Here is a 55,505-nt window from a genome sequence, read left to right as displayed (position 1 = left end):
CGGGGTGGGCTACCGCGGCGCGCACAGCAGCGCCGGCGAGTGGGGCCACACCACCATCGTGTACGGCGGGCGCCGCTGCCGCTGCGGCAACCTCGGCTGCCTGGAGGCCTACGTCGGGGCGGAGGGCGTCCTCGACCGGTTCCGGCAGGCCAACCGGGGCCGCCCGGCCGCCGGCGGCGACGAGGAGAGCGCCTTCGGCGAGTTGCTCCGGTCCACCGGCCGGACGGCGGCGAAGGTGCTCGACGAGACCGTCGGCTACCTCGGCGCCGGGGTGGCCACCCTGGTCAACCTCTTCAACCCGGAGCGGGTGGTGCTCGGCGGCTGGGCCGGCCTGGCCCTCGGCGAGCGCTACCTGCCGCAGATCCGCGCGGCCACCGCGCGGCACGCGCTGCGCCAGCCGTACGCCCAGGCCTCGATCGAGCTGTGCCGGCTCGGACCGGACGCGGTCGCGATGGGCGGCCACCCTGCCGATGGCCCGGCTGCTGCGCGACGGCGGCGTGCCGCGCGAGCCGGCCGCCCGGGTGACCCCGGCGCGCCCGGCGCCGCGCCCGCGGACCCGGACCCGCTGAGCCGCCGGGCCGGCGACAACGCCCGGCGGCCAGTCCGGGCGGCCACCCGGGAGGATCCCGCGCGACCGCCCCGGCCGTGGATCAGCGCTGCCCGCGCACCCGCCGGACCGTGTCGCGGTACCAGTGCGCGCTGCGCTTCGGCGTACGCCGCTGGGTGTCGTAGTCCACCCGGACGATGCCGAACCGCTTGTCGTAGCCGTACGCCCACTCGAAGTTGTCCAGCAGCGACCAGGCGAAGTAGCCCCGCACGTCGGCCCCGGCCTGCCGCGCCCGGGCCACCGCCCGCAGGTGCTCGGCCAGGTACGCCACCCGATCGTCGTCGGCCACGAACCCGTCGGCGTCCGGCCGGTCGTCGAAGGCCGCCCCGTTCTCGGTGACCACCAGCGGCACGCCCGGGTAGTCCCGGCTCAGCCGCACCAGCAGGTCGGTGAAGGACGCCGGCACGATCTCCCAGTCCATCGCGGTACGGGGCAGGTCCCGCCGGACCACCCGCCGCACCGGCCGGCCCTCGTCGTCCCGCTCCCGGCCCCGCTCGTCCACCCCGGAGAAGAGCTGCCCGAAGTAGAAGTTGACGCCGAGCACGTCGATCGGGGACGAGATGACCGCCAGGTCGCCGTCCTCGATCGGGAGCCGGACGCCCTCGGCGGCCAGGTCCGCCACAACGTCCACCGGGTAGCGCCCGTGGAACAGCGGGTCCAGGTAGAGCCGGTTACCCAGCCCGTCGGAGGCCCGGGCGGCGTCCCGGTCGGCCGGGTTGTCGGTGGCCGGGTCGGCGGTGGCCAGGTTGACCGTGATGCCCAGCTCGATCGGACCGGTCGCGGCCGCCCGCAGGCGCTGCACCGCCAGCCCGTGGCCGAGCAGCAGGTGGTGGGCGGCGGCGATCCCGTCGCCCAGGTCCTGCCGGCCCGGGGCGTGCTGGCCGTACGCGTAGCCGAGCATCGCCGAACACCACGGCTCGTTCAGCGTCGTCCAGGTCTTCACCCGGTCACCGAGCGCGGCGAAGACCAGCTCGGCGTAGTCGGCGAACCGGTACGCGGTGTCCCGGTGCGGCCAGCCGCCCGCGTCCTCCAGCTCCTGCGGCAGGTCCCAGTGGTAGAGGGTCACCCACGGGTCGATGCCCCGCCCGAGCAGCTCGTCGACGAGCCGGTCGTAGAAGGCCAGCCCGGCCGGGTTGGCCGGCCCGCGCCCGCCCGGTTGCACCCGCGGCCAGGCCACCGAGAAGCGGTACGTGTCCAGCTCCAGGTCGGCGATGAGCCCGACGTCCTGCGGCATCCGGTGGTAGTGGTCGCAGGCCACGTCGCCGGTGTCGCCGTTGGCCACCGCCCCGGGAACGCGGCAGAAGGTGTCCCAGATGGACGGCGTGCGTCCGTCCTCGGCCACCGCCCCCTCGATCTGGTACGACGAGGTCGCCACCCCCCACCGGAAGGTCGGCGGGAGGGTGTCGATCGGGTCGGTCTGCCCGGGCGACGACTCCAGCTCGGCGCGTCTGACGCCGCGCCGCGACCTGGAGCCGTCGGTGGTCGCCGGGCGGGTGAGGTCGGTGTCCATGGTTCTCCTCGCGGTCACGGGTGTTCGGTCGGGCGGTGGTGGTCAGCGGGGGACCGGCTCGGCGGCGGGATGCAGCCAGCAGGCGACGGCGCGCCCGGGGCGGTCGTCGCCGGGCGGGCCCAGCGGCGGCAACTCCTTGTCGCACGGGCCGAACGCTTTCGGACAGCGCGGGTGGAACGCGCATCCGCTCGGCATGGCGCGTAGGTCCGGCGGGGAGCCGGGGATGCCGGTCAGCTCGCGCCGGGGGCCGCGCAGCGCCGGGAAGGAGTGCAGCAACCCGTCGGTGTACGGGTGCAGGGCCCGCCGGTACAGCTCGGCCGCGGGGGCCTCCTCGACGATCCGGCCGCCGTACATGATGGCGATCCGGTCGGAGAACTCGACCAGCAGCGACAGGTCGTGGGTGATGAACAGCACCGCGAAGCCCAGCCGTTGCCGCAGCTCGGCGAGCTGGCCGAGGATCTGCCGCTGCATCACCACGTCGAGCGCGGTGGTCGGTTCGTCCATGATGACGACCTGCGGTTCCAGCGCCAGCGCCATGGCGATCATGACCCGTTGCCGCATCCCGCCGGAGAGCTGGTGCGGGTAGCTGTCCAGCCGGTCGGCGGAGATGCCGACCAGGCGCAGCAGCTCCCGCGCCCGGGCCAGCCGGCCCGCCGCCGTGCTTCTCGGCTCGTGCGCCTTGATCACGTCGAGCAGTTGGGTGGAGACCCGGTGCACCGGGTTGAGCGAGTTCATCGCGCCCTGGAACACGATGGACGTCTCCGCCCAGCGGAACTGCCGCAGCTTCGCCGGGGTCAGGGTCAGCACGTCGACCGGGGTGCCATCGAGCGGGTGGTAGATCACCTGCCCGCCGCTGACCACGCCGGGTGGCGGCAGCAGCCGGGTCAGCCCGTACGCCAGAGTGGACTTGCCGCTGCCGCTCTCCCCGGCCAGCCCCAGCACCTCGCCCCGGTGCAGGGTCAGGTCGACGTCGCGGACGGCGTGTACCGCCTCGTCGCCGAGCCCGTAGTCGACGCGGAGCTTGCGGACCTCCAGGACCGGTTCGCTCATCGGTGCCCTCTTTCGTTCGCGGCTGCGGGGCTTCGCTTCGCTGCACTCCTCGCGCTCATCGGTGCCCTCTTTCGTTCGCGGCTGCGGGGCTCCGCTTCGCTTGCACTCCTCGCGCTCACCGGTCTCCTCCTTCTCTTGCGACGGCGGGCCGCCGGCGCGGGGCCGGGACGGCTGCGGTCGGCGCCAGGACGGGGGTGAAGCCCACCCGCATCCGCGCCGTGCGCCCGTCGGCGGTACGGATCCGGGCCCGGCCGCCGCTGCGCAGCCGAGGGCTGACGAACTCGTCGATGCCGAAGTTGATCAGCGCGAGGGCGGTGCCGAGCAGCGCGATGGCCAGCCCGGCCGGTACGAACCACCACCAGGCGCCCTGGGCGAGGGCCTGCTGGCCCTGCGCCCAGAACAGGATGGTGCCCCAGTTCCACGAGGAGACCGACGAGATGCCGATGAACGCGAGCGTGATCTCCGACATCACCGCGAAGATCACCGTGCCGACGAAGCCGGACGCGATGATCGCGGTGAGGTTGGGCAGGATCTCGAACACGATGATGCGCCAGGTCCGTTCGCCGGTGGCCCGCGCCGCCTCGACATAGTCGCGGCGGCGCAGCGACAGCGTCTGGGCGCGCAGCACCCGGGCGCCCCACGCCCACGAGGTGCAAGCGATGATGAGCGCGACCAACGTGTCGCTGGCCTGGTCGACGATCGACGTCACGATGATGATCAGCGGCAACGCCGGGATCACCAGGAACACGTTGGACAGCGCCGAGCCCGCCTCGTCGGCCAACCCGCCGAGGTAGCCGGACGTCACGCCGATGACGATGGACAGCATCGTCGCCAGGACGCCGGCGAACAGACCGACGAGGACGACGCTGCGGGTGCCGACCAGGATCTGGCTGAAGATGTCCTGACCCAGATGCGTGGTGCCGAACCAGTGCCTGGCCGACGGCGCCTGCAGGATGTCGCCGCTGCGACCGTCCGGGTCGTACGGGGCCACCCACGGCCCGATGATTGCGAAGAGGCCGTAGCCGGCCAGGACGACCAGGCCGGTCGCGGTCTTGGCGTTGCTCAGGAAGCGGAACCGGCGCCGCCTCGTCCGGCCCGGTGCGGCCGACGGCTGGGCCATCGCGCCCTGGCCGGGGATGACCTGCTCGATACTCGACGGTGAGATCGTCATCGTTCAGCCACTCTTTCGGGTCCGCGGGTCGAGAAGCAGGTACGCGACGTCGGCGATGAGGTTCGCCACCAGCACGGAGATCGTGATGATCAGGAAGATCCCCTGCATCAGTGGGTAGTCCTTGTAGCCGACCGCCTGGAAGAGTTGGAAGCCGAGACCCGGGTACGAGAACACGATCTCCACGAGCAGGGTGCCGCCGACGATGAACCCGAGCGACAGCGCGAAGCCCGAGACGTTGGGCAGCAGCGCGTTGCGGGCGGCGTAGCTCAGGGCCACCCGGCGTTCCGACAGGCCCTTCGCGTGGGCGACCGTGATGTAGTCCTCGGACGACACGGTGACCATCATGTTGCGCATGCTGAGCAGCCAGCCGCTCATCGAGGAGACCAGGATGGTGGCGGCCGGCAGGATGCTGTGCTGGATCGCGCTCGGGATGAAGTACTGGTCGAACGCCGGCACGAGACCCGGCTCGTAGCCGCCGGACGACGGGAAGAAGCTGCCCGGCCCGGCGAACAGGGCGATCGCGACGAGACCCAGCCAGAAGTACGGGATCGAGGAGAGGAACGTCGTGGCCGGCAGCAGGGCGTCGATCCACGAGCCGCGCCGCCAGCCGGCGCCGACGCCGAGTGCCGTGCCGAGGAGGAAACTGACGATCGTGGTGATGCCGACCAGGCCGACGGTCCACGGCAGGCTGTCGCCGATGACCGTCGACACCGGCGTCGGGAAAAACGTGAATGACAGCCCGAGGTCGCCGTGGAGGAGTTGCTTCCAGTAGTCGACGTACTGCTCAGCGAGGCTCTGGTTCTTGTCCAGTCCGAACAGCACGCGTAGGGACTGGATGGCGTCCGCGCTGATCCGGCCCTGGTTACGTGAGATGAGGGCCTGGACCGGGTCGCCCGGGATCATGCGCGGGATGAAGAAGTTGAGCGTGATCGCCGCCCACGCCGTGAACAGGTAGAAGGCGATGCGCTGGAGCAGGAACTTCATCGAGTCTCCCCCGAAGTGGCGCTGCCGTCCCGACGGGCCGGCGCCGAGGGCGGCGGGACGGAACCGGCGTCTTCGGCGCCGACGGTGGCCGGATCGTAGAGCCAGCACGCCGCCCAGTGGCCGGGCCGGTCGGCGATCTCCAGCCGGGGCGGCAGGTCGACCGAGCAGCGCGGCATGGCGTGCGGGCAGCGCGGGTGGAACCGGCAGCCGGCCGGCGGCCGGATGAGGCTCGGCGGCTCCCCGTTGCCCCGGTCCTGCGCGGTGGCGGCTGCGGCGCCGGTGATGCTGTCGGGGTCGGGTGCCGACTCGATGAGCAGGCAAGTGTACGGGTGGGCCGGGCGCTGCGTGACCGTCTCGCTGTCGCCGCCCTCGACCATGCGGCCGGCGTACATCACTATCGTCTCGTCGGCGAAGTACCGGGCCGACGCGATGTCGTGCGTGATGTACAGGATGGCCAGGTTGAGCCGCTCCTTGAGGTCCCGCAGCAGGTTGAGCACGCCGAGGCGGATCGAGACGTCGAGCATGGAGACTGGCTCGTCGGCGAGCAGCACCTCCGGGTCGGCGCCGAGCGCCCGGGCGATCGCGACGCGCTGCCGCTGACCGCCGGAGAGCTCGTGCGGGAACGCGTCCAGGTAGCGCTCGGGCGGCGTGAGGCTGACCCGGGTGAGCAGATCGGCGAGCGCCCGGTCCAGGTCCTCGGCGGTGCGGCCGGCGTTGCCGTGGATGCGCAGCGACCGGGTCAGGTGATAGCGGATCGTGTGCACCGGGTTGAGCGACGCGAACGGGTCCTGCAGGATTAGCTGGACGCGTCGTACGTACGACCGGAACGCCCGGCCGCCGTGGACCCGGGTCGATACGCCGTGCAGCCGGATGTCGCCGGCGGTGCGGCGGTAGAGCTGGGCCAGCAGCCGGGCCACCGTGGACTTGCCGGATCCGGACTCACCGACCAGCGCGGTCACCCGGCCACTGCGGAGCGCGAACGATACGTCGTCGACGGCGTGGACGGCTGCCGGCGCCCGGGAGACGAGGTCGCGCAGCCGTCTGCGGACGGGGAAATGCTTGGTCAGGCCGTCGGCTTCCAGCACCACTTCGTTGACCGGCGCCGCCGTGCTTTCGCTCAACGTCATGCCGAGTTTCCTGTCTTTGGGGTGTCTGTCACCGAGGGGTGCGCGGTGACCGGTTGCGAACGTGGGAGTAGGCCTCCCCGGTCGGCCGTGGCCGACCGGGGAGGCGGTGTTGGTGGGTCAGCTGCCGGCGGGCTTGAGGTGTAGGACCACGTCCAGCGCGTTGGGCTGGGTGGGCTGCAGCGCGCCGTACGGGTCGGCGTCGTCCGGCCAGCCGGTCCAGTTCTTCGTGCTGTACGCGCCACCGATGTTGTCCGCGCCGACCGGGATCATCGGCATCTGCTCGACGAAGATCTTCTGCAGCGTGTTCATCGCGGCGGTACGGGCGGCCTCGTCCGTCGCATTGGCGTAGGACCGCAGGGCATCGGTCGCCTGCTGGTTGTTGAAGCGGCCGAAGTTGCCGGCGGGGGAGGCGGTGCCGATCGGCTTCAGCTGCGAGCCGTCCATGATGGTCCGGTAGATGTCGTACGGCGTGGCGCCGCCCTCGGTCCACCGGAAGGTCGCGTCGAAGTTGCCCTGCTCGACGTTGCGGAACCAGGCGTCCTGGTTGGCCTTGTCGACCGTGGCCGAGATGCCGATCTTGGACAGGTTGTCCCGCACGATCTCGAGGCTGGTCTGGTAATCGGACCAACCGGCCGGGTCGGTCAGGGTCAGCTTGACGGGCTTGCCGGTCTTGTCCTTGAGGGTGTTGCCGTCGAGCTGGTAGCCGGCGCCGGTGAGCAGCGCCTTGGCGCCCTCGACGTCGACCTTGTGCTCCTGGCCCTTGAACTCGGCAGCGATGAACGTGTCACCGGCGGGGCTGGGCAGACCGGTCACGCTCTTCACGAGGGGGTGGAAGTAGCCGGCCTCGGCGGTGTTGAAGATGTCCTCGCGGTCGATGACCATGTTCATCGCCCGGCGCAGCACCGGGTCGTCGAACGGCTTCTTGGTGGTGTTGACGTACAGGCCGTGGATGCCCAGGACCGGCGGCGCCCACACCTTGTGGTGGGCCGGGTCCTTGTCGACGAAGACGGCCTTGTAGTTGGGGATGAAGACGAAGCTCCACTCCGACTCGCCGTTGGCGAGGGCGGTGGTCTGCGCGCTGTTGTCGGTGTACGACGTGAAGCGCAGCTCCTTGACCTTCGGCAGGTCCTGCCAGTAGCCGCCGTCCCGCACCGTCAGGGTCGTGGTGGCCGGGGTGAAGGACTTCAGCGTGTATGGGCCGCTGCCGACGGGCTGCTTGTTGGGGTCGGTCGTCGGGTCGCTGATCTTCTCCCAGATGTGCTTGGGGACGATCGGCACCCGGAACAGGACCTTCTGCTGGTTGACGAACTGCGGGCTGGCGATCTTGATGGTGACCTCGTTGCCGCTCGCCGTCGCGTCCGTGTACGGCACGCCCTGGTCGTTCAGCGCCGGGTACTTCTTGACCAGGTTGTAGGTGAACGCCACGTCCTCGGCGGTGAGCTTCTGGCCGTCCGACCAGGTGGCGTTGTCCCTGATGGTGACCTTGACCGAGGTGTAGTCCGGCGACCATTCGGCCTTGGTGGCCAGCCACGGCTTCATCGGGTCGCTCGGCTTGACCGGGTTCCACATCATCAGCGGCTCGTAGATCTGCCAGCGGTAGCCCAGCGAGGCGGCGGCCGAGGTGGTGAGGAACGGGTTGTGGTTCTCGGCCTGCGGGCCGTTCGGCATGCCGGCGTTCAGCACGGTGGCCGCCTGGCCCTTGTTCTTGTTCGCGTTCGGACTGTCGCCGCAGGCGGCGAGCGTTGCCAACGCCGTCACGCTCGCCAGGGCGAGGGCGAGGCTGCGTCTGACGCGCATGTGTTCCTCCCGGTCGTGGTGGGTTCGGTGGGTTCGTTGGCGGAGCGGGGTGTGCGTCACCGCGGCGGGACGTGCGGGACGCCCCGCCGGGGTCAGCGGAGCTGCTGCTGGAACGGCTCCGGCACGGGCCGGCGCGGCCCGACGGCTCGGCGGTCGGCCGGCGCGGGCGCTCCGGTCGAGCCGCGGACGATCAGGGTGGTGGGAATGACGCGGGGGGTGTCGGGAAGCGGCACACCCTCGAAGTACGACAGGAGCATCCGGGCCGCGGCCTCTCCCATCTCGCGCATCGGTTGGTGCACCGTGGTCAGTGGTGGTTCGGTGTGCGCCGCGTACGGGACGTCGTCGAAACCGACGACCGCGACATCCTCCGGGACCTGGCGCCCCGCCTCGCGGATCGCCTGCAGGGCGCCGCCGGCCGACAGGTCGTTGTGGGCGAAGACGGCGTCGAAGTCGATGCCGGCCTCGGTCAGCCCCCGGACGGCGCGGCTGCCGCAGTCGAAGGTGAAGTCGCCCTCGACCACGAGCCGCGGATCCAGTGGCAGGTCGGCGGCCTCGTACGCCGCGACGAATCCGGCCAGCCGCTCCTGGGTGCAGCCGAACTCCTCGCAGCCCTTGATCACCAGTGGCCGGCGCCGACCCAGTCCGAGCAGGTGGCGTGCGGCTGACTCGCCACCCCTGCGGTTGGTCGTGGCCACGGACGGGAACGGCCGCTGATGACCGCGGTCGTCGATGAGGACCACCGGCAGGCCGCCATCGTGCAGCTCGGCAATGCAGTCGAGGCTGCCCTCGGGCTCGATGACCAGCAGCCCGTCGAACGACTTCGCCGAGACCTGCGAGGCGAACTGCCGCAGCGACTCCTCGCCGCGGTTGCAGGTGAAGAGCAACAGCCCGTAACCGGCGCTCTCCACCATGTCGACGGCACCCTGCAGCACCTCGCCCATCCATGGCCAGGTCAGGGCCGGTACCAGCATCCCGACCACCCCGGTCCGGCCGCGGGCGAGACCGACCGCGCGGGCGCTCGGCACGTACCCCAGGTCGCTGATGACGGCCCGGACCCGGTCCGCGGTACGGACGTGCACCTCGCCCTTGCCGTTGAGCACCCGGGAGACGGTCGTCTTGCTCACCCCCGCCCGGGCCGCGACGTCGGCGATAGTGATCGGCACGTGACGCTCCCGGGTCGCAGCGGTGGGGCGGGTATTCCGGAACCGGTTGCGGAACCGGTTGCATCGCAGTGAATCGAAGTGGCGCCGGTCACGTCAATCACGACCAGGTAACGAAACATGGCTAAGTTCAAAAGATTAAAAAAGTGGCTCACGTGCCGGCGTCGGGTGCCGCAAGGATCAGCCCGCTGAGCAGCTTCGATGTCTTCCGGCCGTTCGGTCGGCGCGCTCGGCCTACGGCGTGCCCCGGCGCCGGCGGTGGTCCTCGGACACGCAGTACACGTCGCCGGAGTTGGCCTCGTGCGGCAGCGCCCACAGGTACGCCGCCACCTCCGCCGCCGGCAGCCAGTCCGGCAGGGCGAGGCCCATCTCGTCGCCGAGCGCGACGCTGAACCGGGTGAACCCGAGCCCGGTGAGCCGGTCGAGGCAGCGCGGGGCCAACTCGCGGGTGATCGTGGTGAACTCGAACGACAGCGCTGGCAGCGGCTGGTTCAAGCCGGTCAGCACGGCGTCCTCGAACCCCTCCACGTCGATCTTCACGAAGGCCGGTACGCCGTGCGCGGCGATGAGCCGGTCGAGTGTGGTGGTGGCGACCTCGATCTCGGCGTCCCAGGTCTCGTGCGCCCAGCCCCCGGCGCCGGCCGCCGCCCGGACGAACTGGGGGGAGGCCGTGGAGATGGTCGGATTGGCGGAGTTGACGTGCAGCCGGACCCGGTCCTCGTGCGCCCCGCAGGCGGCCTCGACCACGATGACCCGGTCGTCGTCGCCGTAGAGCGCGCGCAGCGCCCGGACGCAGAGCGGCTGGGGCTCGACGGCCACCACCCGGGCGCCGAGGCGGCGGAAGCTGCCGAGCCGGTCGCCGACGTGCGCCCCGACGTCGAACACCAGGTCGCCGGGGCGGACGAACCGCGCGTAGAAGGCGTCCATCGCCGCGTCCCGGGCCGGGTCGCCGTAGTACGCCTCCAGTGACCGGCGCAGCCCCGACATGGTGGGATCCGCCTTGAGTGCCTCGATCGCCCCGATATGACCGCCCACTGCTCCGACCGTAGCCATGCCGTCGGAAACCCGAAGGCCATTCGGGCAACCTGGCGGTCTGCCAGCAGGCCCAGCCTCCTAGGATGCCCTAGGGGTAGTGACCAAGAGGCCGCAAGTGGCGGCATCCCGCTCGGGGATACCGCCACTTGCGCGATCTGGACTGGGTCGAACGTGATCAGGGGGTGTCGACAACCTCCTGGCCGAGCGGCCAGAGCGCCGCCGGCACGAGCTTGAAGTTCGCCATCCCGAACGGGATGCCGATGACGGTGAGGCAGAGGCCGACGCCGGCGACGATGTGGGAGAGCGCGAGCCACCAGCCGGCCAGCAGCACCCACAGCACGTTCGCGAGGCCGGAGGCGATCCCGGCGCCCGGCTTGGGGACGACGGTGCGGCCGAACGGCCACAGCGCGTACGAGGCGAGGCGCAGCGACGCCACCCCGAACGGGATGGTGATCACCAACGCGAAGCAGATCAGGGCGGCCACCCCGTAGCCCAGGGCCAGGACGAGGCCGCCACCGAAGACGAGCCACAACAGGTTCAGTACGAAGCGCAGCACGCGTCCATGGTGACCGGCGCGCGCAAGATCCAACCAGTCCGCCCCGGTGTCCACCAAGGGCGGCTGGGACACCGGGGCGACGGGTCAGGTCTGGTTGCCCGGTATGTTCTTGTAGTCCTGCGGGCTGACCCCCTGCGGGCGCGGGTCCTTCTGCCGCTGGCCACCGCCCTGGTTGGCGTTGGCCGACCCGCCGAGCGCCTGGATCATCTCGTTCTTGTTCATCTGGTCGACGTTGTCGAGTCCGGCGCGCTCCGCCTGTTTGCGCAGTTCACCGGTCTTCATCTGGGCGGGATCGCGTCCCATCGCTCCTCCTTCGGTCCGGTCCCCCGTCGCTTACCCGTAGCTCGGCGGCAGCAACGTGGGTGGGCGCGATCCGGCGGGGGTCGCCCGCCGCGACCACCCGCCCGTCGCGCAGCGCCACCAGGTGGGTGGCGTGCCGGGCCGCCTGGTGCAGGTCGTGCAGCACGGCCACCAGGGTGCGGCCCTGCTCCTCGTCCAGCCGGGCGCACAGGCTCCCACCGCGGCCCAAACGACCGTTAAGCTCACGGGGTGGGGATCGACGAACTGTATCCGGCCGCGCGGCTGGCCGCCGCCCAGCGCGCCACCGCCGCGGCGGGCCTGGACGCGCTGCTGCTCACGCCCGGCTCCGACCTGCGTTACCTGACCGGCTACGACGCGCACGAGGGGGAGCGGCTGACCTGCCTGGTGCTCCCGGCTGCGGGCGAGCCCACCTTGATCGTGCCGGTCCTGGAGCGCCCGGCCGCCGAGGCGTCCCCCGCCCCGGCCACCGGCGCGCGGCTCGTCGACCACACCGACGGCACCGACCCGTACCCTCTGGTCCGGGCGGCGCTGCCCGGCCCGGTGGCGACGGTGGGGCTGGCCGACCGGATGTGGGCCGAGCAGGTGCTCGCGCTGCGCACCACGCTGCCCGACGCCGCCCAGCGCCTCGCGTCCGAGGTGCTGCGCGAGTTGCGGATCCGCAAGTCGCCCGCCGAGGTGGCGGCCCTCGCCGAGGCGGGCGCCGCGATCGACGCGGTGCACCGGCGGATGGGGGAGTGGCTGCGTCCCGGCCGGACCGAGGCCGAGGTCGCCGCCGACATCGCCGCCGCGATTCGCGCGGCCGGCCACGTCACCGTGGACTTCGTCATCGTCGCCGCCGGGCCGAACGGCGCCAGCCCGCACCACGGCACGTCCGACCGGCCGATCCGGGCCGGGGAGCCCGTCGTGGTCGACATCGGCGGCACCATGCCGTCGGGCTACCGCTCCGACTGCACCCGCACGTACGTCACCGGCGGTCCCGCCCCGGCCGAGTTCACCGACTACTACGCGGTGCTGCACGAGGCCCAGCGGGCGGCGGTGGCGGCGGTGCGGCCCGGGGTGACCGCCGAGGCGGTCGACGCGGCGGCCCGGGACGTGATCAGCGCCGCCGGCTATGGCGACGCCTTCCTGCACCGCACCGGCCACGGCATTGGCCTGGACACCCACGAGGAACCGTACGTCGTGGCCGGCAACCCGCGACCGCTGGAGGCCGGCATGGCGTTCTCGGTCGAACCCGGTATCTACCTCGCCGGGCGGCACGGCGCCCGGATCGAGGACATCGTCGTCTGCACGACGGACGGCGGGCAACGGCTCAACACCACCCCCACGGAGCTCATCGCGCTATGACTGTCGACCGGATCCTCCCCACCGACGAGGCCCACGACCTGCTGGACCTTGCCACCGAACTCGCCGATCGGGAGCTGGCCCCGAAGGCCGCCGGCTTCGAGGAGCGCGCCGAGTTCCCCCGCGAGGTGCTGCGCACCCTGGGCCGGGCCGGGCTGCTCGGCCTGCCGTACGCCGAGGAGCACGGCGGCGCCGCCCAGCCGTACGAGGTCTACCTGCAGGTGCTGGAGATCCTGGCCAGCCGCTGGCTCGCGGTCGCCGAGGCGGTCAGCGTGCACACCCTGTCGTGTTACCCGCTCGCTCAGTTCGGCACCGACGAGCAGCGCAAGCTGCTGCCCGACATGATCGGCGGGGAGCTGCTCGGCGCCTACTGCCTCTCGGAGCCGCAGGGCGGCTCGGACGCGGCGGCCCTGACCACCAAGGCGGTCCGCGACGGCGACGACTATGTGGTCTCCGGCACCAAGGCATGGATCACCCACGCCCGGGTCGCCGACTTCTACAACATCTTCTGCCGCACCGGCGGTCCCGGCCCGAGGGGCATCTCCTGCCTGCTGGCCGACCGGAACACCCCGGGGATCCACCCGCAGGCCGCCGAGCGGACCATGGGGCTGCACGCCTCCCCGGTCGCCCAGATCGCCTTCGACGAGGCCCGGGTGCCGGCGGAGCGGCTGGTCGGCGGCGAGGGGCGGGGCTTCACCATCGCCATGTCCGCGCTGGACTCCGGCCGGCTCGGCATTGCCGCCTGCGCGGTCGGTCTGGCCCAGGCCGCCCTGGACTACGCGGTCGGCTACGCGCAGGAGCGACAGCAGTTCGGCCGTCCGATCATCGAGTTCCAGGGACTGGGCTTCATCGTCGCCGACGCCGCCACCCAGATCTCGGCGGCCCGCGCACTCACGCTGGCCGCGGCGCGGCTGCGCGACGCCGGTCGGCCGTACTCGATCGAGGCGGCGAAGGCGAAGCTGTTCGCGACCGACGTGGCGATGCGGGTGACCACCGACGCGGTGCAGGTGCTGGGCGGTGCCGGCTACGTCGCCGACCATCCGGTCGAGCGGTACATGCGGGAGGCGAAGGTGCTCCAGATCGTCGAGGGCACCAACCAGATCCAGCGGCTGGTCATCTCCCGGTCCCTCGGGAAGGGTTGACGGGCGCGGAGGGCGACCGGCCGGCCCACCGAGCGTGACGCCCGGCGGGCCGGATGCGGCAGGGGAGCGTTCTCTCCGGTAGGTTGCACCGCGTGGAGGAGATCGACCGGGCCATCGTCGCCGCGCTGACCGGGGACGGTCGGCTGTCGTACACCGACCTCGCCGAGAAGGTGGGGCTGTCGGTGTCCGCTGTGCACCAGCGGGTCCGCCGGCTGGAGCAGCGCGGCGTCATCAAGGGGTACGCCGCGCGGGTCTCGTTCGAGGCGTTGGACCTGCCGTTGACCGCGTTCGTGGCGATCCGGCCGTTCGACCCGTCGCAGCCCGACGACGCGCCGGAGCGGCTGGCCCACCTGCCCGAGATCGACTCGTGTTACTCGGTGGCGGGGGAGGACTTCTACCTGCTGCTGGTGCGGGTGGCCGGGCCGGCGGACCTGGAGCGGGTGCTGCAGGAGATCCGTACCGCGGCCAACGTCACCACGCGCACCACCGTGGTCCTCTCGACGCCCTACGAGAACCGCCCGCCGAAGATCAATGCCGACCTGCCTGGTCGGGGTCGTTCCCGGGCGGCGGCGGAGCCGGCTGGTTCCAACGCAGGATGACCTGCCGTCCGTGCTCGTGACCGAGCACGGAGACGGTGGCGGTGTCCAGCCGGAGCAGCCCACCGGCGGACGGGGGCAGGCCGATCCAGCGGGCGCCGATCACCCGCAGGCTGTGCGCGTGGCCGACCAGGGCGACGCTGCCCCGGTCGAGCAGGGGAGCGATCCCGGCCAGCACCCGGTCCGCGCGTTCGCCGGCCTGGGCCGGTGACTCGCCGCCGGGAGCGCCGTCGGTCCAGAGGTTCCAGTGCGGGTTCTCCTCGTGGATGTCCGCAGTGGTGCGTCCCTCGTACTCGCCGTAGTTCCATTCGGCCAGGTCGGGGTCGGTGGCGTCGGCGTCGAGGCCGGCGAGGTGCGCGGTGCACGTGGCCCGCTGCCGGGGGCTGGACAGGACGCGGGCGAAGCGGCGGCCGGCGAGCAGCACGCCGAGCGCGCGGGCCTGCCGCTCCCCGTCGGGGGTGAGCTCCAGATCGGTGTACGAGGTGTGCCGGTGGCTGGCGCTCCAGGTGGTCTCTCCGTGCCGGATCAGCAGGATCTCTCCCATTCGTCCAGTTAACCAGCCACGGCGGTTCCGCGTTCACCTAGTGTCCTAGGATGCCTTACGGGTGGTGCCCACCTCCACGTCCAACGACCGCGTTTCAGCTCTACGACCACGGGGACGCGGTCAGGGAGAGGGCCGAACGGCCCGGGCACCGTTGCCAGCGAAGGGGAGTGCCATGAGCTTCACCGACAAGGCCAAGGCAAAGGCCCAGGAGATGAGCGGCCTCGCCAAGGAGCGGATCGGCGACGCCACCGACAACGAGCGGTTGCGGGCGCAAGGCGCCAGCGAGCAGCGCACGGCGCGGGACCGGCAGAAGGAGGCCGGCCGCAACGTGAAGAACTTCGAGAAGTGACCCGCACGGCGGCGGGCTCCCGGTCTCCGGGGGCCCGCCGCCGCGTGCCGGTGCGGGCCGGGTCGTCGTGCTGACCCGTCCCGTCGTCGTGGGCTCGCATCGGGTACCCGGGTACGGGCTGGTTCTGGGCGGGATGCGCCGCCCGGGCTCGATTGTCCGGTTCCGTTTCGCGGTGCCTCGTCCGGAGCCGGCGGAGGTTTTCCGGGCGGAGGGACGGGGACGCGGGTAGGGAGGGGCGAAGGCCCCCGGTCTGTGGGAACGACGCAGGAGGCGACATGAGCACCGAGAAGGCCAAGGACAGGGTCGAGCGGGTGGCCGGTGCGGCCCGGGCTCGGATGGGTGACATGACCCGGCAGGAGCGGTCGCGGGCGGAGCAGGTGGGGCGGCAGGAGGAGACCCGCGGTGGACGGCCCGGCGAGCGCGTCCAGGAGAGCGAGCAGGACGTGAGTGGTCGCTCCTTCACGAGTTGACCCCCGGCCTGGTGGTGCCCCTGGCGCGCACGTCGTGCCGGGGGCACCGGTGTGTGGCGGGCGGGCGGCCGGCCAACCGGGTGGCCGGGTTACGGTCGCGGCGTGACCGTTGCGCGTTCCCTGGTGCTGTTCGTGTTGGCTGCCCTTGCCGAGATCGGTGGGGCGTGGCTGGTGTGGCAGGGCTGGCGGGAGCATCGGGGGCTGTGGTGGGTGGCGGGCGGGGTGCTGGCGCTGGGCGTGTACGGGTTCGTGGCGACGTTCCAGCCGGACCCGCATTTCGGTCGGATCCTGGCCGCGTACGGGGGTGTGTTCGTGGCGGGGTCGCTGGCGTGGGGTGTGCTGGTGGACGGGTTCCGCCCGGACCGGTGGGACGTGGTGGGCGCGGCGATCTGCCTGCTTGGGGTGGCGGTGATCATGTACGCGCCGCGGGGCGGCTGATCCAGCCGGCGGGAACGCCGTCGCCCGGCAACCCGTGGTGCGGGTGCCGGGCGACGGGTGGTGCGCAGGTCAGTCGTCGCGGTGGGCCGCCCACCAGGCCTGGCCGGTTTCGGGCAGGGTGTCGATCGGGTCGTAGTAGGCGTAGCGCTTGTTGAGCGCTTCGAGGTCGGCGGACTCGATCGAGGTGCGGTAGTTCTTGGTCCAGTAGGAGATGCCGCGGTCGCGGTCGTACTCGGTGAGCATGTGGACCCAGCGCTTGCCGACGAAGGGGACGTCGCAGACGATGCGCGGGGTGGCGTAGCCGGGCAGGTAGCCCATGATGTCGTGCTGGAGTTGCTGGGCGTGCCAGACGGGGACCCGCCAGTGCTCGGCGTTGGGGATCATGTCGCACATGTAGAAGTAGTACGGCAGGATGCCGGCTTCGCCCTGCAGGGCGAAGCAGAGGTCGAGCAGGTCGGGGGTGGTGGCGTTGACGCCGCGCATGAGCACGCCCTGGTTGCGGACGTCGCGGACGCCGACGTCGAGGGCGGTCTGGGCGGCCTTGGCGACCAGTGGGGTGAGCGACTGGGCGTGGTTGACGTGGGTGTGGATGGCGAGGTTGACGCCGCGGCGGGCGGCGGTGCGGGCGACCCGCTCCAGGCCTTCGACGACGTCGGGCTGCAGCCAGTGCTGGGGGAGGCCCATGAGGGCCTTGGTGGCGAGCCGGATGTCGCGGATGGTTTCGATCTCGAGCAGCCGCATCAGGTATGACTCGAGGTTCTTCCACGGCACGTTGGCTACGTCGCCGCCGGAGACGACGACGTCGCGGACGCCGGGGTGGGCCTTGAGGTAGGCGATGTGGGCGTCGTAGCGGTCGACGGGCTTGAGGGTGAGTTTGAGTTTGTCGACGGCGGGGGTGGAGTTGCCGACGAGGTCCATCCGGGTGCAGTGGCCGCAGTACTGCGGGCAGGTGGAGAGCAGTTCGGCGAGGACCTTGGTGGGGTAGCGGTGGGTGAGGCCTTCGGCGACCCACATGTCGTGCTCGTGGAGGCTGTCGCGGCTGGCGTAGGGGTGGGAGGGCCAGTCGGTGCGCCGGTCGGAGGCGACGGGGATCATGTAGCGGCGGACCGGGTCGGCGAGGAAGGCCTCGGTGGTCATGGGCGCGAACGGCACCATGGTGTTGAGCATCTGTGGGGGCACCAGCATGGACATGGTGGCCAGGGCCTTCTGGTCGGCCTCGAGGTCGGCGTAGAAGGTCTCGTCGACGAGGTCGCCGAGGACGGTGCGCAGCTGCTTGATGTTCTTGACGCAGTTGACGCGCTGCCACTGGGCGTTCTCCCACTGTTCGCGGGTGACGTGGCGCCAGCCGGGGAAGCGGGTCCAGTCGGGCTCGACGAGAGGGCGGCGGCGGTATTCGTAGGGCTGTCCGGCGGTGGGGACCGCGGCCGGTGCGGGGTGGGGCGCTGGGATGGTCTCCACCGGTTGGGTCTGGGTCACGGCCCCTCCTGCTGGTCGGTGCGGATGGATCAACGGTCACGAAGGCTACTGGAAAATATCCGGTGAAGAAATTAGTCTGCCGGAAGTTTTCCCGCGACGCGAGTCCTGGCCAGGGGCTTCGAGCGGCTGGACGGAGGAGGGTCGGCGTGACGTCACCGGTGGGACTGCACCGTGTCGTGGAACCCGCGGGGGTGCTGCCGCAGGCGGCCTGGCGGCTGGACGCCGATCCGCGGGTCGCCTCGAACGAGGTGCGGATCCGGGTGGAGCGGCTGAACCTCGACGCGGCGAGCTTCCGGCAGTTGTCGGAGAAGCACGGCGGTGACGGGGAGAAGGTCCGCGCCGAGGTGCTGGAGATCATCTCGACCCGGGGGAAGATGCAGAATCCGGTCACCGGGTCGGGCGGCATGCTGATCGGCACCGTCGAGGAGGTGGGCCGGCGGTCCCCGCTGGGGCTCACGCCGGGTGACCGGGTGGCCACGCTGGTGTCGTTGACGCTGACGCCGCTGACGATCCTCGACGGGCTGGCCCGCTGGGACGGGCGCAGCGAGCAGGTGCCGTGCGACGGGTACGCGATCCTGTTCGCCCGGTCGATCGCGGCGGTGCTGCCGGCGGACCTGCACCCGGAGCTGTCCCTGGCGGTGCTGGACGTGTGCGGGGCGCCGGCGTTGACCGCGCGGGTGGTCGACGAGCAGGTGCAGCGCCGGCGGCGGGCCGGTGACGCCCGGCCGGTGCGGGTGGCGGTGATCGGCGGCGCCGGCAAGAGCGGGTCGCTGTCCCTTGCTGCGGCGCGGCGGGCGGGTGCCGGCCGGACGGTCGGGGTGGTGCCGGTGGTGGCGGAGCGGGACGCGCTGACGGCGGCCGGGCTGGCCGACGTGGTCGCGTTGGCCGACGCGCGGGACCCGGTGGGGTTGTCCACGGCGGTGACCACCGCGTTGGGTGCGCCGGCGGACGTGACCGTGGTGTGCGTGGACGTGCCCGGTTGTGAGCACGGGGCGGTGCTGGCCACCGAGGACGGCGGCACGGTGATCTTCTTCTCGATGGCGACGAGCTTCGCGGCGGCGGCGTTGGGTGCGGAGGGCCTGGCGGCGGACGTGACGATGCTGGTCGGCAACGGGTACGTGCCGGGGCACGCGGAGTTGGCGTTGGAGCTGCTGCGCGCCGAGCCGGGGGTGCGTCGTCTGTTCGAGGCGCGGTTGGCGGCAGACTGACACCATGACGAACCCCTCGACGTTGTACCGCGGCGGCGTGCTGCACTGTCCGGCCGATCCGAGCGCGACCGCCCTGCTGGTGCGGGACGGCCGGATCGCCTGGTTGGGGGCGGACGCGGACGCGCCGGCTGCCGACCGGGTGGTGGATCTGGCCGGTGCGCTGGTGACCCCGGCGTTCGTGGACGCCCACGTGCACGCCACCGACACCGGGCTGGCCCTGTCGGGCCTGGATCTGTCCGGGGTGCGGTCGGCGGGTGAGCTGCTGGACGCGGTGGCGGGGTTCGCGGCGGGCCTGCCGGGTGACGCGGTGGTGCTGGGGCACGGCTGGGACGAGTCGTCCTGGGCGCAGCGGGCGTTGCCGGACGCGGCGGCGCTGGACCGGGCGGCCGGGGGGCGGCGGGTGTATCTGTCGCAGGCGTCGATCCATTCGGCGCTGGTGTCGCGGGCGTTGCTGGCGGCCTGCCCGGACGCGGTGGCCGCCGCCGGGTACGACCCGTCGGGCTGGTTGCGGCGTGACGCGCATCACGTGGTGCGGGCGGCGGCGTTCGCGTCGGTGACCCGGCCGCAGCGGGTCGCCGCGCAGCGGGCCGCGTTGGCGCACGCCGCGTCGCTGGGCATCGCCGCGGTGCACGAGTGCGGCGGCCCGGAGATCTCCGACGAGGAGGACTTCACCGGGCTGCTGGGCATCTCCGGCGCGGGGCTGCCCGAGGTGTACGGGTACTGGGGTGAGCTGCTGGGCGCGGCGCGGGCGCGGGAGTTGGGCGCGGTCGGGGCCGGTGGTGACCTGTTCGCCGACGGGGCGCTGGGGTCGCGGACGGCGCACGTGTCGCAGGCGTACCTGGACGGGGAGCCGGGCGGGTGCGGGCACGGGTATGTGAGCGCCGAGCAGGTGCGGGAGCACCTGTTGGACTGCGCGGCGCACGGGCTGCAGGGTGGTTTCCACGCGATCGGCGACGCGGCGATCTCCACGGTCCTCGACGGGTTCGCGCAGGCGGCGGAGAAGTTGGGGGTGGATCGGCTGCGGCTGGCCCGGCACCGGGTGGAGCACGCGGAGATCATGAACAAGCGGTTGATCGCCGGGTTCGTGGAGTACGGGATCGTCGCGTCGATGCAGCCGGCGTTCGACCGGCTGTGGGGCGGCGCGGGCCGCATGTACGAGTCGCGGCTGGGGTTGTCCCGGTCGTTGGAGTCCAACCCGATGGGTGCGATGCACGCGGTCGGGGTGACGTTGGCGTTCGGGTCGGATTCGCCGGTGACGCCGCTGGACCCGTGGGGGTCGGTGCGGGCGGCGGCGGCGCACCACAACCCGGTGCAGCGGATGAGTGTGCGGGCGGCGTTCGCCGCGCACACCCGTGGCGGGTGGCGGGCGGTGCATCTGGACAACGAGGGTGTCCTGGCCCTGGGCGCGCCGGCGACGTTCGCGGTGTGGTCCACCCCGGCCGGGGTGGACAGGGGTCTGCCGGTGTTGCAGGCCGAGGATCCGGAGCTGCGCGGCGCGGACGATCCGACGCCGCTGCCGGTGTGCCGGGCCACGGTGCTGCGCGGTGACCTGATCTATGAGGAAGGTAGTGCGTGAGCGGCAAGCTTGAGCTGGATCCGGCGCTGGTGGCGCGGGCGCGGGAGTTGGCGCGCCGCGCCGGGCAGCCGGTGGTGGAGTTGGCGCGCAGCCACACCACCGTGTCGGTGGAGCGGGCGGTGCTGCGGCTGGCCGGGGTGACCGGCGCGGACCCGGACGGGATTCCGTGGGTGAACCGGCTCGTCGACGCGGTCGTGGCTGATGTGGGGCTGGGGCACGGGGTGGCCGTGCCGGTGTTCGACGCCTTGGCGCGGGAGCAGATCAGTGACGTGACGTTGCTGGCGCAGAAGGCCGCGGCGGGGTCGGTGCGGTTCACCCAGCCCACCGGCCGGGCGGCGACCGCGGCCGGGAAGGCGGCCCGTAGGGCGGTCGCGGCGGGCGTGCGGCGGATCGACCGGCGCCGTGCCGAGCGGGACCGCCTCGTGCGGCGGTACGGGGACCCGACGCAGCGGCCGTGGATCTATCTGATCGTGGCGACGGGCGACATCTACGAGGACATCCCGCAGGCGCAGGCTGCCGCGCGGGCGGGGGCGGACATCATCGCGGTGATCCGTTCGACGGGGCAGTCGCTGCTGGACTACGTGCCCGAGGGGGCGACCCGGGAGGGGTTCGCGGGCACGTACGCCACGCAGGAGAACTTCCGGCTGATGCGGGCTGCCCTGGACGAGTCGTCGAAGGAGCTGGGCCGGTATGTGCGGTTGACGAACTACGCGTCGGGCCTGTGCATGCCGGAGATGGCGACCCTCGCCGGTCTGGAGCGGCTGGACATGATGCTCAACGACTCGATGTACGGGATCCTGTTCCGTGACATCAACCCGATCCGCACGTTCGTCGACCAGCGGTTCTCGCGGCAGGTGCACGCCCGCGCCGGGATCATCATCAACACCGGTGAGGACAATTACCTGACGACCGCCGACGCGGTGGACGAGGCGCACACGGTGACGGTGTCGCAGCTGCTCAACGAGTATTTCGCGCACGAGGCGGGGTTGGCCGACTGGCAGTTGGGGCTGGGGCACGCGTTCGAGATCAACCCGGATCTGCCGGAGTCGTTCCGGCTGGAGTTGGCGCACGCGTTGCTGGCCCGGGAGTTGTTCCCGGACGCGCCGTTGAAGTGGATGCCGCCGACGAAGCACATGACCGGGGACGTGTTCCGCGGCAACCTGCTCGATGGGTTCTTCAACCTGGTGGGCACCATGACCGGGCAGGGGATCCTGCTGGTCGGCATGATGACCGAGGCGGTGGTGACGCCGTGGCTGTCCGACCGGGACATCGCCCTGCAGAACGTGCGGTATGTGCTGGGTGCCGCCGGTGGGCTGCACGAGGACTTCGTGCCCGCGCCGGGCGGGTTCATCCAGCAGCGTGCCCACCGGGTTCTCGGTGAGGCCGTCGACCTGCTCGACCGCATCGGCGACCAGTCGCTGCTCACGGCGATCGCCGAGGGCACGTTCGGGATCATGAAGCGGCCCGCGGACCGCGGCAAGGGCCTCGACGGGGTCGCGAGGCACGAGGCCGACTACTACAACCCGGCCACCGAGATCCTGGAAGGAGACCGTCCGTGACGGCCCCGGCGGAAAAGAAGATCGTCCGGCCGTACGGGGACACCACCGGCGACGGCATGGTGCAGGTGTCGTTCACGCTGCCGGTGCCGCATGACAAGCGGGCCGAGGGCGCGGCGGTGCAGCTGGCCAACAAGATGGGCATCGACCCGGCGATGCTGGTGCACGCCAAGCAGATGGGCGACGAGTTCACCTTCTTCGTGGTGTACGGGCGGGTGAACCACCTGGTGGACCTGTCGCAGGTGCAGGTGGTGGAAAGGGACTTTCCGCTGCTGTCGGCCAAGGAGGTCAACGCGGTGGTGAAGCAGAAGTTGCGGCGCAAGCTGTCGGTGGTGGGGGCGTGCATCGGCACGGACGCGCACACCGTCGGCATCGACGCGATTCTCAACGTCAAGGGCATCGCGGGGGAGAAGGGCCTGGAGTACTACCGGGAGTTGAAGGTCAGCAACCTGGGCGCGCAGGTCAGCGTTCCGGAGCTGGTGGAGGCGGCCCGGCGGGAGAAGGCCGACGCGGTGCTGGTGTCGCAGGTGGTGACGCAGCGTGACGCGCATCTGCACAACACGCGGGAGATGTCCGCGGCGTTCCGGGAGGCGATGCCGGCCGGGAAGCGGCCGCTGCTGATCGTGGGCGGGCCCCGCTTCGACGAGACGATGACCGGGGAGCTGGGTGTCGACCGGATCTTCGGCCGCGGCACCACCCCCGGCGAGGTGGCCAGTTACCTGGTCCACGCCCTGATCACGAACAAGAAGGCGAGAGCATGAGCGATTCCCGCGTCGGTCTGACGGTGACGCATCGGCGGTACGTGCCGTACTCGCACGCCCACTACGCCGGGAACCTTGTCGACGGGGCGTACGCGCTGGGCCTGTTCGGGGACGTCGCCACCGAGGTGTGCATCCGCACCGACGGTGACGAGGGGCTGTTCGCGTCCTACTCCGACGTCCAGTTCAAGGGTCCGATGAAGGCCGGGGACGTGCTGGAGGTGGTGGCCACGGTGACCCGGGTGGGCACCCGCAGCCGCACCATCGACTTCGAGGCGCGGGTGGTGTGCCGGGGCCGCCCCGACAGGAGCGAGTCCGCCGCCGAGGTCCTCACCGAGCCGATCGTGGCGGTCACCGCGACCGGCACCGTGGTCGTCCCCCCGGCGGCGTGAACGCCGCCGTCTGCGCCGACGTCGGGTCCACGTACACCAAAGCCGCGGTGATCGACCTCGACGGCGGCCGGCTGGTCGCGGCGGCGTCCGCGCCGACCACCGTCGGCACGGACGTGCTGCATGGCCTGGACGCCGCCGTCGGCGCGGCCACCGCCCGCGCCGGGGTCCGGGACCTGCCCTGGTACGTGTGCTCGTCGGCCGGTGGTGGGCTGCGGCTGGCGGTCGTCGGCTACGAGCCGCTCGTCACCGCGCAGGCCGGCCGGCGGGTGGGCCTGTCGGCCGGGGCGAACGTGGTGCACGTGGCCGCCGGGCGGCTCGGCGCGGCCGAGTTGGCCGCGTTGCGCGCCGCCCGTCCCGACGTGGTGCTGCTGGTCGGCGGCACCGACGGCGGTGACGCGGAGACGTTGACGCACAACGCGACCCGGCTGGCGAAGGCCCGCTGGCGGGTGCCGGTGGTCCTCGCGGGCAACGTCGAGGTCCGCGACGACCTGCACGCGCTGCTCGCCGCCGCGAAGGTGCCGGTGACCGTCGCCGACAACGTGCTGCCCCGCATCGGGGTGCTCGCCCCCGCACCGGCGCGGGCGGCGATCCGGGAGGTGTTCCTGCGGCACGTGATCGGCGGGAAGAAGCTGTCCCGTGGCGGCCGGTTCGCCCGGCTGGTGCGGGCGGCCACGCCCGACGCGGTGCTGACCGGGGTGGAGGTCCTCGCCGACGCGCTCGGCGGGGATCTGGCCGTCGTCGACGTCGGCGGCGCCACCACCGACGTGTACTCGGTGCTCACCCCCGACGAGCGGGACAGCGGGCCGGGCCGGGAGGTCGCCGGCACCCTGTGGCGGGCCCGCACCGTCGAGGGGGACCTGGGCATGCGGTGGAGCGCCCCCGGCGTGGTCCGCGCCGCCGCCGAGGAACGTCTGCTCACCCCCGGGGAGGAGGAGCAGTTGGCGGCGGCGGCGGCGGTGCGGGCCGCCGACCCCGGGTTCCTGCCCGCCGACGACTCCGACCGGGCCGCCGACCGGCGTATCGCGGCGCTCGCCGCGACGGTGGCGCTGCGCCGGCACGCCCGCGGCGCGGCCACCGGGGAACGCGCCGGCCGGGACCTGCGCGACGTGAAGCTGATGGTCGGCTCCGGTGGGGTGCTGCGGCACGCGCCGGCCGGCGACGCCGCCGCGGTGCTGGCCACGGTGCTCACCGACCACGCCGGCGGGTGGCCGCTGCCCCGGGCCGCCCGCGCGGTCGTCGACGTCGACTACGTCCTCGCGGCCGGTGGTCTCCTCGCCGCCGACGAGCCGGAAGCGGCGGCCCGGCTGCTGCGTCGGCATCTCGGCGGAGATTGAGCCGCCACCCGGCACGGATCGAGACGCGCCGACGCGACACGCCGTGGCGCAACACACGACAGGCCGGGGTGGGTTGACAGCGGCGGGGGTGCACGCCGTACCGTCTTTGAGTCCTACCAAGGGAAGCGGCTGCTGTTCGCTTCGTCCCTTCGTCCGCTGGCCGAGCGACCCGAGTGGTTGCGGCGGCCAGGTCCAGCGGGCGGGGGTCGGCGGGGCGGCGCGAACCGGCCGCGGTTACCGGTGTACGGGCAGGGTGAAAGGCACGGCCAGTAGACAACGGCCAGGCGGGGGCAGCCAGTCCGCGTCCGGTCGGTCCGAAGGTCGGCGCCGCTCATTCTCGCCCCACCGGCCGGGAAGGGCCTGGGAGCATCGGGGCGCGGCGCGAGCCGCGCCCCGATTTTCGTTGCGCCGTCACAGGTGGCGGCGGCGCCACTCGGACTGTTCCTGCTCGGTGGCGATCTGCTCCTGCAGCGCGACCTGCCGGACGTGGCGGCGCAGCGGGTCGCCGGTGCGCAGCCCGGCCAGCACCAGCGCGACGCAGGCCGCGGCGAGCACCGCCAGGCCGGCGACCGCCGGCAAGAGGCCCGCGGGCAGCAGCACGACGGTCAGCGTCACCACCGTCACGGTCGGCAGCAGCCGCACCCGGTGGCTGGCCCGCGCCCACAGCGCCAGCAGGCCCACGATGTAGATGATCACGCCGGCGAACAGCACCCGGTTGTCCAGGCCGACAGCCCGCACCCGCCACGGGTCGACATGCGGGTCGGCGATCACGGCGAGGTAGCGTTTCAGGCCGAGGGCGAACAGGATGATCCCGACGACCAACGGCAGATGCAGGTACGCGTAGACGTCCCGGGCGAAGGACGCCCGTTCGTCGACGTCGCGGGTGCGGTGCAGCTTCTGTTCCAGGGCCGGCGCCAGGGTGTCGAAGTACATCCACCACAGCGCCGCGATGGTGGTGACGCCGAACACCGACGCCACGATCACCGCCCAGCTCAGCGGCAGGCCGACGGCCGGTTTGGGGCCCAGCCCCAGCGAGATGATCGACTCGCCGAGCGCGATGAGCAGGATCAGCGCGTACCGCTCCGCCCAGTGGGCTGCGGAGACCACTGCCAGGCCGACGTTGCGGACCCGACCCCCGGCGGTGAACTCGATGGCCACGGCGGCCGCCCACAGCGCCACCCGCAGCCAGGTCGGCCCGACCCCTGGCTGTTGCGGCAGCGCCCCGGCGACCACGATGAGCGTCACGCTGGCCAGCAGCGGCAGGCCGAACCGCAGTGCCGCGCGGCCCGGGGCGTCGGCGCGGGTCAGCACCACCAGCACCTGCACCGCCCGGATGACCAGGTAGCAGGCGGCGAAGACGAGCGGGCCGGGTGGCCCACCGGGACGGCTGGTGAACGCCTGCGGCAGGCTCAGGTTGAGCACGAACAGGGCGACCACCGTCACCACGCCGATCAGCGGCAGCACCCCCTGGTCGGTGCGGACCAAGTTGCCGAGGGCGGCGAACGAGACCCAGCACCACCACAGCAGGGCCAGCACCACGAGCCCGGCGAGCAGCGTGCGCACGCTCAGGCTCGCCGCCAGCAGGACGGTGACGTTGAGGAACGACAGCACGAACACCAGGTCGTAGAACAACTCCAGGCGGGTCACGCCGGACCCCGGCGCGGCAGGCAGGATGCGACCCCGCCACCGGCCTGCGCTCATGCTGCCGAGTCTGGCAGCGCCGGCCGCCGCCGCACGGAAAAGCCGCCGAACCCGGACGCGCGGCGGCCAGGCCGGCCGCCGCGTGACACCGGCGCCACCTCGATCTGGTCACCACCGTGCTGGCGTGTTTCACCCACGACGCCCCGATCCTGCCTCGGGCTGCCCCCGTTCACTGGGGCACGGGCCGGCGGCCGGGCCGGGCGGGTAGCCTTCGGCGCGTGATCGTGGTGAGGTGCCGGTGACGACGCTGGACCGGGAAGAGGTGCGCGCCCCGCACGGGGCACACGAGGCGGCGGGGCGGCGTCCGCTGCCGCTGCGGGTGGCCGCGCCGCTGGCCGTCGCGGCCGGGCTGGCCCTGCTGGTCGCGTTCCCCCCGTACGGGGTGTGGCCGCTGGCGCCGGTCGGGGTGGCGTTGCTCGCGGCGGCGGCGCACCGGCGGCGGCTGCGTGCCGGTGCGGGGCTGGGTTTCCTCACCGGGCTGGCGTTGTTCGCGCCGCTGCTGGAGTGGGCCAACCTGCACACCGGCGTCCTGCCGTGGATCCTGCTGTCCCTGCTGCAGGCCGGTTACCTGGCGTTGCTCGGCGCGGCCACCGCCTGGGTGTCCCCGCTGGTCGACCGGCACCGGGCGGCGTGGCCGCTGCTGACCGGGGTGTTGTGGGTGGGGCAGGAGGCGCTGCGGGACCGCACCCCGTTCGGCGGGTTCCCGTGGGGGCGGCTGGCGTTCAGCCAGGACACGTCCCCGCTGCTGCGGCTGGCCGCCCTCGGCGGCGCCCCGCTGGTCACCTGCGCCGTCGCGCTGGCCGGCGGGCTGCTGGTCACCGCCGCCTGGCGGGACTGGCGCCGGCCCGCCGGGCATTGGCGGCCCGTGGCGGGGCTCGCCGCCGCGCTGGCGGCTCTGCTGGCCGCCGGGTCGGCCGTTCCGGTCGGGGTGCGCGGCGGTGGGGACACCGTCACCGTCGCCATCGTGCAGGGCAATGTGCCCCGCCTCGGGCTGGACTTCAACGCCCAGCGGCAGGCCGTGCTCAACAACCACGTCGACGCGACCTTGCGACTGGCCGAGCAGGTCACCGCGGGTACGCAACGCCGCCCCGACCTGGTGGTGTGGCCGGAGAACTCCAGCGACATCGACCCGCTGCGCAATCCGGACGCCGCGGACCGTATCTCCCAGGCCGCCGACGCGATCGGCGCGCCGATCCTGATCGGCGCGGTGCTGCTCGGCCCCGACGCCGGGCAGGTCCGCAACGCCGGCCTGGTGTGGCGGCCCGGCACCGGCCCCGACCTCGGGCAGCTGTACGTCAAGCGGCATCCGGTGCCGTTCGCCGAGTACGTGCCGCTGCGCAAGATCGCCCGGATGGTCAGCGATCAGGTCGACCGGGTCCGCGCCGACTTCGTGCCCGGCGCCGCCCCCGGCGTGCTCAACGCCGGGGCGGTCACCCTCGGCGACGTGATCTGCTTCGAGGTCGCCTACGACGGCCTCGTCCGGGACACCGTCACCGGCGGCGGGCAGCTGCTGGTGGTGCAGACCAACAACGCCACGTTCGACGAGGCGGAGGCCCGCCAGCAGTTGGCCATGGTGCGGCTTCGTGCCGTCGAGCACGGCCGTGCGGCGTTGATGGCCTCCACGGTCGGCGTGTCCGGGTTCGTTTCCCCCGACGGGCGGGTAGACGGGGCCACCGGGTTCAACACCGCGGCGGTGGTGGTCCGGCAGATGGAGCTCGGGCACGGGCGTACCACGGCCACCCGGGCGGGGGTGTGGCCGGAGGTGGCTCTCGCGGCGCTGGCCGTGGCGGCGCTGGCCGGCGCGGCGGTGCTGCGCCGGCGGCGGGAGGTCACCTCCGGGTAGGACGAGGGAAGGGCGGTACGAGGTGGGCGTGGCAGCCGGGAAACGGACGGCCGGCCATCCCGGGGTGGGTCGGGTGCTGGTGGTCATCCCCACCTACAACGAGGCCGACAACGTCCGGACGATCGTCGCGCGGGTCCGCGAGGCCGCGCCGGCGGTGGACATCCTCGTCGCCGACGACAACAGCCCCGACGGCACCGGCGCGATCGCCGACGGGCTGTCCCGTACCGACCCGCACGTGCACGTGCTGCACCGGCAGGGCAAGGACGGCCTCGGCGCGGCCTACCTGGCCGGTTTCGCCTGGGCCCGGCAGCGCGGCTACGACGCCGTGGTGGAGATGGACGCCGACGGCTCGCACGCCCCGGAGGACCTGCCGGCGCTGCTGGCCGCGGCCCGCGACGCCGACGTGGTGATCGGCTCCCGGTGGACCCGCGGCGCGCGGGTGCTGAACTGGCCGCTGCGGCGGCTGCTGCTGTCCCGCTGCGCCAACCTGTACACGCGGCTGGCGTTGGGCATGCCGGTCTCCGACGCCACCGGCGGCTACCGGGTGTACCGGACGACGGCGCTGGACGCCATCGACCTGGACTCGGTGTGCTCGCAGGGGTACGCGTTCCAGGTCGAGCTGTCCCGGCTGGCCCACCGGGCCGGGGTGCGGATCGTGGAGGTGCCGATCACGTTCGTCGAGCGGGAGCACGGCGACAGCAAGATGAGCCCGCTGATCATGGCGGAGGCGTTGTGGCGGATCACCAGCTGGGGGCTGCGGGACCGGCGTCCGTCGGTGCGGCGGGGCGCCCCCGCCGAGTTGGCGCGGTGGCCGTGAGCGCGGGCGTGTCATGCTGGAGGGGCGTGAGGACACCCCTGGCTTGTGAGGTGAGATGCGCCGAGGACTGAGGTACGTGCCGCCGGCCCTGCTGCTGCTCGCGGTGCTGGAGCTGACCGTGTTCGTCCTGGTGGGGCGGGGCGTCGGGTTCGGGGCGGCGCTGCTGCTGGTGTTCGCGGCGTCCCTGCTCGGCCTGGTGCTGCTGCGCCGGGAGGGGGTTCGGGCCTGGCGGGGTTTCCGGGCGGCCGTGGAGTCCGGGCAGCCGCCGGGGCGGCAGGTCACCGACGGGCTGGTGGGTCTGCTGGGGGCGCTGCTGCTGGCGCTGCCCGGCCTGCTCAGCGGCGCGGTGGGGCTGCTGTTGCTGGTGCCGCCGGTGCGGCGGCTGGCCCGGGTCGGGGTGCAACGTCTCGCCGAGGGCCGGGTGTCGTCGATGGTCGCCGGTGACCTGTTCGGCCCGCGCCGGGTCCGGGTGTACCGGGGCGCGCCGCAGCCACCGCCGGCCCCGCAGCAGCAGCAGCCGGTTGTCGAGCCGGGCCGGCCCATCGAGGGGGAGATCATCGAGCCGGGCCGGCCCTGACCGCCCAGACGTGACGAAGCGCCCCCGGGGTGATCCCCGGGGGCGCTTCGGTTGTTGGTGCGCTCAGGCGCGGCCGCGGCGGGTGCGGACCTCCTGGAGCCGCTCGGCGAGGATGTCCTCCAGTTCGGCGATGGAGCGCCGCTCCAGCAGCATGTCCCAGTGGGTACGCGGCGGCTTGGCCTTCTTCTGCTCCGGCTCGCTGCCGTCGACCAGCCGGGCGACGCTGCCGTCGAACTTGCACTCCCAGGTCGTCGGGACCTCGGCGTCGACGGCGAACGGCACCTCGAACTGGTGCCCCTTGGCGCAGAGGTACTCGCGGGTCTGGCGCGGCGCGAGCTCCGTGTTGCGGTCGGATTCGTAGCTGACCGCGCCCAGTCGGCTTCCGCGCAGCATGCGCTCGCCCATGATCGGCTTCCCCTCGTTCGTGGTGCTGTCTTCTCGGTGTAACGGTCCCTGCCCGCCCGGCCATTCCCGCCCATGCGGAACCGGCCCGCATCGGTCGGGACCCTGCAAGGGTAGCCGGCCATGACAGGTCCCCGGCGGGGTCGTCCCCGGCCGGGTCGAATGGGTGGAGTGATTTGGCTGTCATTGGGGATGTTAGCCGCCGCAGGTGTGCGGGAGGTGACGATGACCAGTGACGCGCCGATAGACGCCCGACCGCCCGGGGGAAGGACGTTTTTCGGCCACCCCCGGGCGCTGTCGACGCTGTTCCTCACCGAGATGTGGGAGCGGTTCAGCTTCTACGGCATGCGCGCGATCCTGGTGCTGTACCTGACCGCGGCCGTCGCCGACGACGGCCTGGCCATCCCGGAAACCACCGCCAACGCCGTGTACGGCACCTACAACGCGATGGTCTACCTGATGGCGCTGCCCGGCGGCTGGGTCGCCGACCGGCTGCTCGGCGCCCGGCGCAGCGTGCTGTGGGGCGGCATCGTCATCGCCGCCGGTCACTACGTGATGGCGGTGCCGGCCCGCTGGAGCGTGTTCGCCGGCATGGCCCTGATCGTGCTCGGCACGGGCCTGCTCAAACCCAATATCTCCACCATGGTCGGCGACCTGTACGACCGGGACTCCCCGCGCCGCGACGCCGGCTTCTCCATCTTCTACATGGGCATCAACCTGGGCGGGTTCATCGCGCCGCTGGTCACCGGGTTCCTCGGCGAGAAGATCAACTGGCATCTGGGGTTCGGCGCCGCCGCGATCGGGATGACCTTCGGCGTCCTGCAGTACGTGCTGGGCCGGCGGAACCTCGGGGAGGCCGGCGCGCGGCCGGTCGACCCGCTGCTCGGGGCCGACCGGCGGCGGGCGCTGACCCGCATCGGCGTGGTCGTCGTGGTGGCGCTGGCGGTGCTGGCCGCACTCGCCGTGACCGGACTGTTCACCGTCAACACCGTGGTCAACCTGCTCACCCTGCTCACCGTGCTGGTGGCCATCGGCTACTTCGCCCGGATCCTCACCGACCGGGAGATCAGCCGGACCGAGCGCAGCCGGATGAAGGCGTACCTGTGGCTGTTCGTGTTCGCGGCCGCGTTCTGGCTGATCTACGACCAGGCCGGGTCGGTGCTGAACATCTTCGCCGCCGACAAGACCGACCGGTCCGTGTTCGGCTTCACGTTCCCGGCGTCCTGGCTGCAGTCGGTGAACCCGATCCTGATCATCATCGGGGCGCCGCTGGCCGCCTGGCTGTGGCTGAAGCTGGGGCACCGGGTGTCCACGCCGATGAAGTTCGCCGTCGGGCTGGTCCTCAACGGCCTGTCGTTCGTGCTGATGGCCGCCGCCGCCCGGGCCGCCGTCGGTGGCGAGCTGGTGTCGCCGTGGTGGCTGGTGGCCGTGTACGCCATCCAGGTCGCCGGTGAGCTGTCGCTGAGCCCGGTGGGCCTGTCGGCCACCACGAAGCTGGCCCCGGTCAAGTACGCCAGCCAGATGATGGGGCTGTGGTTCCTCGCCACCGCCGTGGGTGACGCGATCGGTGGCCAGGTGGCCCGGCTGGCCGGGACCTGGTCGGAGTCGACGTACTTCCTCACCTTCGGGCTCGCGTCGGTGGTGCTGGGGGTGAGCGCGGTGATGTTCACCCGGCACATCCGGCACCTGATGGCCGGCATCCACTGACGTGCCGGGTATCAGGCCGCCGGGGTGGGTGGCAGCGGCAGCGGCAGGCCGGGCAGCCCGTCGATGCTGGTGGCGATGTGCGGCTTGCCGGCGAAGTAGGCGCTCAGCGACGCGTCGTCCTCCCGGGCGAACCGCCGGCCGTGCAGGTCGCGGTCCGCGTCGTAGGTCATCAGGGGGACCGCGTACCCGCAGGTGTCGCGGATCAGGTCGGCGCGGACCACGATGATCGCCCGCAGCCCGTGCACGCTGGCGTCGATGTCGGGGAAGTGGCGCAGCAGGTCCGCCCAGCGGGGATCGTCGCGGAACACCGGCTCGCCGCGTCCGTGCACCCGCACGATGTTCGGCGGGCCGGTGAACGCGCACCACATCAGCGTGATGCGGCCGTTCTCCCGCAGGTGGGCGATGGTCTCCGCGTTGCTGCCGGCAAAGTCGAGGTAGGCGACCGTGTGCTCGTCGAGCACCGCGAGGCAGCCGCGCAGGCCCTTCGGGGACAGGTTGACGGTGCCGTCGCCGGCCAGGGGGGCGGTGGCGGTGAAGAACATCGGCTGCGCCTCGATGAAGGTGCGCAGCCGGCCGTCGATGCGCTCGTACGTCTTTCCCACACCCGCATCATCGCCGTCGCCGGGCTGTCGGCGCCGCCCCGTCCCAGCCCGTGATCAGGCGGGCAGCCGCTCCCGCAGCCAGTCGGACAGGCCGGTCAGGGCGGGCGGGGCGATCTGGTGGCCGACCGGGTCGCGTCGGGCCGTGGCGGCCGCGCCGGACTTGCCGCGCAGGTACGCCCAGGTGCGGTCGAGCAGCTCGCGGGGGATGACGCTGTCGTGCTCGCCCTGGGCCACGAACACGGGCACCCCGGCCAGCCGGCCGGGCGTGGTGGGCACCCCGGCGTCGAACGGCAGGGTGCCGTAGAGGATCGCGGCGCCGGCGTACCGGGCCGGGTCGTCGAGCAGCAGCCCACCGGCGAACGCGGCGCCGCCGCTGAAACCGACCAGCGCCACCGGCCGGCCGGCGGGGGCCACCTCGTCGAGCCAGCCGCGGAACCAGTCCATGGCGGCGCGTAACGATGCGGCGACCGGGCGGCCGACGCCCCGGTTGGCGAACCAGGCGTAGCCGCCGCCCTCGGCGATCGGCGCGCGGACCGCCGCGTACGCCGGGCCGGCGGGCAGGTGGCCGGCCAGCGAGAGGATCTCCTGCTCGTGGCTGCCGCGGCCGTGCAGCAGCACGACCAGCGGGGCCGCCGGGTCGGGGTTGCCGGCGATGGCCGCCACCGGCGGCGGGAACGTCATCTGGTTGTGCATTCAACCAAAATACGTCAGGTGTCGCGGGCGCCGAGCCTCGCCAGGGCGCTGGCCAGGTCGCTGACCTGGTCCGCGAGCTGGGCGGCCCGCCGCTGCGCCGCGTCGCGGTCGGTCTCGGCGGCGCGCAGCCGAACCGTCAGCTCGGCCAGCCGAGCCTCGGCGGCGCCGGCGCCCTCCCGCGCGGCCGCCAGGTCCGCGGCGAGGGCGTCCCGCTCGTCGGCGCGGGCCGCCGCCTCCTGCCCAGCCGCCGCGACCGCCTCCACCCGGGCGGCCTCGGCCCGCTCCGCGGCGGTCCGCGCCTGCTGCTCGCCCCGCCGCGCCTCGGCGGTCTCCGTGCGGGCCCGCTCGGCCGCCGCCCGGGCCGCCTCGGCGTCGGCCCGGGACCGGTCCGCCTCGGCGGCCAGCCGCTCGGCGCGTTCCACCGCCTCCCCGGCCGAACGGGTGGCCCGCTCGGCGTCACCGCGGGCGGCATCCCGCTCGGCGGTCAGGTCGGTGACCCGCCGCCGCTGGACGTCGAGCTCGGTGCGCGTGGTACGCAGCTCGTGGCGGGCGGCGTCGCGGTCCCGTTCGGCCTGCACCCGCAGCGCCTGCGCGGCGCTGGCCTCCCCGCGCGCCTCGTCCCGGGCCGCCTCGGCGTGCCGCGCCCCCGCCACGGCCCGGGCGGCCTCCGCCTCGGCCCGCTCGGCCCGCTGCCGGGCCGTGTCCCGTTCGGCGGCCGCCGCCTGAGCCTCCTGCCGGGCGCGGGCGGCGGCCGCGGCAGCGTCCTCGCCGTCGCGGCGGGCGTCGTCGCGTTCGGTGTGCGCGGCCGCGACCTGGGCGGCCGCCTCGGCACGGACCAGGGCGACCTGCCGCTCCACCCCGGCCGGGGACAGCTCGGCGTGCAGCGCCTCGGTGAGGCTCTCGACGATCTGGTCGAGCCTGTCCACCGCCTCCCAGGTGCGGGCCACCTGCCCGGGCAGGCCGGGAGCGTTGCGGTGGCGCATCCGGGAGTTGCGGGAAGCCCGCTGGCAGGCGCCGTCGTTGTCCCGGCAGTAGCGGAACGGACGGCCGGCGCCGGCACGCTGCGGCACCTCCCGTCCACAGTGCGCGCAGGGGCGGGTGTCGGGGGTGGGCTGGGCGTCCATCGGGGCGAAGTCTAGTGACCGGTCCGGGCGGCCCGGCGGGCCGCGCCGGCGGCGGGTAGGTTGCCGGGCATGCCTGTCTCGCCGTACGTCGCGCGGCTGCGCCAACACATCGGACACGACCTGCTCATGCTCTACGGGGTCAGCGCGGTGGTGACCGACGACGCCGGGCGGCTGCTGCTGGCCCGCCGCGGCGACAACGGCCGCTGGTCGCTGCCCGCCGGAATGGTCGACCCGGGTGAGCAGCCGGCCGAGGCGCTGCTGCGCGAGGTGTACGAGGAGACCGGGGTGCGGGTGGCGATCGAGCGGGTCGGCGGGGTGGCCACCCATCCGGTGCGCTACCCGAACGGCGACACCTGCGAGTACCTCAACGTGTGGTTCCGCTGCCGGGCGGTCGGCGGCGCCGCCACCGCCGACGGCGACGAGTCCGTCGCGGTCGGCTGGTTCGACCCGGCCGACCTGCCGGAGCTGGACGACTGGAGCCGGCTGCGGATCGACACGGCGCTGCGCGAACAGGCCCGGGCCTGGTACGCCGCGCCGGGTGAGCGGCACGCGGGCCTCACCGGACCCGACAACCTCTGACCGTGCGTCGGCCGCGCGTACCGGTCAGGGGGTGGCGACGGCGGCGCGGGACCGGTCCGCGGCGATGCGGACCGCGAGCCCGGCCAGCACGCTGCCCATCACGTACCGCTGCGCCCGCTCCCACGCCGGCCGGCGGGTCAGGAACGACGACACCGTGCCGGCGGTGAGCACGATCAGCCCGTTGACCGCCAGCGCGATGCTGATCTGGGTCAGCCCCAGCAGCAGGCTCTGCACCGCCACGTGACCGCGCGCCGGGTCGATGAACTGCGGCAGCAGCGACACGTACAGGATGGCGATCTTCGGGTTCAGCAGGTTGGTGACCAGGCCCATGGTGAACAGCCGCCGGGGGCGGTCCGGCGGCAGCGCCGCGGGCGTGAACGCCGACCGGCCGCCCGGGCGCAGCGTCCGCCAGGCCAGCCACAGCAGGTACGCCGCCCCGGCCAGCTTCACCGCCACGTACAGCGGCGGCACCAGCACGAACACCGTGGCGATGCCGGCGACCGCCGCGACCAGGTAGACCAGGAAGCCGGCGGCCACCCCGAGCAGCGAGATCAGCCCGGCCCGCCGGCCCTGGGTGACCGACCGGGACACCAGGTAGACCATGTTCGGACCGGGCGTGAGCACCAGGCCCAACGCCACCAGGCCGATGCCCACCAACGCTCCGGTAGTGACCATGACGCCCCCGTTCCGGTGAATCTGCTGATCACCCTACGCCTGGGCCGTCGCGCCCGGATCCGGTGGACACAGGCCGTCCCACCCGTCGGGCCGGCACAGCCGGGCTGCGTGACGTGGCTGCGGCGCCGGCGGTGGTCGGCGCGGACCCGCGACGCGTACGTCCGGCGGTTCAGGCGCCCAGGAGGTGATCGACCCGCTTCCGGCGGGCGGGACCGAGGCGCGAGAATGCGGGCATGTCCATGGTCCTGCGCGCCGCTGCCACGGCCACCGCCCCCGCACTCGTGCTCCGACCGTGGCGCGCCGGCGACGTCGAGGCCCTGCTGGCGGCGTACCAGGACCCGGTGCTGCGCAGCTGGACCCGGTTTCCGGTCACCACCGCCGCGGACGCCCGGACGTTCCTGCGCCGGGCCCGCCAGGGCTGGGCGGCCGGCCGCCGGTTCAGCTTCGCCGTGCTGGAGCCGGAGCCGGACGGGGAGCGGCTGGTGGCGAACGTGGTGCTCAAGGAGATCATCCCCGGCCGCCCGTACGCCGAGGTCGGCTACTGGACCGCGGCGCCCGCCCGCGGTCGCGGGGTCGCACCCCGCGCGGTCACCGCGGTGAGCGACTGGGCCTTCGCCCGCTTCGCCGCCGGCGGGCTGACCCACCTCGAGCTGCTGCACCAGGTGGACAACCTGGCCTCCTGCCGGGTGGCGGAGAAGAGCGGGTACGCCTTCCAGGAGGTGCTGCCCGCCCGGCCCCCGTTCCCCCGTGACGGGCACCGGCACGTGCGCTGGCACCGCTGACCCTGCCGGACCCGCCGGCCGGGTGGGAATGGTCCGCCACCGCCTCGGCGCTGACCTCGCACGGGAGCGGCGGCTACGGTGGGAGCGGGAGGTGACGGCGGTGACAACCAGCTGGGATGCGGCGGTCGAGGCGCAGATCCGCTCGGCCCAGGAGCGCGGCGAGTTCGACAACCTGCCCGGCGCCGGCAAGCCGATCCCCGGGCGGGGCCTGCCCTACGACGAGTCGTGGTGGATCAAGAGCTTCCTGGAGCGCGAGCGGATTCCGGGCGACCTGCTGCTGCCCACCCCGTTGCAGCTGCGACGCCGGGTGGAGCGGCTGCCCGGCGAGGTGCGGGACCTGCCGACCGAGGAGTCGGTGCGGGCGGCGGTCACCGCGCTGAACCGGGAGATCGTGGACTTCCTGCGCGCGCCGAGCGGACCCCGGGTGGTGGTCCGCCCCGTCAACGTCGAGGAGACCGTCCGGGTCTGGCGGGAGGAACGCGCACGGGCCGCCGCCGAGCGGATCGCGGCCGCCGTGACGGCGGACAGCGCGGGCGTCCCGGTCCGCGGGCAGCGCGGACGTTGGTGGCTGCCCTGGCGCCGCCGCTGACCCTGCCTCAGCCGAGTGCGGCCCGCCAGGTCCACGCGGTACGCCGCGGCCGGTCGCCGAGCCGTGCCCGGCCGGTCATCCAGAGCAGCACCGCGGCGGGGTCGCCGTCCGGAGCGTCCGGGAACAGCCGGCCCAGCACCCCGGCGCACAGCTGTGGTGGCGGCGACCAGTCCAGCCCGAGGCCGCCGGTGAGGTCCACTCCAGGTCTGCCGCCGGCACGGTCCAGTCGCGGTCCACGGCGGGCCGCAGCACCCGTGTCATCTCGGCGGCGGCGCTGCGGACATCCGCCGCGGTCATCCCCGTCATGTCGTTCACCGCTGGTCGAGGGCGGCAGCGAGTCCAGGATGCGCTGCCAGTATGCCCGCTGTTGTGCGCGCTCTGCGGCGCTGGCCAGATGCTCCTGGTGGAACCGGAGCATCGTCCGGGCTCCGTGTCCGGGACACGCCGATCTGCCAGCCGGCGTCCCTGGTGAGTCCTGTGGGCACCACGGTGATCCTAGTTCCGCGGGGCGTCCTTCACGAACACGATCCCGTCGATGCTGGCCAGGTGGGCCGGGTCCAGCGGGGCGTAGCCGAACCAGGGGGACACCCGGGGAGCGGGTGTCACGTCGCCGAGGGCGTCGGCCAGTCGGCGGGCGTCGACGACGTATCGGTCCTGCGGGAGCGCGTACAGGAGCCCTTCGATGGTGTCCGGGGGTGGGGTCTGCACACCGTGGTGGCGGATCGTGCCGAGGGCCGTGGCCAGGACGGCGTACCCCTCACCCAGCTGGGCGTTGACGATCGTCCCGGCGCTCCACCACTGCACCGGTCCCTCCCACATCTGCATCGTGCTCTTGTCCCGCTGCAGATGTGCGTTGTGGGCGTTCACCAGCGTCGGGCCCCGTTCGGCGAGGGCGAGCAGGTTGGCGGCCATCATCGCATCCCGCACGCCGAGCAGCCATGCCATGCGCCTCGGTGCCGTGTCGGCCATCCAGAAGTGGTAGCGCAGCAGGCCGGTGGCGGTGCGCCCGTACATGCGGGCCCGGTCCCAGTCGTCGGGTGAGGACGCCGCGATCAGGTGGGGCGTCTGCGTGTCGAGCAGGGCTACCAGGTCGTCGGCGAGCAGTCGCAGCTGTGTGGCCTCGGGCGTCTGCCCCACGGACTGGGACGGGTCCATCATGGCGGCGGGATTGGTCCACCGGTCGTCGGCGCCGAGCAGGCGGTCGAGCGTTTCCGCGGTGCAGGGGAGCAGGTCGGCGTCCACCCGGGCGGTGAGGTAGGAGTGGAGTGCGGTGAGGGCCTGCCGGGGGCTCGCGGCGCCGGTGATCTCCAGCGGGCCGTCGAAACCGGCGAAGCGCACCTGCTCGGACGCGGGCCGGCCGTCGTTGTACGCGCGCATCCAGCGCACCAGCTCGCGGTTGGCCGCGAAGGCGCCCCACCCGTGGCTGAAGCCGCGCTCCATGACCTCGTCGAGGGTGCCCGTGCCGGACGTGACGTAGTCGTCCACGACCAGGCCCATCATGCAGTCGCTCTCGATCGCGATTGTCCGGTAGCCCTCCTGCTCGACGAGTTGCCGGAAGAGATCGTTGCGCACCTCGAGCAGAACGTCCTCGCCGTGGGTGGGCTCACCCAGGGCAAGCAGCCGCGGCCGGGCCGGGAGCAATCCCATGACGGTAGGGGCGTCAACGGCATGGGCGGTGTCTGTGATGCCAGCAGTCATGCCTTCAACGGTATCGTTGAACCAACGGTTGAAACTTCTATGCGATATTGGCGGGCCAGTGAGGCGTAACCTTCAAGACGGCGGTCGGCTGAGGCCGGTTGACCTGGCGCGCGGGCACGGCCTGTCCACGCAGGCGATCAGGAACTACGAGGCGGCAGGCATCCTGCCGGGCGCGGAACGCACCCCGCACGGCTACCGCACCTACACGCCGCTGCACGCGAACGCCCTGCAGGCGTTCCTCGCCCTCGTACCGGGACACGGCCACCAGACGGCCACATCGATCATGCAGGCGGTCAACCGGGACGCGACCGAGGACGCGCTTCGCCTCATCGACGAGAGCCACGCCCAACTGCTCGACGACCGCCGCACCCTCCAGGCCGTCGAAGCCGCGCTTCACGACCTCAGTCCCGTACCGCCGGAACGCGGCGACACGTTCGTCGGCCCCCTGTCGAGAAGGCTCGGCATCCGCCCGGCCACCCTGCGCAAATGGGAACGCGCCGGCCTGGTCCAGCCGCGCCGCGACCCGCGGACCGGCTACCGGGTCTACCGCGCGGCCGACGTACGCGACGCCCTGCTGGCCCACCAGCTCAGACGAGGCGGCTACCTGCTGGAGCAGATCGCCCCGCTGATCGCCCAGGTCCGCTCCGCCGGAGGCGTCGCACCCCTGGAATCGATGCTGAGTGACTGGCGCGCCCGCCTCTCGGCCCGCAGCCGCGCCATGCTCACCGGCGCCGCCGCACTGGACGCCTACCTCGCCTGCCGACCGGCTCCACCCGGAGGCAGGCCGAATGCCGCACCAGCAGCGCCGGGCCCCCTGCGGCCGGCCGGATGATCCGTCGTGTCTCCGGTCCCACACCCGCTGCTGTTAGAGTGGTGGCGGCGTTGATCGTTTGTTGAGGAGACCAGACATGGTGGCGGACGACGACATCTCCGGGTGATACCCGGACCCGACAGGCCACCGGCCCGGCGCGTGGAAGCGCCGCCGACGTGGCCTTGCTGTCGTCCCCTCTTTCCCCTGTCTGCCGCCGGGGCAGAAGTGTCTTCCCTGCCCCCTCATCACGAGGTCACCTCCATGTCCGACGTCTCCATCGTCTGCTCGAACCTGTCCTTCACCTGGCCCGACGACACTCCCGTCTTCCAGGACCTGTCCTTCACCGTCGGCTCCGGCCGCACCGGCCTCGTCGCGCCCAACGGCACCGGCAAGAGCACGCTGCTCAAGCTCATCGCCGGTGAACTGCGGCCCGACACCGGGTCGGTCTCCGTGACCGGCACCCTCGGCTACCTCCCGCAGAGCCTCCCCCTGACCGGCGACCTCACGGTCGCCGAGGTGCTGGGCGTCGCCGCGATCATCCAGGCCATCGACGCCGTGGAGTCCGGGGACGTCGACGAGAAGCACTTCACCACCATCGGCGACGACTGGGACATCGAGGAACGCACCCGCGCCCAGCTCGACCGCCTCGGCCTGGCCGACCTCACCCTGGACCGCAGCCTGAGCACCCTCAGCGGCGGCCAGGTCATCTCCCTCGGCCTCGCCGCCCAGTTGCTGAAGCGGCCCGACGTGCTGCTGCTCGACGAGCCCACCAACAACCTCGACCTCGACGCCCGGCACAAGCTCTACGACGTGCTGGAGGACTTCAACGGCTTGCTGCTCCTGGTCAGCCACGACCGCGCCCTACTCGACCGCATGGAACGCATCGCCGAACTCGACCGCGGCGAACTGCGCTTCTACGGCGGCAACTTCACCGAGTACGAGGAGACCGTGCGGGCCGAGCAGGAAGCCGCCGAGAAGAACGTCCGCAACGCCGAGCAGGAGCTGAAGCGGGAGAAGCGGGAGATGCAGCAGGCCCGCGAGCGCGCCGAACGCCGGCAGAGCAACGCTGCCCGCAACCTGAAGAGCGCCGGCCTGCCCCGGATCTTCGCCGGCACCATGAAGCGGGGCGCGCAGGAGTCCGCGGGCCGGGCGGGCCAGATGCACGCCAACCGGGTCAGCGAGGCGAAGGCCCGGCTGGACGAGGCCGGGCGTGCGCTGCGCGAGGAACAGAGCATCACGCTGGCCCTGCCGGACACCAACGTGCCCGCCGGACGCACCCTGTTCCTCGGCGAACAGCTCCGCGTCCGCCTCGGCGACCGGGACGTGTTCGCCGGCCAGGGCGTCGACCTGACCGTGCGGGGCCCGGAGCGCATCGCGCTGACCGGTCCCAACGGTGCCGGCAAGAGCACCCTGCTGCGCCTGATCAACGGCGACCTGACACCGCAGAGCGGCGAGATCAAGCGGGCCGACGGCCGCATCGCCTACCTCTCGCAGCGCCTCGACCTGCTCGACGTGGACCGTACGGTCGCCGAGAACTTCGCCGACTACGCCCCGGAGCGGCCGGAGGCCGAGCGGATGAACCTGCTCGCCCGCTTCCTCTTCCGGGGGCCCCGCGCCCATCTGCCCGTCGGGGTGCTCTCCGGAGGCGAGCGGCTGCGCGCCACCCTGGCCTGTGTGCTGTGCGCGGAACCAGCTCCGCACCTGCTGCTCCTGGACGAGCCGACGAACAACCTCGACCTGATCAGCGCGGGCCAGTTGGAGAGCGCCCTGAACTCGTACCAGGGGGCCTTCGTGGTGGTCAGCCACGACGAACGGTTCCTGCGCGACATCGGCGTGAACCGGTGGCTGCGGCTGGCCGACGGCGTGCTGAAGGAGACGGGGGTCCCTGAGGTGTGAGCCGCCGGCGTGTCGACCTGGCCCGTGTCCGAGGCATACCACCCCGCGGGCCGCGCACCGATCACGTTGGACGGATCCCATGCCTCAGCCCGCTCTGCTCGCCCACGACCTCGTCCACACCCTCGGCGACCGACGGGTGCTCGACGGTGTCTCCCTGACCGCCTCGCCCGGGCACCGCATCGGGCTGATCGGGGAGAACGGCGTCGGCAAGTCGACCCTGCTGCGCCTGCTGGCCGGGACGGACGAGCCCCACGCCGGCAGCGTCACGCGCCCACCCGACCTGGGTTTTCTCCAGCAGGAGATGCCCTACGACACCGACGCGACAATCGCCGACGTACTCGACGACGCGCTACGCGAGGCCAGGGAGGACCTCGCCGAGCTGGACCGGCTCACCGATCAGCTCGCGCGGACCGCGCAGGACGCGGCCGAGTACCCCGGCCTGCTCGACGCGTACGGCGTCCGGCTCGAACAGGCCCAGGAACGGGAGGCCTGGGACGCCGACCGGCGGGCCGCGCTCGTGCTCGACGGCCTCGGCCTCGGCAGCTTCGACCACGACCGGACGCTCGGGTCGCTGTCCGGCGGGCAGCGCGGCCGGTTCGCGCTGGCCGCGCTGCTGGTCCGGCGGCCCGCCGCGCTGCTGCTGGACGAACCGACCAACCATCTCGACGACCGTGCCGCCGCCTTCGTCGAGGAGCAACTGCGCACCCTGCCCGGGGTCGTCGTGGTGGCCAGCCACGACCGGGCCTTTCTGGACGCCGTGTGCACGGACCTGATCGACCTCGACCCCGCGATGCAGGGCCCGGTCCGCTACGGCGGCAACTACAGCGCCTACCTGGCCGAGAAACGTGCTGAGCGGGACCGCTGGGAGCGCCGCTGGGCCGAGGAACAGGAGGAACTGGCGGCGCTGCGGGTCTCCGCCGAGGTCACCGCGCACCGCGTCGCACCGGACCGGGGGCCGCGCGACAACGAGAAGATGGGCTACGGCCACCGCGCCGGCCGGGTGCAGAGCCAGATCTCCCGCCGGGTGCGCAACGCCGCCCGCCGGCTGGAGGAGCTGGAACGCTGCCAGGTCGGCGAGCCGCCGAAGCCCCTGCGGTTCGAGAGCACGGCACTCGCCGCACCCGCGGCGGAGGGCGACGGTCCGCTGGTGTCCCTGGCTGACGTACGGGTGCCGGGCCGGCTCGCACCGGTGCGTGCGGAGGTGTCGGCGACCGACCGTCTGCTGGTCACCGGGGGGAACGGGGCGGGGAAGTCGACCCTGCTGGCCGTGCTCGCCGGGCGGCTCACACCCGAGGGTGAGGTGCGGCGGCGGCGCGGGCTGACCGTGGGACTGCTCGCCCAGAACACCGTATTCGACCGGCCGGACCGGTCCGTCCGGGCCACCTATGAGCTGGCGCTGGGCGCCGAGCGGGCCGAGGCGGTGCCGCTGGGCTCGCTGGGCCTGATGCACGAGACGGATCTGGACAAGCCGGTCGGCCGGCTCTCGGTGGGGCAGCGCCGACGTCTCGCGCTGGCGCTGCTGGTGGCGCGACCGCCGCAGCTACTGCTGCTCGACGAACCCACCAACCACCTGTCGCCGCGCCTGTGCGACGAGTTGGAAGCGGCGCTGGGCGGCGGCCCCGGCGCGATCGTGCTGGCCAGCCACGACCGCTGGCTGCGCAAGCGCTGGCAGGGGCGGGAGATCCGGCTCGGCTCCGACCGCGAGCGCTCGGACAGCGCGGGTCACAAGCTGCTCGCCCGCGTAACGCCGCCACACCCGCAGGGAGTCGGCCGGAACGGATAGCAGAGCCTGCCCGGGTGTCCTGGATCGTTGTCGTGTCCGGGTGTCGAGAATGTGGCGCTGGCTCCGTCCCAGGGACACGAGCGGCCACGACGGGCCGCGCGACGAAGAGGAGGACCACCATGAAGTACCTGCTGCTGAAGCACTACCGCGGCGCCCCGGCTTCGGTCAACGACGTGCCGATGGACCAGTGGACGCCGGCGGAGGTCGACGCGCACGTGCAGTTCATGCGCGACTTCGCAGCCCGCTTGGAGGGGACGGGTGAGTTCGTCGACGGACAGGCACTGTCGCCCGAGGGCGCGTTCGTGCGGTATGACGGCGAGGGGCGCCCACCGGTGACCGATGGTCCGTTCGCCGAGACCAAGGACCTCATCGCCGGCTGGATGGTCATCGACGTGGAGTCTTGGGACCGCGCAGTCCAGCTGGCGGGGGAGCTGTCCGCCGCTCCCGGGGCCGGCGGCGAGCCGATCCACGAGTGGCTCGAGGTGCGACCGTTTCTCACCGAGTCGCCCACGGTGACCGAGTGAACGAGTCGCTGCTGCGGGAACTCGTGCCCGCGGTCATCGGTGTCCTCGTCCGGCGCGGAGCTGACTTCGCGTCGGCCGAGGATGCCGTGCAGGAGGCCCTGATCCGGGCGCTGGACACCTGGCCGGATGATCCACCGCGCGATCCGAAGGCATGGCTCGTCGCCGTCGGGTGGCGCAGGTTCCTCGACGCCGCCCGCGCCGAGGCGTCGCGGCGGGGGCGGGAACTCGCCGTGGAGGTCGAGCCTCCCGCCGGTCCGACGCCCGCAACCGACGACACGCTGCGGCTCTACTTCCTGTGTACGCACCCCACCCTGCCGCCAGCCTCGGCCGTCGCCTTGACGCTGCGCGCGGTCGGTGGCCTGACCACGCGGCAGATCGCGGCGGCATACCTCGTCCCCGAGGCGACCATGGCGCAGCGGATCAGCCGGGCCAAGCGGCGGATCGCGGGGCTGCCGCTCGACCAGCCCGGCGATCTCGGCACGGTGCTACGGGTGCTCTACCTCGTCTTCAACGAGGGGTACGGCGGAAACGTCGACCTGGCGGCCGAGGCGATCTGCCTCACCCGCCAGCTCGTCGCCTTGACCGACGAGCCCGAGGTCGCGGGGCTGCTCGCGCTCATGCTGCTGCACCATGCGCGCCGCGCGTCGCGCACCGGCCCCGGAGGTCGCCTGGTGCCGCTCGGTGAGCAGGACCGATCGCGTTGGGACACCGGCCTGATCACCGAGGGGGTGACGATTCTGCAGGCCGCGCTGGCCCGCGACCGGCTGGGCGAATACCAGGCACAGGCCGCGATCGCCGCCCTGCACGCGGACGCCCGGAGCACCTCCGAGACGGACTGGGTGCAGATCGTGGAGTGGTACGACGAACTGCTGCTCCTCACCGGCAGCCCGGTGGTGCGGCTCAACCGCGCAGTGGCCGTCGGGGAGGCCGACGGACCGCAGGCCGGCCTGGCGGCGCTGGCTGACGTGAACCCCGACCTGCCCCGTTACGCCGCGGTGACGGGATACCTGCACGAACGCGCCGGCGACCTCGAGCAGGCCGCCGAACTTTATGCCGAGGCATCCCGCGCCGCTACCAGCGTGCCGGAGCGCGACCACCTCACTCGAGAGGCCGCCCGGGTGCGGCAACTGCTGCGTCCGTGGGTGCGGCATGGGGGTTGAGGAACATCGGAACGGAAACCGGCGGTAAGCCTTTCGGGGGCCTTGTGCCGTTTTGAAACAGGGCCACCTCTACGGTCTGCTGCATCGCGGCCGCGGCCTACTACTGACCTGGTGCCAGCGCCTTCAGCGGTCGCGGCTTCAAGGGGTGAAGCCGGGCGGGTCGGGGGCCCACCCGGCTTCCTTCCCGCTAGTCCGCGACCATCACGGTGAAGGTGAATCCGGCGCTCGTCGGACGGCGCAACGGAATGTCGCACTTGATCCGGCGCAGTACCTCGTTCCTGCTGAGGCCGAGCCCTTGCGCGATGAGCCGTTCCGGGCGCACCGGGACCGGATCCTCGAAGACGACCTCCACCTGGACCGGCCACGCCTCGTCGAGCCATGTCGTCGGGGTGTCCAGCCGCCAGGCCCCCGTCCAGTCCAGGGTGAAGCGGTTGCGCCGGGCGAACAGCGGATCCAACAGCCTGGACGCCACCAGTTCCGGGTCGTTGACGCCGTAGCCGTGGAGCTCGGCCGGATCGAAGGATCTGACCGTTGCTCGCTCGTGCACGGTGAGCTTGCTCGTCCGATCGCAGGATACGCAGCGGGCCAGCAGCCACACGTCCAGCAGCTTGCCGTTGGCGTTGACGCGGAACCTGCCCTCGCCGGTGGTGGCCGACTCCGACCGGCAGTCCACGCACCGCAACGACAGCAGAGGCAGCCTGGTCCGACGAACGACCCAGGACAGCACGGTATGAGGTTGTGAAGACATGATCTTGCTAGACCTGATCTCTCTAGACCTGACACGAGGCCGATTGCGCGCGACCTCAAACGCTGTATGGCCGGGCGCACAAGGGCAGCCCGGCAGAACCGACGGGAGCGTCGGCTACAGGTGAGCGGAAGAAGGTGTCAGGTCTAAAGAGCAGGCGGGGTCACGCGGTTTGTCCTCTGTCCTCACTGCGACGGGCCGCAGGCAACCTACGGGAACGCGGAAGGAAGGCTCAAACGGTTTTCGGACCGGAACTTCGTCAGTGCTACCGGGACCCCGCAATGGCGAAGGCGATGGTGGCGTCGAGGTCCGCCGACAGCCGTCGCTGGTGTCCACGGTGAGGGCCGGCAAGGCTCCGCGTCAGCCTGGGGCGAGGACGCAGAACTCGCTGCCCTCGGGATCGGCGAGGCACGTCCACGACACATGGCCCCGGCCGACGCCGACGCCGGTGGCACCGAGAGCCCCCCAGCCGGGCCACCTCCGCCGCTTGATCATTACCGGGATACGGCATCAGGTCGAGATGGATGGGGCTCGCGCAGGGTCCAGTCCATCGCCTCACTCCAGAACCGGGCTATGGCCCGCGGATCCGCACAGTCGGGTCGCACTGAGATCCTTCAGGCGCGCGACCAACTCCGCCTGATGGGCAGCAGAGGTGGTGGCGAGATCGAGGCGCACGTGATGCTTCACCGTTTCGGGGTCCGGGACGGTGACGACATCGACGCAGACGGCGACGGGGCTCGCCGGGCGAAGCCGACGGGTCCAACGTTGGTCACACCGGGTCCTCGCTGGAAACACCCCAGCCGAGCGCCTCCGCCCAAAACCAGCCGAGGGCTGAGTCATTCCGAGCTTCGAAATTCACCTAACAAGCCGCAGCGCCATGCCGCCCAACACTGCAGCCAGCTGGATGAGCGGTATGAACCAGCCGGTGGGCCATCCGCCGCTCCCGAGCAGAGGATGCCAACCGTACGGCCGCGCTTCGCTCCGGGCGCTCGACGTTGACCTGCGGTAGGGCCGCACGTTGCGTCAGGGGCAACCACACCCATTCCCACGGAGTCGACCGGCTCGTGGCGCGTTCGTTAGCGGAGCCCTCCATCCTCGATCCTGCATTACCAGATTGGATTTACCAATAATCCGTTAATCGAAACGGACAGATGCGGACAAGACGCCTGTACATCATAATGACAGTTCTTTGGCGTAATGAACGAGGCTGGTGTAAATCCGACCTCGCGCCAGGGGGCGTGCGGCCTGGGCCCGTTGTGCGCCGCCGATCAAACCCGGGCCGGCACGTGGTCAGGGTCTGGTGAGGATGACGAGCTGCTGGGTCGCTCGGGTCATCGCGACATAGCGGTCGACCGCGCCTTCGATGCCGTTGCCGAATCCCTCGGGGTCGACGAGGACGACCAGGTCGAACTCCAGCCCCTTCGACAGCTCCGGGGTCAGCGACCGGACGCGGGACGTCGCCCGGAACGCGGGATCGCCGATGACGCAGGCGATCCCGTCGGCGTGCGCGGCGAGCCAGGTGTCGAGGATCGAACCCAGATCCGAAACAGATCCGTGTACGACGGGGACGTCGCCGCTGCGGATGGAGGTCGGCACGTTGGCGTCCGGGAGCACGGCCCGGATGACCGGCTCGGCTTCCGCCATGACCTCTTTCGGCGTCCGGTAGTTGATGCTCAGGGAGGCCAGGTTGATCCGGTCGAACCCGATCCGCTCGAGCCGCTCCTGCCACGACTCCGTGAACCCGTGCCTGGCCTGGGCGCGGTCCCCGACGATGGTGAAGCTGCGGGACGGGCAGCGGAGCAGCAACATCTGCCACTCCGCGTCGGTCAGTTCCTGAGCCTCGTCGACGACGATGTGCGCGAACGGGCCGGCGAGCACATCCGGGTCGTGGGCGGGCGGCGGCGCGACGCCGTCGGCCAGGGCGTCCTGCAGGTCCCCTTGGCGCAGCATGGTCATCAGGCCCTCACCGTCGTCGTACGCGGCGGAGGCGATCAGGTCGTCGACGACCTGGGCCATCTGCTCCCGTCCGACGGAGGTGGCGGCGTCATGCCGGCGCCGGCGCTCAGCGGCCTCCGCATCGCCGAGCCGCTGCCGCGCGGCGTCCAGCAACGGCAGGTCAGATACCGTCCACGCCTGGGCGTCCGCACGCTGGAGCTTGCGGATGTCGTCCGTGCTGAGCCAGGGAGCGCATCTGCGCAGGTAGGCGGGGACCGACCAGAGGTCTCCGACGAGGTCGGCCGCGTCGAGCAGCGGCCACGCGCGGTGGAAGACCGCGCGTAGTTCCCGGTTCCGCTCCATCGACGCGCGGAACTGGGCCTCCGGCTCGTCGCCGTCGTACTTCTCGAGCAGGATCGTGAGCAGCGCGTCCCAGATCTGCTCGCGCGCCTCGTTGTGCGGCGTGCCCGGATCCGGCGCCTCGAACGCCTCCGCCCAGTCGTCGGCGCTCAGCCGGATCTCGGACCACTCGGTCGCGACCGTCATCCCCTTCGCGGGCGGCTCCTCGTAGAACCGTACGGCCGCCTCGATCGCCTTGACCATGTCGGCGGACGACTTCAGCGCGGCCACCTCCGGGTCGACCTCGATCTTGGCTGCGGCGCCCTCGGGGACGAGGTCGCGCAGCGTGCAGGTCTGCACGTCCTCCTCGCCGAGGCTGGGGAGGACGTCGGAGACGTACGCCAGGTAGGGCTGGTGCGGGCCGACGAACAGCACGCCGCCCCGGCGGTGACCGAGGCGGGGGTCGGAGTAGAGGAGGTACGCGGTGCGGTGCAGGGCGACGACGGTCTTCCCCGTACCGGGGCCGCCGTCGACGACGAGAGCGCCGCCGGAGCCCGCGCGGATGATGGCGTCCTGGTCGGCCTGGATGGTGCCGAGCACGTCCCGCATCCGGGCCGACCGGTTGCCGCCCAGGCTGGCGATGAAGGCGGACTGGTCGTCGAGCGCGGCGTGCCCTTCGAACCCGTCCGGGGTGAACACCTCGTCCCAGTAGTCGGTGATCCGGCCGCGGGTCCAGCGATACCTGCGGCGGCTCGCCAGACCCATGGGGTTGGCGTGGGTCGCTGCGAAGAACGGCTCGGCCGCGGGGGAGCGCCAGTCGACCAGCAGCCGGCGACCCGCGCCGTCCGTGAGGCCGAGTCGTCCGACGTACCCGGGCTCGGGGTCGTCTGCGCTGACCATGCGGCCCAGGCACAGGTCCCGGCTGAAGCGGCGCAGGGCGCGCAGGCGAGCGGTCAGCCGGTGGATCGCCTGGTCCCGGTCCAGCGCCTGCCGGCCTTTGCCGCCGGGCGCCTTGAGTTCGGCATCGAGACGGCCGGACAGGTCGGCGATCGTCTGCTCAAGGCTCTCCGCGATGGCCGCGAAATGCCGCTCGTCGCCGGCGATGAGCGCCGGGTCGGCCTTGGGGGAGAGGTGGTCGGGAAGATCAAACGCGCTGGTGGTCAGCGGGGTCACGTCATCAGCTCCGATCTGAGGCCGCGGCCGTCGTCGTGGTGCCCGCGCAATACGTCGACAACAACAACGCACGCATTTCGCGGTTCCCATTTCGTCAAGTTCTGGCCTCGGCCGGCGATTCTGCGGCACGACCAGGGTCTTGCCGCAAGTCCCCCAGTGCGCTATATGTTGATAGTGGCAGGGAGTAAGTGCTCTCCCTGTCCTTTCTATTTGTCGCCCAGGTGGATGGGTCATCTCCTCGCGAAGCGGCAGCATTCCGCGCGACGGCATCGCCAAGAGCGTCCTCCACCCAGCTGGGTGGAGGTTCGCCTGTCAATCCGTTGGGCGGCCGTAGCTGGCGCGGGCCTCGGCCACCTGGCTGGCTTGCCGATCGCGCCACCGCTTCTGCGCATCGCTGTTGCAGCGCCGGCAGACCTTGCGACAGCGGCCGGTCCGGGGATCGATTTCGCGGTCGTGTCCGTTGCGGCACTGCGGTTGCTGTTTCCGGTTGCGACGGTTCTCGCCATGACCGACCTGACGCAGGTGGGTGGGCTCGATACAGTCCGGCACACCGCAGGCGTGGTGAACATCCAGCGCAGGGTCGTAGTCGCCGACGAAGACGACGAACGCGGCGATGTGGGCCCACGCCCGGCCCGCAACCTTCTGGTACACGCCGCGGTGGTTGCCGTAGCCACGCACGACGAGGCAGCCGTCTTCCGCGCGGACTGAGCGGTCCAGCAGGTAGGTTCGGAGCGTCTCCTCGGTGAAATGGCGAGACAAGCCCTTGATCTGCGACAGCACGTCGTGAGGGTAGAGGGCTTCGCTGACTTCGGTCGCTCGCGCCTGGGTCGGCGTACTCAGGCGCTCACCGGGCCGACCGGACGCGCAGGATCTCCGCGCCCTCGCCGGCCAACTCCGGCAGGACGACCAGTCGCCCGGTGAGGGCCAGCAACAACGCCTCCGCCGTGCCCCGGACCTCCGGCCCGTCACCCCGGGCCCAGTCCAGGTCGGTGGCCGCGAACCGCAGCCCGGCCCGGAGCCGGCGCGGCCCGAACGCCACCGACCGGCGGCTGACCAGGAAGTCGAGCGAGGTCCGGGCGTGATCCGGGTCGAGCTCGTGCGGCAGGCCGAGTGGGCGGCGTACGTCCTGGCCATGCACCTGCAGGTCGGTGAGCTGGCCGAAGAGGCCGACCACGGGCGGCTTGAACGGGTTGCGTTCGTTGCGCCGCAGCTCGGCCACCAGTTCGGCGGTCGGCCGCCGGGCGATCCTGCGGGCCAGCTCGGCGTTGGCCCGGTGCAGGTTGAAGCGGCTGCGCAGGGTCAGCGGCAGAAGCCAGCGGGGAGGCGTGGCGAACGGTGCGATCAGGTGGCCGGCCACCTCCTTGGCCGTCCACTCTCCGCAGAGGCTGGGCGTGTCCAATTGTTCCGGCGTCAGCGAGTCGATCAGGTCGGCGAACCGGCGTCGTTCCGCCGCGACCATGTCCAGTAGAGCCACACCGGCGACGCTACCGGCGCACCGCACTGCACGCCGCCCCGGCGTCCGGCAGCCCGACCTTCAGGCCATGTCCGGTGTGGACGTACGCCGGGGCGGCCTCGCGTAGCGAGGCCGCCCCGGTACTGCACCCTCACCGCTCGGTGCGGTCTTCGATCTCGGTGCCGGACTCCTCGGGCAGGGCGCCGATCGCCTGCTCGGCGGCCCGGCCGCCGGTGCTCTCGTCACCCAGGTTGAGGTCGCTGCGGGGCATGCCCTCCACCCCGGCGGCGATGCCGGTGCCGTCCGGTGGGCCGGCGGTGCGGGAATCACCGGTACGGCCCCGCGTCACACCGCGTTCGTCCAGGCGCTGGTGCGCGGTTTCGCCCCCCAGGTGATCGGCTCGGGACTTCGCCACGCGCTTGATGTCGTCGCTCATGTCGCCTCCCGTGTGCTGGCTGTCGAGCTGGCCGGCGGTGCCGGTCAGCGGCCGATGGCCGGCCGACCCGGCCCGGGCGGGCCCGGTCGTGGCGCCGCCGTCTGAGCAGCCGGACCACCCGAAGACTCGCGGCGACCCACCCCCTGGCCGTGGTATACGCCCTCGTCCGTGCCCGGATCGCCGGGATCGGCCAGGCTGGTGTCGATCGGCCCGCCGGTCGGTTCGGACAGGCCGGCCCGGCGCAGCGCGGTGACGAGCTCGTCGTGCGACATCCGCTCGCAACCCGGGATCCCGGCGGCGTACGCGATGGCGCGCAGCGTCGCCAGGTCCTCATCCACGAAAGATTCGGCCATGCCGGTGCCTTCCCGGGGCTCGGGCCGGGAAACCCGCCGCCGCCGGTTTGTCGCCGTATCGCGTAGCCGGCCTGGTCAGCCGGCCGGCGCGGGGCCGGTCGAGTCGCGGACGACCAGGGTGTGGCCGGTGGGCCGGCGGCGGGGGCGGGTCGACCTGGGCTTGAGGGCGAGGGTGAGGGCCATCCGTCCCATTTCGGTCATCGGCAGGCGTACCGTGGTGAGGCTCGGGGCGAGGTCGGCGGCGACCGACACGTCGTCGAAGCCGACTACCGACATCCGTTCGGGCACCGGGATGCGCCGGGCCCGCAGGATGGACAGTACGCCGATCGCCATCGCGTCGTTGAGCGCGATGATCGCGGTGCTGTCCGGGTGCTGGTGCAGGATCCGCTCGGCGGCCACCCGGCCACCGTCGCGGGTGAAGTCGGAGTGCACGACGGGCAGTTCGTCGAGCGAGAGCCCGTGCGCGGACAGCGCGGCGGCGACCCCGGCGAGCCGGTCGGCCACTGTGGTCAGTCCCGGCGTGCCGGCGGCCACGGCGATCCGCCGGTGGCCGAGTCCCAGCAGGTGTGCGCCGATCGCGCGGCCGCCGGCCTCGTTGTCGGGCACGACGGCGTCGACGCCGAGGGCGTGCCGGCCGATGACGGCGACCCGGCCGCCGGCGCGCTGGAACGCGGCGAGTTCGGTGCGCGCCTCGCCCTCCACGCGCGGATCGTCGTAGCCGGACCCGGCGATCAGGATGATGCCGACCCGCTGGGCGATCAGGTGCCGAAGCTGGCGCAGCTCGTTCTCCGGGTCGCGGCCGGAGTGGGCGATCTGGACCAGCAGCCCCTCCTCGGCGGCGACCTCGACGACCCCGCTGGCGATCTCCGAGAAGTAGGGGTCGTCGATCTGGTGGACGATCAGGCCGACGGTGGAGCTGGCGCCGCCGGCGAGGGTGCGGGCGTACGGGTTGGCGACGTAGCCGAGCTCGCGGGAGACCTGCCGGACCCGGTCGGCGACCTCCTCGCTGACGCCCTCGCGGCCGGCCAGGGCGCGGGAGGCGGTCGCCAGCGAGACGCCGGCGCGTTCCGCCACGTCGACGAGGCGCAGCCGGGCACCGGGTTTGGGCATCCACGAACTCCTGACGTCACATTGATCCGCGCTCTTGCCTGTGGCGTAAGGCACAGCATAGAGTACGTAAGCGCTTTCGTAAGCGCTTTCGTAAGCGCGGCACCGCCGCTGCCCGACCGCCGTCCGGCGAGCGTCACCTCGCCCGGCCAGCGGCCCGGGCCGCCCTCAGTCCTGTCCAGACGTACCTCCAACTTCAGTGACCAGCACGGTCCCGCGCCTCACGTAAGCGCTTTCGTCAGCGACCACCACGCACCGACGAACGGAGCACCGTCCAATGAGAAGAAGCAGAAGGGCAGCCATCGCGGCCACCGCCCTGCTGGGCCTGGCCCTGACAGCCAGCGCGAGCCCCGCCCAGGCCGACCGGCCCGGCCCGCACGACGTCCACCCCGCCCTGTGGTCGCATCTGGTCGCGTTCTACGACTTCGACCACCCGATGCCCGGCGACGCCGCGCTCGAACGGGACCTCGGCCGCTCGGGCACCGAGATCGAACTGGTCAACGGCGGCGCGGACATGCGGGTGCCCGACCAGGCGTACAAGAACAGCGGCAACGCGCTGCAGACCCGGCAGGTCAACCCTGAGGTCGCCGGCAACGACGACTGGAAGGCCGGCATCTGGTCGTCCAGCGGCGTACGGACGCTGCGCGCGTTCAGCGGCGCCGAGGGTACGACGGTGATGGGCTGGTTCAAGCGGGAGATGGACGGCCCGGCACCGAACTCCACCACCGCCAACCCGACCGACCGGTACAACGCGATCGGCCTGGCCGGCGTGCTGACCGGCGACTCCGACGGGCACGGTGTGCGGGCCCTGCTCGAGCTGATCGACGTCAACGGTGAGCTGCGCCTGGTCGCGCTCGGCCGGCGCCTCGACGGCGGATCCTCGCAGACGTTCGCGGCGAGTGAGGACTGGCGCACGCTGCTGCCGAAGGGGGAGTGGGTGCACCTCGCGGCCACCTACGACTTCACCACCGGCACCATGGCGCTCTACCGCAATGGCGAGCCGGTCGACGGCTTCTACACCGTCGCCGGTGACCCGTGGAAGGTGTCCGGGCCCGGCCCGCACGTCACCAGCGCCACCGACCCGCGCGGCATCAAGATCGGCGGGAGCTTCCCGCAGAACAACCTCGAGCGCAACCCGTGCGACTGCCGCATGGACGGGCTCATGTTCCTCGACAGCGTGATCCCGGCGAGCGACATCGCCAAGCAGTACCGCTACATGGCCCGCTGACCGTTCCTCGGTCCGTCCCACCGAGAAGGAGAACCCGCGTGTTCATTCGCGCTGGCAGCACCGGCAGGCTCCGCAGAGCCGCCCTTACCGCCGGGGTCACTGCCGCCACCCTCGTCCTGTCCACCCTGGTCGCCGGACCCGCCCGGGCCGCCGGCGCCGTCTACGACCCGATCCCCGAGTCGCCGATCCAGTCCCAGCTGGGGCTGGTCCTGCAGGAGTACGCCAGCTTCCCGCAGTCGAACCCGAACCCGGCCCCGGTCGACCAGCGGCTGGTCCGCAAGGCCCGGATCAACACCATCAACGAACTGCCCGACGGCTCCGGCCGCCGCGCCGTGCCGGACCTCAACGGCAACCTCTACTTCGTCGAGAACGGCGTGCCGCACGTCTACCTCGACGTGGCCGCGACCTTCGCGCCGCAGTTCTTCTCCGGCCGCGGCCTCGGCCAGGGCTTCGGGTACGTCGCGTTCCACCCGGACTTCGCGCACAACGGCCGCTTCTACACCATCCACACCGAGCAGGCCTCGCTCGCCACCCGGACCCCGGACTACGCCCAGCCGAACACCATCTACCAGGGCGTCATCACCGAGTGGACGGCCACCGACCCGGCCGCCGACACCTTCTCCGGCACCCACCGGGAGCTGCTGCGCATCGGCTTCGGCGGCCAGATCCACGGCATCCAGGAGATCAACTTCAACCCGACCGCGAAGCCGGACGACGCGGACTACGGCATGCTCTACCTCGCGGTCGGTGACGGCGGGCAGGGCTACCGCAACGGCGACCCGCAGAACATGGGCATGCCGCACGGCAAGCTGCTGCGGATCGACCCGCAGGGCACCAACGCGCCCAACGGCCGGTACGGGATCCCGGCCGACAACCCGTTCGTCGGTCGGGACGGCGCGCTCGGCGAGATCTACGCGGTGGGCTTCCGCGATCCGCACCGGTTCAGCTGGGACCGGGCCACCGGCCGGATGTTCCTCGGCCACATCGGCGAGCACGCCATCGAGTCGATCTACGAGGTTCGGGCCGGGGACAACTTCGGCTGGAGCGAGCGCGAGGGCTCGTGGGTCTTCGACAAGACCGCGACCAAGCCGTGCGACAAGCTTTACCCGCTGCCGGCCGACGACGCGAAGTACGGCTACACGTACCCGGTCGCCGCGTACGACCACAACCCGGCCCCGGGCTGGAACTGCACCTCCGACGTGGGCGTCGCGGTGGCGGGCGGCTTCGTCTACCGCGGCCACACCCTGCCGGCCCTGATCGGCAAGTACGTCTTCGGTGACCTGGTCGACGGCCAGATCCTCTACACCCAGGCGGACGAGATGCGCCGCGGCGAGGGTCTCGCCCCGATCCACCGGCTCGCCCTCTACACCACCGCCGGCGACCTGGTACGCATGCAGGACCTCTCCAGCCCGGGTGCGCCGGGTGACCCGAACCGGGTCGACCTGCGCTTCGGCACCGACGCGGCCGGCGAGCTCTACATCGTGGCCAAGGCCAACGGGAAGATCTGGAAGGTGGTCGGCACCAAGAAGGTGGCGAAGGGCGACGTGGGCAAGACCAAGGTCGTCCACACCGGCGGCGCCGAGAACTGGACCCCGGTGACCCCGGCCAAGTGGCAGTTCGACGGCGACCAGGTGATCCTCGCCGAGGCCGGCGTGAGCCGCCCCGGCCCCCGCCGCCCGTTCGAGTACGCCCTGCTCAACAAGGGCCCGGCGGCCTGGTCGTCGGTGCAGATCGACGCCCGGGTACGCCTCGACACGCCCGTGGAGGTCAGCAACCGGGACATCATCATCGTCTTCGGCTGGCAGTCGGACACGCAGTACTACTACGCGCACCTGTCGACCGACAACACGATCTACCCGCACAACGGCATCTTCAAGGTCAACAACGCCGACCGGGAACGCATCGACCACCAGTGGAACGGACGGTCCCGCGGCGCCAACCCGGCGATCACCGACGCCGACTGGCACAAGGTGCGGGTCGTGCACCTGCCCGCCACCGGTGAGATCGCCGTCTACGTCGACAACGCCAAGGACCCGCTGCTGACCGCGAAGGACACCACCTTCGGCTCCGGTCGGGTGGGCTTCGGCTCGTTCGACAACATCGGCCGTACCCGTCTCTTCACGGTCACCGGCACGCCGGCGGCCTGATCAACGCCCAGAGTGGGGGGGGGGGGGGGGGGGGCGGGGGGGCGGCCCCCCCCCCCCGGGGGGGGCGCCCGCGCGCCGCCCGCGCCCGGGGGGCGGCGGGCGGCGCGCGGCCGGCCCCGGCGCGGCGG

55 protein-coding genes and 2 pseudogenes (1 of these 57 running past the window's edge) are annotated in these 55,505 nt (G+C 72.4%); 27 read left to right on the top strand and 30 right to left on the bottom strand.

From position 1 onward, the window contains the following. A pseudogene (locus ACFYM6_RS31885) lies at positions 1–397 on the top strand (ROK family protein); its annotated part reaches 656 nt to the left of the window's first position; the annotation flags it as partial. 253 nt (positions 398–650) lie between these two features. On the opposite strand, the gene ACFYM6_RS31880 reads toward ACFYM6_RS31885, so the two are convergent. From ACFYM6_RS31880 to fecE, 11 genes and pseudogenes are all read right to left on the bottom strand, one after another. Then, a complete protein-coding gene (locus ACFYM6_RS31880; RefSeq protein WP_387281178.1) occupies positions 651–2,117 on the bottom strand; it encodes a GH1 family beta-glucosidase in 1,467 nt (488 codons plus the stop codon). Positions 2,118–2,159: 42 nt separating this feature from the next. After that, complete coding sequence (locus ACFYM6_RS31875; protein WP_387281177.1) at positions 2,160–3,167, bottom strand: ABC transporter ATP-binding protein; 1,008 nt, start codon at positions 3,165–3,167, stop codon at positions 2,160–2,162. A 115-nt stretch (positions 3,168–3,282) separates the two neighbouring features. Further along, positions 3,283–4,338, bottom strand: a complete 1,056-nt coding sequence (locus ACFYM6_RS31870) for an ABC transporter permease (RefSeq protein WP_387281176.1) — start codon at positions 4,336–4,338, stop codon at positions 3,283–3,285. 3 nt (positions 4,339–4,341) lie between these two features. Next, entirely contained in the window at positions 4,342–5,322 is a 981-nt protein-coding gene (locus ACFYM6_RS31865; RefSeq protein WP_387281175.1) for an ABC transporter permease, read from the bottom strand. Further along, complete coding sequence (locus ACFYM6_RS31860) at positions 5,319–6,449, bottom strand: ABC transporter ATP-binding protein (RefSeq protein WP_387281174.1); 1,131 nt, start codon at positions 6,447–6,449, stop codon at positions 5,319–5,321. Before ACFYM6_RS31860 ends, ACFYM6_RS31865 begins: the two co-directional genes overlap by 4 nt. Before the next feature lie 117 nt (positions 6,450–6,566). Then, the gene (locus ACFYM6_RS31855) at positions 6,567–8,246 is read right to left on the bottom strand and encodes an ABC transporter substrate-binding protein (RefSeq protein ID WP_387281173.1); all 1,680 of its coding nucleotides are present in this window, start codon (positions 8,244–8,246) and stop codon (positions 6,567–6,569) included. Positions 8,247–8,338: 92 nt separating this feature from the next. Beyond that, positions 8,339–9,409: a LacI family DNA-binding transcriptional regulator gene (locus ACFYM6_RS31850; RefSeq protein WP_387281172.1), complete on the bottom strand. Its 1,071-nt coding sequence runs from the start codon at positions 9,407–9,409 to the stop codon at positions 8,339–8,341. 231 nt (positions 9,410–9,640) lie between these two features. After that, positions 9,641–10,393 carry an FkbM family methyltransferase gene (locus tag ACFYM6_RS31845; protein WP_387281190.1) on the bottom strand — a complete coding sequence of 251 codons (753 nt, stop codon included), beginning with the start codon at positions 10,391–10,393 and terminating at the stop codon, positions 9,641–9,643. Positions 10,394–10,616: 223 nt separating this feature from the next. Beyond that, positions 10,617–10,997, bottom strand: coding sequence for a YccF domain-containing protein (locus ACFYM6_RS31840; RefSeq protein WP_387281171.1), 381 nt, complete (start codon positions 10,995–10,997; stop codon positions 10,617–10,619). 84 nt (positions 10,998–11,081) lie between these two features. Next, a complete protein-coding gene (locus ACFYM6_RS31835; RefSeq protein WP_387281170.1) occupies positions 11,082–11,300 on the bottom strand; it encodes a hypothetical protein in 219 nt (72 codons plus the stop codon). Beyond that, positions 11,266–11,508: pseudogene (gene fecE, locus ACFYM6_RS31830) on the bottom strand (Fe(3+) dicitrate ABC transporter ATP-binding protein FecE); the annotation flags it as partial. The pseudogene fecE and the gene ACFYM6_RS31835, both read right to left, overlap by 35 nt. 38 nt (positions 11,509–11,546) lie before the next feature. Here fecE and ACFYM6_RS31825 point away from each other — a divergent pair. From ACFYM6_RS31825 to ACFYM6_RS31815, 3 genes are all read left to right on the top strand, one after another. Next, positions 11,547–12,662: a M24 family metallopeptidase gene (locus ACFYM6_RS31825; RefSeq protein WP_387281169.1), complete on the top strand. Its 1,116-nt coding sequence runs from the start codon at positions 11,547–11,549 to the stop codon at positions 12,660–12,662. After that, positions 12,659–13,801: an acyl-CoA dehydrogenase family protein gene (locus ACFYM6_RS31820; RefSeq protein ID WP_387281168.1), complete on the top strand. Its 1,143-nt coding sequence runs from the start codon at positions 12,659–12,661 to the stop codon at positions 13,799–13,801. The genes ACFYM6_RS31825 and ACFYM6_RS31820 overlap by 4 nt, the downstream gene beginning before the upstream one ends. Before the next feature lie 92 nt (positions 13,802–13,893). Continuing rightward, positions 13,894–14,400: an Lrp/AsnC family transcriptional regulator gene (locus ACFYM6_RS31815; RefSeq protein WP_073835121.1), complete on the top strand. Its 507-nt coding sequence runs from the start codon at positions 13,894–13,896 to the stop codon at positions 14,398–14,400. Here ACFYM6_RS31815 and ACFYM6_RS31810 read toward each other — a convergent pair. Beyond that, positions 14,330–14,941, bottom strand: a complete 612-nt coding sequence (locus tag ACFYM6_RS31810) for a histidine phosphatase family protein (protein WP_387281167.1) — start codon at positions 14,939–14,941, stop codon at positions 14,330–14,332. The two genes, ACFYM6_RS31815 and ACFYM6_RS31810, sit on opposite strands and share 71 nt — an antisense overlap. 172 nt (positions 14,942–15,113) lie before the next feature. Between ACFYM6_RS31810 and ACFYM6_RS31805 the strand changes: the two genes are divergently transcribed. The 3 genes from ACFYM6_RS31805 (at position 15,114) to ACFYM6_RS31795 (ending at position 16,198) form a co-directional block, all read left to right on the top strand. Further along, positions 15,114–15,290: a CsbD family protein gene (locus ACFYM6_RS31805; RefSeq protein WP_387281166.1), complete on the top strand. Its 177-nt coding sequence runs from the start codon at positions 15,114–15,116 to the stop codon at positions 15,288–15,290. A gap of 275 nt (positions 15,291–15,565) precedes the next feature. Beyond that, the gene (locus ACFYM6_RS31800) at positions 15,566–15,760 is read left to right on the top strand and encodes a general stress protein CsbD (protein WP_387281165.1); all 195 of its coding nucleotides are present in this window, start codon (positions 15,566–15,568) and stop codon (positions 15,758–15,760) included. 102 nt (positions 15,761–15,862) lie between these two features. Then, on the top strand, positions 15,863–16,198 hold the full coding sequence (locus tag ACFYM6_RS31795; RefSeq protein WP_073835117.1) for a YnfA family protein: 336 nt from the start codon (positions 15,863–15,865) through the stop codon (positions 16,196–16,198). 69 nt (positions 16,199–16,267) lie between these two features. Here the strand turns inward: ACFYM6_RS31795 and ACFYM6_RS31790 are convergent, their stop codons facing one another. After that, positions 16,268–17,674: a KamA family radical SAM protein gene (locus tag ACFYM6_RS31790; protein WP_387281164.1), complete on the bottom strand. Its 1,407-nt coding sequence runs from the start codon at positions 17,672–17,674 to the stop codon at positions 16,268–16,270. Between the two features lie 146 nt (positions 17,675–17,820). Between ACFYM6_RS31790 and ACFYM6_RS31785 the strand changes: the two genes are divergently transcribed. Genes ACFYM6_RS31785 through ACFYM6_RS31760 form a run of 6 tightly spaced genes read left to right on the top strand, consistent with a single transcriptional unit; the run spans position 17,821 to position 24,498 of the window. Continuing rightward, positions 17,821–18,882 carry a zinc-binding alcohol dehydrogenase gene (locus ACFYM6_RS31785; protein ID WP_387281163.1) on the top strand — a complete coding sequence of 354 codons (1,062 nt, stop codon included), beginning with the start codon at positions 17,821–17,823 and terminating at the stop codon, positions 18,880–18,882. 4 nt (positions 18,883–18,886) lie between these two features. Next, entirely contained in the window at positions 18,887–20,458 is a 1,572-nt protein-coding gene (locus ACFYM6_RS31780; protein ID WP_387281162.1) for an amidohydrolase, read from the top strand. Continuing rightward, the gene (locus ACFYM6_RS31775) at positions 20,455–22,017 is read left to right on the top strand and encodes a lysine 5,6-aminomutase subunit alpha (protein ID WP_387281161.1); all 1,563 of its coding nucleotides are present in this window, start codon (positions 20,455–20,457) and stop codon (positions 22,015–22,017) included. The genes ACFYM6_RS31780 and ACFYM6_RS31775 overlap by 4 nt, the downstream gene beginning before the upstream one ends. Beyond that, positions 22,014–22,775: an OAM dimerization domain-containing protein gene (locus tag ACFYM6_RS31770; protein ID WP_357438871.1), complete on the top strand. Its 762-nt coding sequence runs from the start codon at positions 22,014–22,016 to the stop codon at positions 22,773–22,775. The genes ACFYM6_RS31775 and ACFYM6_RS31770 overlap by 4 nt, the downstream gene beginning before the upstream one ends. Further along, a complete protein-coding gene (locus ACFYM6_RS31765; RefSeq protein WP_387281160.1) occupies positions 22,772–23,164 on the top strand; it encodes a hotdog domain-containing protein in 393 nt (130 codons plus the stop codon). The genes ACFYM6_RS31770 and ACFYM6_RS31765 overlap by 4 nt, the downstream gene beginning before the upstream one ends. After that, positions 23,161–24,498 (top strand): glutamate mutase L, encoded by a 1,338-nt coding sequence (locus ACFYM6_RS31760; protein ID WP_387281159.1) that lies wholly within the window; start codon positions 23,161–23,163, stop codon positions 24,496–24,498. The genes ACFYM6_RS31765 and ACFYM6_RS31760 overlap by 4 nt, the downstream gene beginning before the upstream one ends. Positions 24,499–24,909: 411 nt before the next feature. On the opposite strand, the gene ACFYM6_RS31755 is transcribed toward ACFYM6_RS31760, so the two are convergent. Beyond that, the gene (locus tag ACFYM6_RS31755) at positions 24,910–26,199 is read right to left on the bottom strand and encodes a low temperature requirement protein A (RefSeq protein WP_387281158.1); all 1,290 of its coding nucleotides are present in this window, start codon (positions 26,197–26,199) and stop codon (positions 24,910–24,912) included. A 238-nt stretch (positions 26,200–26,437) separates the two neighbouring features. On the opposite strand from ACFYM6_RS31755, the gene lnt reads away from it, so the two are divergent. Genes lnt through ACFYM6_RS31740 form a run of 3 tightly spaced genes read left to right on the top strand, consistent with a single transcriptional unit; the run spans position 26,438 to position 29,436 of the window. Further along, positions 26,438–28,042: an apolipoprotein N-acyltransferase gene (gene lnt / locus ACFYM6_RS31750; RefSeq protein ID WP_387281189.1), complete on the top strand. Its 1,605-nt coding sequence runs from the start codon at positions 26,438–26,440 to the stop codon at positions 28,040–28,042. Positions 28,043–28,064: 22 nt separating this feature from the next. After that, a complete protein-coding gene (locus tag ACFYM6_RS31745; RefSeq protein WP_073835107.1) occupies positions 28,065–28,859 on the top strand; it encodes a polyprenol monophosphomannose synthase in 795 nt (264 codons plus the stop codon). A gap of 55 nt (positions 28,860–28,914) precedes the next feature. Continuing rightward, positions 28,915–29,436 (top strand): FxsA family protein, encoded by a 522-nt coding sequence (locus ACFYM6_RS31740; protein WP_387281157.1) that lies wholly within the window; start codon positions 28,915–28,917, stop codon positions 29,434–29,436. Positions 29,437–29,499: 63 nt separating this feature from the next. On the opposite strand, the gene ACFYM6_RS31735 is transcribed toward ACFYM6_RS31740, so the two are convergent. Then, entirely contained in the window at positions 29,500–29,841 is a 342-nt protein-coding gene (locus ACFYM6_RS31735) for an RNA polymerase-binding protein RbpA (RefSeq protein ID WP_046564157.1), read from the bottom strand. 222 nt (positions 29,842–30,063) lie between these two features. Here ACFYM6_RS31735 and ACFYM6_RS31730 point away from each other — a divergent pair, with 222 nt between their 5' ends. Next, positions 30,064–31,545 carry a peptide MFS transporter gene (locus ACFYM6_RS31730; RefSeq protein ID WP_387281156.1) on the top strand — a complete coding sequence of 494 codons (1,482 nt, stop codon included), beginning with the start codon at positions 30,064–30,066 and terminating at the stop codon, positions 31,543–31,545. An 11-nt stretch (positions 31,546–31,556) separates the two neighbouring features. Here the strand turns inward: ACFYM6_RS31730 and ACFYM6_RS31725 are convergent, their stop codons facing one another. Genes ACFYM6_RS31725 through ACFYM6_RS31715 form a run of 3 tightly spaced genes read right to left on the bottom strand, consistent with a single transcriptional unit; the run spans position 31,557 to position 33,964 of the window. Next, positions 31,557–32,147 carry a pyridoxamine 5'-phosphate oxidase family protein gene (locus ACFYM6_RS31725; protein WP_073835105.1) on the bottom strand — a complete coding sequence of 197 codons (591 nt, stop codon included), beginning with the start codon at positions 32,145–32,147 and terminating at the stop codon, positions 31,557–31,559. 54 nt (positions 32,148–32,201) lie between these two features. Then, a complete protein-coding gene (locus tag ACFYM6_RS31720; protein ID WP_387281155.1) occupies positions 32,202–32,840 on the bottom strand; it encodes an alpha/beta hydrolase in 639 nt (212 codons plus the stop codon). Between the two features lie 14 nt (positions 32,841–32,854). Next, positions 32,855–33,964 carry a hypothetical protein gene (locus tag ACFYM6_RS31715; protein ID WP_387281154.1) on the bottom strand — a complete coding sequence of 370 codons (1,110 nt, stop codon included), beginning with the start codon at positions 33,962–33,964 and terminating at the stop codon, positions 32,855–32,857. 69 nt (positions 33,965–34,033) lie between these two features. Between ACFYM6_RS31715 and ACFYM6_RS31710 the strand changes: the two genes are divergently transcribed. After that, a complete protein-coding gene (locus tag ACFYM6_RS31710) occupies positions 34,034–34,543 on the top strand; it encodes an NUDIX domain-containing protein (protein ID WP_387281153.1) in 510 nt (169 codons plus the stop codon). Between the two features lie 24 nt (positions 34,544–34,567). Here the strand turns inward: ACFYM6_RS31710 and ACFYM6_RS31705 are convergent, their stop codons facing one another. Beyond that, a complete protein-coding gene (locus ACFYM6_RS31705; RefSeq protein ID WP_387281152.1) occupies positions 34,568–35,218 on the bottom strand; it encodes a LysE family translocator in 651 nt (216 codons plus the stop codon). Positions 35,219–35,451: 233 nt separating this feature from the next. On the opposite strand from ACFYM6_RS31705, the gene ACFYM6_RS31700 reads away from it, so the two are divergent. Then, complete coding sequence (locus ACFYM6_RS31700) at positions 35,452–36,000, top strand: GNAT family N-acetyltransferase (protein WP_387281151.1); 549 nt, start codon at positions 35,452–35,454, stop codon at positions 35,998–36,000. Positions 36,001–36,100: 100 nt separating this feature from the next. Next, the gene (locus ACFYM6_RS31695) at positions 36,101–36,589 is read left to right on the top strand and encodes a DUF1992 domain-containing protein (RefSeq protein ID WP_387281150.1); all 489 of its coding nucleotides are present in this window, start codon (positions 36,101–36,103) and stop codon (positions 36,587–36,589) included. Between the two features lie 7 nt (positions 36,590–36,596). Here the strand turns inward: ACFYM6_RS31695 and ACFYM6_RS31690 are convergent, their stop codons facing one another. Beyond that, a complete protein-coding gene (locus tag ACFYM6_RS31690; protein ID WP_387281149.1) occupies positions 36,597–36,788 on the bottom strand; it encodes a hypothetical protein in 192 nt (63 codons plus the stop codon). 296 nt (positions 36,789–37,084) lie between these two features. Then, positions 37,085–38,287 carry an erythromycin esterase family protein gene (locus ACFYM6_RS31685; protein WP_387281148.1) on the bottom strand — a complete coding sequence of 401 codons (1,203 nt, stop codon included), beginning with the start codon at positions 38,285–38,287 and terminating at the stop codon, positions 37,085–37,087. A gap of 58 nt (positions 38,288–38,345) precedes the next feature. Between ACFYM6_RS31685 and ACFYM6_RS31680 the strand changes: the two genes are divergently transcribed. From ACFYM6_RS31680 to ACFYM6_RS31660, 5 genes are all read left to right on the top strand, one after another. Beyond that, entirely contained in the window at positions 38,346–39,119 is a 774-nt protein-coding gene (locus ACFYM6_RS31680) for a TioE family transcriptional regulator (RefSeq protein WP_387281147.1), read from the top strand. 240 nt (positions 39,120–39,359) lie between these two features. Continuing rightward, a complete protein-coding gene (gene abc-f / locus ACFYM6_RS31675; RefSeq protein WP_387281146.1) occupies positions 39,360–40,994 on the top strand; it encodes a ribosomal protection-like ABC-F family protein in 1,635 nt (544 codons plus the stop codon). Positions 40,995–41,073: 79 nt separating this feature from the next. Further along, positions 41,074–42,777, top strand: coding sequence for an ABC-F family ATP-binding cassette domain-containing protein (locus tag ACFYM6_RS31670; protein WP_387281145.1), 1,704 nt, complete (start codon positions 41,074–41,076; stop codon positions 42,775–42,777). Positions 42,778–42,896: 119 nt separating this feature from the next. Further along, a complete protein-coding gene (locus tag ACFYM6_RS31665) occupies positions 42,897–43,301 on the top strand; it encodes a YciI family protein (protein ID WP_387281144.1) in 405 nt (134 codons plus the stop codon). Then, on the top strand, positions 43,298–44,461 hold the full coding sequence (locus ACFYM6_RS31660; RefSeq protein ID WP_387281143.1) for an RNA polymerase sigma factor: 1,164 nt from the start codon (positions 43,298–43,300) through the stop codon (positions 44,459–44,461). Before ACFYM6_RS31665 ends, ACFYM6_RS31660 begins: the two co-directional genes overlap by 4 nt. A gap of 187 nt (positions 44,462–44,648) precedes the next feature. On the opposite strand, the gene ACFYM6_RS31655 is transcribed toward ACFYM6_RS31660, so the two are convergent. The 9 genes from ACFYM6_RS31655 to ACFYM6_RS31615 all read right to left on the bottom strand — a co-directional run bounded on the left by ACFYM6_RS31655 (position 44,649) and on the right by ACFYM6_RS31615 (position 52,005). Then, the gene (locus tag ACFYM6_RS31655; RefSeq protein WP_387281142.1) at positions 44,649–45,188 is read right to left on the bottom strand and encodes a DUF1062 domain-containing protein; all 540 of its coding nucleotides are present in this window, start codon (positions 45,186–45,188) and stop codon (positions 44,649–44,651) included. 378 nt (positions 45,189–45,566) lie between these two features. Then, positions 45,567–45,701 carry a VOC family protein gene (locus ACFYM6_RS31650; protein ID WP_387281141.1) on the bottom strand — a complete coding sequence of 45 codons (135 nt, stop codon included), beginning with the start codon at positions 45,699–45,701 and terminating at the stop codon, positions 45,567–45,569. Continuing rightward, positions 45,701–45,811, bottom strand: a complete 111-nt coding sequence (locus ACFYM6_RS31645; protein ID WP_387281140.1) for a VOC family protein — start codon at positions 45,809–45,811, stop codon at positions 45,701–45,703. Before ACFYM6_RS31645 ends, ACFYM6_RS31650 begins: the two co-directional genes overlap by 1 nt. A gap of 685 nt (positions 45,812–46,496) precedes the next feature. Further along, a complete protein-coding gene (helR, locus tag ACFYM6_RS31640; protein WP_387281188.1) occupies positions 46,497–48,644 on the bottom strand; it encodes an RNA polymerase recycling motor ATPase HelR in 2,148 nt (715 codons plus the stop codon). 321 nt (positions 48,645–48,965) lie between these two features. Beyond that, complete coding sequence (locus ACFYM6_RS31635) at positions 48,966–49,433, bottom strand: HNH endonuclease (protein ID WP_387281139.1); 468 nt, start codon at positions 49,431–49,433, stop codon at positions 48,966–48,968. Positions 49,434–49,497: 64 nt separating this feature from the next. Continuing rightward, complete coding sequence (locus ACFYM6_RS31630) at positions 49,498–50,127, bottom strand: maleylpyruvate isomerase family mycothiol-dependent enzyme (RefSeq protein ID WP_387281138.1); 630 nt, start codon at positions 50,125–50,127, stop codon at positions 49,498–49,500. Between the two features lie 130 nt (positions 50,128–50,257). Further along, entirely contained in the window at positions 50,258–50,542 is a 285-nt protein-coding gene (locus ACFYM6_RS31625; protein ID WP_073833067.1) for a hypothetical protein, read from the bottom strand. A gap of 44 nt (positions 50,543–50,586) precedes the next feature. After that, positions 50,587–50,895 (bottom strand): hypothetical protein, encoded by a 309-nt coding sequence (locus ACFYM6_RS31620; protein WP_387281137.1) that lies wholly within the window; start codon positions 50,893–50,895, stop codon positions 50,587–50,589. Between the two features lie 75 nt (positions 50,896–50,970). After that, complete coding sequence (locus tag ACFYM6_RS31615; protein ID WP_387281136.1) at positions 50,971–52,005, bottom strand: LacI family DNA-binding transcriptional regulator; 1,035 nt, start codon at positions 52,003–52,005, stop codon at positions 50,971–50,973. Between the two features lie 274 nt (positions 52,006–52,279). Between ACFYM6_RS31615 and ACFYM6_RS31610 the strand changes: the two genes are divergently transcribed. Next, the gene (locus ACFYM6_RS31610) at positions 52,280–53,230 is read left to right on the top strand and encodes a LamG-like jellyroll fold domain-containing protein (RefSeq protein ID WP_387281135.1); all 951 of its coding nucleotides are present in this window, start codon (positions 52,280–52,282) and stop codon (positions 53,228–53,230) included. 38 nt (positions 53,231–53,268) lie between these two features. Next, a complete protein-coding gene (locus ACFYM6_RS31605; RefSeq protein WP_387281134.1) occupies positions 53,269–55,377 on the top strand; it encodes a PQQ-dependent sugar dehydrogenase in 2,109 nt (702 codons plus the stop codon). Positions 55,378–55,505: the final 128 nt, after the last annotated feature.

This window comes from Micromonospora sp. NPDC006431, assembly GCF_042870725.1.
GTDB lineage: Bacteria > Actinomycetota > Actinomycetes > Mycobacteriales > Micromonosporaceae > Micromonospora.
This window is presented reverse-complemented; position numbering and strand designations above follow the sequence as displayed.

Excerpts from the sequence above, each read along its gene's own strand:
- ACFYM6_RS31880 (WP_387281178.1), bottom strand. The coding sequence starts at position 2,117 with ATGGACACCGACCTCACCCGCCCGGCGACCACCGACGGCTCCAGGTCG.
- ACFYM6_RS31875 (WP_387281177.1), bottom strand. The coding sequence starts at position 3,167 with ATGAGCGAACCGGTCCTGGAGGTCCGCAAGCTCCGCGTCGACTACGGG.
- ACFYM6_RS31870 (WP_387281176.1), bottom strand. The coding sequence starts at position 4,338 with ATGACGATCTCACCGTCGAGTATCGAGCAGGTCATCCCCGGCCAGGGC.
- ACFYM6_RS31865 (WP_387281175.1), bottom strand. The coding sequence starts at position 5,322 with ATGAAGTTCCTGCTCCAGCGCATCGCCTTCTACCTGTTCACGGCGTGG.
- ACFYM6_RS31860 (WP_387281174.1), bottom strand. The coding sequence starts at position 6,449 with ATGACGTTGAGCGAAAGCACGGCGGCGCCGGTCAACGAAGTGGTGCTG.
- ACFYM6_RS31855 (WP_387281173.1), bottom strand. The coding sequence starts at position 8,246 with ATGCGCGTCAGACGCAGCCTCGCCCTCGCCCTGGCGAGCGTGACGGCG.
- ACFYM6_RS31845 (WP_387281190.1), bottom strand. The coding sequence starts at position 10,393 with ATGTCGGGGCTGCGCCGGTCACTGGAGGCGTACTACGGCGACCCGGCC.
- ACFYM6_RS31835 (WP_387281170.1), bottom strand. The coding sequence starts at position 11,300 with ATGGGACGCGATCCCGCCCAGATGAAGACCGGTGAACTGCGCAAACAG.
- ACFYM6_RS31820 (WP_387281168.1), top strand. The coding sequence starts at position 12,659 with ATGACTGTCGACCGGATCCTCCCCACCGACGAGGCCCACGACCTGCTG.
- ACFYM6_RS31810 (WP_387281167.1), bottom strand. The coding sequence starts at position 14,941 with ATGGGAGAGATCCTGCTGATCCGGCACGGAGAGACCACCTGGAGCGCC.
- ACFYM6_RS31805 (WP_387281166.1), top strand. The coding sequence starts at position 15,114 with ATGAGCTTCACCGACAAGGCCAAGGCAAAGGCCCAGGAGATGAGCGGC.
- ACFYM6_RS31800 (WP_387281165.1), top strand. The coding sequence starts at position 15,566 with ATGAGCACCGAGAAGGCCAAGGACAGGGTCGAGCGGGTGGCCGGTGCG.
- ACFYM6_RS31780 (WP_387281162.1), top strand. The coding sequence starts at position 18,887 with ATGACGAACCCCTCGACGTTGTACCGCGGCGGCGTGCTGCACTGTCCG.
- ACFYM6_RS31765 (WP_387281160.1), top strand. The coding sequence starts at position 22,772 with ATGAGCGATTCCCGCGTCGGTCTGACGGTGACGCATCGGCGGTACGTG.
- ACFYM6_RS31755 (WP_387281158.1), bottom strand. The coding sequence starts at position 26,199 with ATGAGCGCAGGCCGGTGGCGGGGTCGCATCCTGCCTGCCGCGCCGGGG.
- ACFYM6_RS31740 (WP_387281157.1), top strand. The coding sequence starts at position 28,915 with ATGCGCCGAGGACTGAGGTACGTGCCGCCGGCCCTGCTGCTGCTCGCG.
- ACFYM6_RS31735 (WP_046564157.1), bottom strand. The coding sequence starts at position 29,841 with ATGGGCGAGCGCATGCTGCGCGGAAGCCGACTGGGCGCGGTCAGCTAC.
- ACFYM6_RS31730 (WP_387281156.1), top strand. The coding sequence starts at position 30,064 with ATGACCAGTGACGCGCCGATAGACGCCCGACCGCCCGGGGGAAGGACG.
- ACFYM6_RS31720 (WP_387281155.1), bottom strand. The coding sequence starts at position 32,840 with ATGCACAACCAGATGACGTTCCCGCCGCCGGTGGCGGCCATCGCCGGC.
- ACFYM6_RS31715 (WP_387281154.1), bottom strand. The coding sequence starts at position 33,964 with ATGGACGCCCAGCCCACCCCCGACACCCGCCCCTGCGCGCACTGTGGA.
- ACFYM6_RS31710 (WP_387281153.1), top strand. The coding sequence starts at position 34,034 with ATGCCTGTCTCGCCGTACGTCGCGCGGCTGCGCCAACACATCGGACAC.
- ACFYM6_RS31705 (WP_387281152.1), bottom strand. The coding sequence starts at position 35,218 with ATGGTCACTACCGGAGCGTTGGTGGGCATCGGCCTGGTGGCGTTGGGC.
- ACFYM6_RS31700 (WP_387281151.1), top strand. The coding sequence starts at position 35,452 with ATGTCCATGGTCCTGCGCGCCGCTGCCACGGCCACCGCCCCCGCACTC.
- ACFYM6_RS31685 (WP_387281148.1), bottom strand. The coding sequence starts at position 38,287 with ATGACTGCTGGCATCACAGACACCGCCCATGCCGTTGACGCCCCTACC.
- abc-f (WP_387281146.1), top strand. The coding sequence starts at position 39,360 with ATGTCCGACGTCTCCATCGTCTGCTCGAACCTGTCCTTCACCTGGCCC.
- ACFYM6_RS31670 (WP_387281145.1), top strand. The coding sequence starts at position 41,074 with ATGCCTCAGCCCGCTCTGCTCGCCCACGACCTCGTCCACACCCTCGGC.
- ACFYM6_RS31665 (WP_387281144.1), top strand. The coding sequence starts at position 42,897 with ATGAAGTACCTGCTGCTGAAGCACTACCGCGGCGCCCCGGCTTCGGTC.
- ACFYM6_RS31650 (WP_387281141.1), bottom strand. The coding sequence starts at position 45,701 with ATGATCAAGCGGCGGAGGTGGCCCGGCTGGGGGGCTCTCGGTGCCACC.
- ACFYM6_RS31625 (WP_073833067.1), bottom strand. The coding sequence starts at position 50,542 with ATGAGCGACGACATCAAGCGCGTGGCGAAGTCCCGAGCCGATCACCTG.
- ACFYM6_RS31620 (WP_387281137.1), bottom strand. The coding sequence starts at position 50,895 with ATGGCCGAATCTTTCGTGGATGAGGACCTGGCGACGCTGCGCGCCATC.
- ACFYM6_RS31615 (WP_387281136.1), bottom strand. The coding sequence starts at position 52,005 with ATGCCCAAACCCGGTGCCCGGCTGCGCCTCGTCGACGTGGCGGAACGC.
- ACFYM6_RS31610 (WP_387281135.1), top strand. The coding sequence starts at position 52,280 with ATGAGAAGAAGCAGAAGGGCAGCCATCGCGGCCACCGCCCTGCTGGGC.